Below are 57671 nucleotides of genomic sequence, written 5' to 3'. Positions count from 1 at the left end.
GGCAGCTACCCGAATGGTATCGCCTGTACTTACTTTCGCCAGTTGAAGCGAATTGGGCGACCCTAGAATAAACAGCGCCAGCCAGTCAGAATCCAGCCAGCAATGATAACCAACCGGCTTTACCGCTGGGAGCACCAGCGTAGGTTCGCCAGCACCTGACAACGGGAATTTCCACAACCGCTGCGTTTTATCACCTTCAACACGAATGACGGAGAAATAGGCTCGGTCAGGGGTTATGGTTGGTGAGTATTCGCCCTCGGGAGTTCGGGTCAGTTGGGTAGTCGTTTTGGAGTCGAGCGTATATCGGTAGATGTCGGTTTGTCCGTCTGCCTGCATGGACGTATACAACAGACTTTTTCCATCTGGCGAAAAAGACGGCTGATTGTCATACCCTTTTCGCTGGGTAATATTCTGCGGAGTGCCCACTTTGAGTGGCGATGTTGTCATATCGACCAGAAAAATATCCGTATCTGCCTGGGCCAATACCGGAGACGTGACCCATAGGGCACAGACAATATAAACGACGATGCTACTAAAGCGTAGGGATAAGCGCCGATCGGTGAGCGCCGAAGAATGGTAGTTCATGAGGAAGTGCAGGTTGTAAATAATGTTTATCCAACAAGATAAGACAATACTCATTACCAGCATCTTACAGTAAGGATTTTAGCTTGGTAAAAAGTGTGTAACCTACGGGAATGCAATTGCCAAACCAATAAACTGGCACGTTATATGTACGAACCAGCATGATTCGCTGGGAACTGCATGCTACAACGTTATGATGGAAAACTCTACACTTCAGAAAAGTCTCTTTTTTACGATCGAATCGGCCATTTTGGATCAACGCGTCATTCAAATCAACGTTCAGGGAGCCTGGCGAACGTTGGAGCCGTACCAATTGGGGCTATCCAGGCAAGGTTCCAGAAAACTGACTCTGTATGGTTACTGCCGCGATCGGGCTTGTGTGTCACGAACCAACAGCCGATGGCAGTTTTTTGAAATAGACCAGATTTCCCGCATAGAGTTGACAACCTATAGTTTCCTGCCACACGTCAGTTACAGCGAGCAAGCTGACCTACTGCATCCTGTTTTCTTTTGGGTACCAACCTCAGTAAAGGCCTGTAAATAAAGACAAATAGCGAAACGGGTTTGTTTTAACGGGTATAGTTGTCAAGAAATGCAACGACCTGTTTGTGGAAATGCTTGAAACTGCCAGAGCGAGATTCGAGCCAGTCGGCAGCTAAATCAACTAAGATTTCATTCGCTTTTTCAAGCTGTTTTTCAACCCGAAGTTTGCCTCCGTATATTTTTGCTTTAGCTTCATGTCGTGCAATGTGATCCAACGGCTCATTTTTAGTTGACCCTGTGTTTTGCTGGCGCCATTGAAGGTAAAGCAACCAGTGTTCAATACATTGGACAGGGATCATGAATATTACTCTAGAATGCGCCCGGCAGAGTGTCGTTAATTTTACCTTTAATGCGTCGATTTGCCTGATTTCTACGGAGTCGGCATCCCGACCAACAAATAGAATATCTAAGTTGAATTTGGTGAATGCTTGTCGGGATGCATCGGGCAGGGCATCTTCTACTTCTTTAGCATTTGACGCTTTGATTTGCCAGCCAAACGAGTCATTTTGTTGGAATACGTTTGGATGGCATTGGTTGAGGTAATGCTCAATGAAATTTTTATGTGCTCTGTCTTCGCACAAAATGCCATAGCTAATTACTTGATTCATCGAGGTATACCGCCTATAAATCCAACTTTCCAGGCTTCCCCTAAGCCATTGAGGTATTGAGGAGGATCAAAGCCCGCTTTTTCGCTTTCGGCCGTTTCTGGTTCAATAATATCACGTTGAAGATTTTTTACGTGCGTGGCTCCTTCTTCATCTTTATCGAAAATAAAAACGGACTCCGGCATATCTTTAAACATATCGACAACGGCCGGGCTATGAGTCGTCATAATTACCTGAATATCTTTATCGTCAGCTAACCCGAAAATAAAGTTGATGACCTCTTCTATTCGTCGTGGATGAATCCCTTTTTCGGGCTCTTCAAGGAGCAAAAGTTTTGGTGGATTGGGTTGGTTGATAATGGTAAGTAGAGCTAAAAAATAAAGTACACCTTCTGACACATCTTCTGCCCAGTATTCTTCATCCTGTTTGCCGAAAAATTTCAATCCAAGTTTACTATCTTTTCCAATTTTAACAGGTGGTGTACTAAAGCTTATTATGTCCTGAACACATCTATCTAAATCCTTTTCTATTTTTTGATAAGCCCGTTTGTAGTTCGTATTTAAATAAAAAAGGAAAGGAATGAGATTTGAGCAATCGCCTTTTAACTCTATTTCATCGGCAGAAAAATCCGCTGGCTGTACTAATTTATTAGGGTCTGGTTTGTAAATAATTAAAGGGTTTAGCCTTTGTTTTAATTCATCTGGATTATAGTGAAGTTTTGTCCCATTTGACCTTCGACCATGCTGTATCAAATCCTTTGATCGCTCAATTTGAGCATTACTTCCTACCTGACAGCTAAATATTGTTTGAACGTTATACTCTTTGTCATGAGTGTAAAATAATTCAATAGCGATGAGATCACTTTGATGATGTTTGAAAAGTAAGCGCTCGTATTCCGGCTCCTGTTGATTCGTATTTTCTTTAGCCATATACTCCAGCGCCTTCAAAAAATTGGTTTTGCCTGAGTTGTTCGGGCCGATGAGGAGGTTGACTTTTTGAAGGTCGAGGGTGACGTCTTTCAGGCTTTTGAAATTCTGAATGGAAATGCGCTTGAGCATGGTAGTAAAGCGGTTAGTTAGGCGCAAAATAACGAATTAGTTGCCCATTTGGGTACTGCGCATCAATACGGTATTGTCGGGGTCGATGACGACGGTGGCGGGTTTGGTCGCTGCCGGAATCGTGTATGTCTGGGTTTGCTCTGAGAGGGTTAGCTTAGATGAGCGACTTAGTTCACGTCCGCGATTGTCGCGAAGGCTGAACGTAAGCGGAATGGTAAACAGATGCCCCGTTCGTTGTGCCTGCCGAACGTCGATGACCAGCGATTTTTTAGTCGCATCATAACGGGAACTCCAAACGATTTCGGGGAAGCCGGGTTGGTAAAGCCATTGCTGGAAGAACTGCCCCAGTTTTTTGCCCGATTCTTTTTCCATGATTGCCTGTAAATCGCTGGATTGGGCGTTGCGGTTCCGGTAAGCGGTATAATAAGCCCGAATGCCTTTCCAGAATACATCGTCGCCCAATTCATGCCGAAGCATGTGCAGCACCCAGCCGCCTTTCTGGTACGAATTCGGATTCAGTAAATCCATCAGGTTTGAGGCCGTCGAGTCGACAATGGTGCCTTTGGGTTTTAAAGCCGAAAAGCGAAAAATCTGCCCTTTATTCTGGTTCAGAACAGCGTTGAGCGTGTCTTTGCCGTAGGCATGTTCCAGATAGAGGGCGGAGAAATACGTAGCGAACCCCTCACTTAGCCACAACTGCGACCAGTCGGATTCAGTAGCTGAGTTACCGAACCACTGATGGGCGATTTCGTGTGCCAGCAGCGCTTCCACATCCGAATCTTTATGCCCTACAATTATTTTCTCGTTGTAGAAAATGCAGCTTGCGTTTTCCATGCCTCCAAAAATGGTGGTCGATTCTACATTCGCCAGCTTCTCATACGAATACGGGCCAATCCGGTCGATGAAATATTGCAGGATTTCCTTGGCGGGACGGTAATCGACAAACCCTTTCTGGCTATCGTTGGGGTACAGCCAGCTTTGCACCGGAACCCCATTGATTGAGCCTACTTCATCCACCACAAACCGGGCGGCACCAATCACCATCACTTTGGTTGGAATAGGCGTGTTTTCCTGCCAGCGGGTGAGTTTACGCGCATTGGGCAGGCTGCTTTCGCCCATAAACTTGCCATTGGCAATAACCCGGTAGGTTGCTGGGGCATTTACGGCAAACGAGCAGGTAGCTTTATCGGACGGATGGTCAACAACGGGTAAGTAATTTCGGGCGTTGTTGGGCCAGTTGTCACCGAAGAAAGTGCGGTCGCCAAATTTGTTCCGGCTGATAATCAACCCCTGTTTCGGCGTTCCGTCGTAGCGAATGGTTAGTTCAGTTGCCTGATTGGGCTGAGCGGGCAGATTGATAAATACTTTGTCATTTCGTTGGTTAAAAGGAGCTGGTTTTCCATCGGCCAGTGTTACCGATCGAACCGTCATGCCTGTTTGTAAGGTATCCGATTTACCGCCAATCAGGTCGAACCAGACGGTTTGTCGGTCGTCGGCACGGGTAAACCGGATGGTCGTTTCGCCACGGATGAGGTTGGTCGAATCACTTAGGGTAAGCGAAAAGGCGTAGTTTTGAACGTCGACGCCCGGCTGGGTATACCGAGCTAAATAACCGGGCGATTGCGAGCAGGCAGAAGTAGCCACCAGGGCCAGTAAACCAATCAGAAATTCAATACTGTTTTTTTTCATTCTTTAGACTCCTTTATCTCCTGGCATAGTTCGATCAGCACACCGTTGGTGCCTTTAGGATGCAGGAAACACACTAATTTGTTGTCGGCTCCGCGCTTGGGAACTTCATTCAATAACGTAAACCCGTCGGCTTTTAGCCGCTCCATTTCCGACAGAATATCATCGACTTCAAAGGCGATGTGATGAATGCCTTCGCCTTTCTTCTCCAGAAATCTGGCAATGGGGCTATCGGGATTCGTTGCTTCGAGAAGCTCGATTTTCGTCTCATTTACTCGAAAGAACGAGGTGGTTACGCCTTCGGAGGCAACTGCTTCGGATTTGTAGGGAGCTACATTAAGCAGTTTGGTAAAGAGTTCGTTTGACGTAGCGATATCACGAACGGCGATGCCGATATGTTCGACGTTGGTAAACATACACAGAATGAACAGTGGTTAATGCACGATGTATAATGAAGGCTGTGATCAGGAAACTTTTCCAATACGGTAAAAGTTAATTAGATGGCACTGCAAACCTACGATTGTATTGCCAATTCAATTATACATTATTCATTGTACATTCCTGACAATGGTTACGGTATCAGACATCGCTAAAAATAAAATTATTGAACTGCGTCAGAAAGATGGTCTGGCTGACGAGTATTCTATTCGGGTAGCTGTGCAGGGGGGCGGGTGTTCGGGCCTGATGTATGATCTTCAGTTCGATGCGACCCAGCAGCCTACCGACCATGTTGTTGAGGATAAAGGCATTAAAATTCTGGTTGATCGCAAAAGCCTGTTGTATCTGGCGGGTACTGAGCTTGATTTTTCGGATGGTCTGAATGGTAAAGGATTCCAGTTCAAAAACCCGAATGCAACTCGCACCTGCGGCTGTGGCGAAAGCTTTGCCGTCTGAACCGCTCCGGCGGCCCTGCGGAATTTGACTGCTTAAGCTGAATTTCAAGATTTTGTGATAGATTCATAAAGAAGCCGGTCTCATTAGGACCGGCTTCTTTGTTACAAAGCTTTGTCATTTCGAGGAACGAGAAATCTCAAGCTTGATTTATGAATCAATTAAGATTCCTTCCTCCAGTTGGAGTGACAAAAGTTTTACTTCAGCAGATTCAGGAGATACGCTCCATACCCACTTTTGACAAGGGGCTGAGCGATCTTAGCTAGCTGATCGGCATCAATAAATTTCATCCGGTAGGCAATTTCTTCGGGGCAGCCGATTTTCAACCCTTGCCGTTCTTCGATGACGTGAACAAACTGGCCCGCCTGGATCAACGATTCGAACGTACCTGTATCGAGCCAGGCTGTCCCACGGTCCAGAACCCCTACTTTCAGCTTGCCGCGTTCCAGATAAACCCGGTTTACGTCCGTAATTTCGAGTTCACCACGGGGCGATGGTTTGATGTTTTTGGCAATATCCACAACCTCGTTGTCGTAGAAGTACAGACCTGGTACCGCGTAGTTTGATTTTGGCTTGGTCGGTTTTTCTTCAATCGACAGAACGTTGAAGGCTTCATCAAATTCAACGACGCCATAGCGTTCGGGGTCATGTACCTGATAAGCGTACACCACACCGCCATCAGGATCATTGTTCGCCTGAAGGAGTTTCGACAGGCCTGAGCCGTAAAAAATATTGTCGCCCAGCACCAGGGCAACTTTGTCGTTTCCGATAAATTCTTCGCCAATAATAAAAGCCTGGGCCAGTCCATCAGGACTAGGCTGAACGGCGTACGTGAATTTACAACCCAGGCGTTCGCCATCGCCAAGCAGTTTTTCAAAATGAGGCAGGTCGTGCGGGGTTGAAATAATCAAAATTTCCCGAATGCCTGCCAGCATCAGAATAGACAGAGGGTAATAAATCATCGGCTTATCGTATACCGGCATCAATTGCTTCGATACGGCCAGTGTTAGCGGATGAAGGCGGGTGCCGGAGCCCCCGGCTAGGATGATTCCTTTCATATTTTTGAAAGGAGCGAGGAGCGAGGAGCGAGGAGTGAGCATGGCTGGCGCAAGCTAAATGCGACCGGATGAATTCTCACTCCTCGCTTCTCGCTCCTAACTCCTGTTATCTGTTTGAGTACATTCCCTGATAATAACTCTGATAAGCGCCGGACGTAACATTGTCCAGCCACTCCTGATTGGCCAGGAACCAATCAACGGTTTTTTCGAGACCTTCTTCAAACTGAAGCGAAGGTTGCCAGCCGAGTTCGTTCATGATTTTATGGGCGTCGATGGCATAACGCAGGTCATGACCAGCCCGGTCGGTGACGTAGGTAATCAGTTTGGCCGATGTACCTTCTTCACGACCTAGTTTGCGGTCCATAATCTGGCAAAGCAGATTCACCAGATCAATATTTTTCCATTCGTTAAATCCGCCGATGTTATAGGTTTCGCCCAGCGTCCCTTTGTGGAAAACGGTATCGATAGCACGAGCATGGTCAACCACGAATAGCCAGTCGCGAACGTTTTCTCCTTTACCGTAGACAGGTAGCGGTTTGTTGTTCCGAATGTTATGAATCATCAACGGAATCAACTTTTCGGGGAAGTGGTTGGGGCCGTAGTTGTTCGAGCAGTTGGTCAAAACAACGGGCAGTTTATACGTATTTCCGTAAGCCCGTACAAAATGATCCGAAGCGGCTTTGGAGGCTGAATAAGGCGACTGCGGATCGTACGGTGTTTCTTCCGTAAAGAAATCTTCCGGGTTGTGCAGCGAGCCATACACTTCGTCGGTCGAAACGTGGTAGAACCGCTTGCCTTCAAAATTGCCTTTCCAGCTATTTTTAGCGGCATTGAGCAGGTTTACCGTACCAACTACATTGGTCATAACAAATGACATGGGATCGGTGATGGAACGGTCAACGTGCGACTCGGCTGCCAGGTGAATAACCCCATCGAATCCCATTTCGGCAAACATATCCTCCAGGAATTTGGCATCGGTAATGTCGCCTTTTACAAATGTGTAGTTTGGCGCGTTTTCGATGTCGGTCAGGTTTGCCAGGTTACCGGCGTAGGTTAGCGCATCGAGGTTATAAATCTGGTACTCCGGGTATTTCGTTACGAACAGGCGCACCACATGCGACCCGATAAAGCCGGCTCCGCCGGTAATTAGAAGTTTCATTTTAGTTTGGTTTATAAGCTTCAGCTTACCGTTTTAACTAATCTTTTGCTGCCAGCGCCAGGCATCGCGTAACGAGTCGGCCAGAGAGCGTCTGGCGGTCCAGCCTAATACCTGATTCGCTTTCGATACATCGGCATATACCTGTTCTACATCGCCGGGCCGACGTGGTCCCAGTATATAGTTTAGCTTCATGCCAGTGGCCTCTTCAAACGTTTTGATTACGTTCAGAACGGTTTCTCCGCGTCCTGTACCGATGTTAATGACGTCGTAGCTTGCCGTTTCGTCACTTTCGATCAGTTTTCGAAGCGCCTGTACGTGAGCATCCGCCAGATCCATTACATCAATATAGTCGCGGATACACGTACCATCGGGTGTGTTGTAATCGGAACCGTACACCGTCAGACTAGAGCGAATACCAGCGGCAGTTTGGGTGATGAATGGAACCAGATTGGCCGGAACACCAAGGGGCAATTCACCGATTTCGGCCGATGGATGAGCACCGATCGGATTGAAATACCGAAGCGCAAAGGCTTTAACCGGTATTTGCGCCCGCACTGCATCGCGAATAATATCTTCGCCGATGGACTTGGTATTGCCGTAGGGAGATTGAGCCGGAAGCCGGGGTGTTGCTTCTGTAACAGGCAGCTGCTCAGGCTGACCATATACCGTGCACGACGACGAAAATACGAAGTTGCGTATGTTGTGCTTAGGCATCAGCTCCAGCAGGAGCATTAACGAGTCGAGATTATTCCGGTAATATTTCAGCGGTTGTGCCACCGATTCACCCACAGCCTTGAAAGCGGCAAAATGGATGACACCCAGTGGGGCTTCTTTCTGAAAGATATCGTCCATGGCGGCTGCGTCGTTGCAGTCGACAGGGTAGCAGGTTACATCTCGACCCAGAATAGCCCGCAGACCATCGAGTGCTGATCGTTCGGAGTTCGAAAAGTCGTCGACAATAACCGGCTCAAAACCAGCTTCAACCAACGAAACAACCGTGTGCGAGCCAATAAAACCGGCGCCACCGGTAACCAGAATTTTGGAGGAATTATCTGTAGGAGTCAAACCGTTTTTTAGGAAAATTTTGTTGCTATAGTAGCATAGCGACTCGTAAAACCAGACAAAAGTAGTATATTCAGGAGGTTTACGAAAGCAGTTTTTATTGAGAGGTTATTCTCTCAGGCGGTATAAACGAATGAACGACAACGAATTGAAAGCCCTGATCTCGCTCCTGGACGATGAAGACCCGGAAGTGGTGGAGCATGTCGAACAGCGAATTCGGCAAATTGGGGGACAAATGATTCCGCTTTTAGAAACAGAATGGGAGGGAAGTTTTAACTCTACTCTGCAAAAACGGATTGAAGAGTTGATTCATGACCTTCAGTATGAATCGGTTCTGGAACGGATGCGTGACTGGAAAAACGGTGGCGCCATGGATTTGCTGGAAGGGCTATGGATCGTTGCCACCTATCAGTATCCTGACCTGTCATTGGCCAAACTCCGGCAGGATGTCGAGCAGTTGTTCTACGATGTGTGGGTCGATTTTAAAGTCGATATGCATCCCGACGAACAAATCAAGGCGATGAATACGGCCTTTTTCTCAAAACTGAAATTTGCTCCTAACACAAAGCATTTTCACTCGCCAGCCAACTCGATGATCAATCAGGTACTCGAATCGCGACGGGGTAATCCCATCACGCTTTGTGTGCTGTATATGCTCATAGCCCGTCGACTGAATCTGCCGGTGTATGGCGTGAACCTGCCCAATTTATTTGTACTTACCTACAAAACCAATGGGGTACAGTTCTACATCAATGTGTTTAACCGGGGGCTGGTGTTTACAACGAAAGATATTGACCAGTACATCGATCAGTTGAATATTCAGCGTCTGGATGCTTTTTATCAACCCTGTACCAACACCGATATCGTCCGGCGGGTACTGCGCAACCTAACGCTGGCCTTTGAAAAAAATGGTGATACGGACCGGGTGCAGGAGGTCGAAAAAATTATGGCTGCCGTTCGCGACGATGGCGATGGATTGCCTTTATCCGATTACACGCAGCGGTAACATTTTAATGGACAATGAATAACGCATAATGAACAATAGATAAACTGCATCTGAAGGAAATTATTCATTATCCATTGTCCATTATGCATTAAAACGCAATTGCCAGCAAGCCGGGGCCGGTTTTAAAGCACCGGATAGTTAGTTCTTCTTCGTGGTCGGGTAGGCGAACATGACCCGTGAGTTCGCTGGCGTCGTCGGTGAATGGCTCAACGTGCAGATGCTCCCGAAAGGTGAGTTGCCGTTTGCCGTAGAGTTTATACAGAGCCTCTTTAGCGCACCAGTATACCGCCAGCCGATGCGGATCTCCGGCGGCATGCACAATCTCGTCAGTCGATAAAACGCGGGGAACAACGCGCGTAAACTGCTCCCGAATCGGTTCAATATCAATACCCACAGGTCGTGACCGGTGCAAAATAGCGGCCGCCCAACCGCTAGTATGTGATAGGGAAATATGCCAGGGGGACCCGATTAGGTGCGGTTTTCCATACTCGTCTTTTTGCAGGCCAGCATACAATAAGCCCTGAGATTCGGTCAATTGCTGAATAGCCACGCGGCAGGCCAGCCATTCTACTCGTTGAGCGGGATGGGTAATACTGGCCAGCTCACTCTCTTCCACAACCGTAAGTGGCAGTTTGGCCCTAAGCGCTGGCTCATCCTCTGTGATCGCTCTGAGGGTGGCGATGCAGTCGCTGTTTATGTTTATCTGAAAAGTCACAAATCAAAAGTCGGAAGTAGCTGGACAAAAAGAAAGGTTTACGACCTTTGATTCACCAGTTTGATGGTTAGGGGCCTGAATCGTTGATCGTCAGACCAAAATTTTGTTACAAAGTGATCGTAGAAAAGATTGATACCTTCGGCGGTCATCGCGACTGCGTTTACACACTCGAACAGGCTTCGGACCCGAATCGGTTTTTTTCGGCGGGGGGCGATGGGCAAATTGTCGAATGGCAACTGGATCGACCCGATCTGGGACGACTAGTAGCAAATGTACCGGCATCTGTGTATGCACTGGCTTTTCAGCCGACAACAGGTTTGCTATGGGTTGGGCAGAATTATGAGGGAATCCACTGGATCGACCCCGCTCAGAAACAGCAGGTACATTCCCTAAAAATCACATCGGCTGCTATCTTCGACATCAAGCTTTATAAGCAGGACGCCTTTGTTGCTCTTTCCGATGGCGTCGTGATTGTGCTGGATGCCAATCAGTTCGTAGTGCGGAAACACCTGAAAGCCTCTGGTCAATCGGCGCGGTGTATTGCCGTAAATCCGGTGGAGCGGGAGTTCGCCGTAGGCTACAGCGATCATAGCATTCGTATTTTCGATCTGGAAACATATGAACTCAAGCAAACGATTTCAGGTCATACCAACTCGGTATTCACGATCGCTTATTCGCCCGATTTTCGGTATCTGCTCACAGCTGGGCGCGATGCCCATCTGAAGGTATGGGATGTAGAGAATGGATACACTTTATTGCATACCGTTGTTGCCCATATGTTTGCGATCAACCATCTATTGTTCAGCCCCGACGGCCGGTATCTGGCTACAGCAAGCATGGATAAGTCTATTAAGATCTGGAATGCCGAAACGTATCGGCTATTGAAAGTGGTTGACCGGGCTCGTCATGCAGGTCATGGTACATCAGTCAATAAGCTCTTATGGGTCGATTCGAATCAACTCATATCGGGCAGCGATGACCGTACAATTTCGGTATGGAAATTGTCTGAATAGCTATCGGTTAAATAGGAATCTCCTATTTTTCAGGCTATTTTTTGTAAAATACGTGGAATGGCTGTTATTTCACCCTTATTGGTATCAATAAATTCTAAAATCGTAGCGCACCAATGAAAATTACGCCCATCGAAATCCGGCAGCACACATTTGAGAAAGGGTTGCGCGGTTATAGACCCGAAGACGTTGACGCCTTTTTGGTTTCGTTATCTCAGGAATGGGAACGTGTAACGGGGGAATATAAAATGCTTAAAATGCAGCTCGAGTTAGCTGAAAAAGAGCTAGGTAAACTCAAGGAGATCGAGATGACTCTTTTTCGAACCTTGAAGACCGCCGAGGAAAACAGTGCCAATATTACCGAACAGGCTAATAAAGCAGGAGAAAAATATATTGCCGAAGCCAAACAAAAGGCCGACGAGATCATTGCCGATGCTCGTAAACGGTCGGCATTGATGGTTCAGGACGCCGAAAACCAGGCCCGATATCTGAAAGATAACATACTTAACGATCTGAAATCGCTGGAGCATGACTTTAAAGCCCTCGAAGGGTATAAAGAGAATCTGGCGTCTCAGATCCGGCTATTAGCCAGTAATGCAGTGGATAGCGTAGACCGATTTGAGAAGAAGTTCAGCAAACAGAATCTGAAAGGTAAAATCGACGAGGTATCGAATCAGATTAAAGAAGAAACAAAGTTGGCTGATGGTAAAGCCGCTACCGAAGCATCAGACGATGTGAAGACGGAGCCGATCAGTCATGCAGATGCAACCGAATTGCCGGCCCTTGTTGAGCGGGAAGCGTCAATTCCTGAAGCGATTCCTGATGATAAAGATACCCTGGAAAAGCTGGATGATGCTATTCAGGAAACTCAGTCAGAGCATGCCCATACCGCCGTGCCGGAGTCTGTTCTGGAAGAAGCCTCAACTCCAGAGCCAGAAGCCTCCGAAGAAGCCCCTGTAAAAAAAGGTGGCTCATTCTTCGACCAGATTTAATGCATAGCGGCTAAGGCCCGTCACGAACTATGCGGGTTTTCGACTCGCGCTATACAATGGGAACAATTGCGTTAGAAGGACTTGAATTTTTCTCCTATCACGGATTTTACGACGAAGAACAGAAGATTGGTAATAAATACTCCGTTGACATACTCGTAACAACCGATTTTTCGGAAGCAGCGCGTCGGGATCGGCTGAGTGATACGGTTAGTTACGAAGATTTGTACCGGATTACAGCCGATGTAATGAAGCAACCAGCGCGGTTACTCGAACATATTGCGCACCAGATTATTCAGGAAATACGAACTCGCTACAACAGTTTGGAAACTGTTGAAGTAAGCGTTTCAAAGTTTAATCCACCCATTGGCGGAGTATGTCACCGGGCCCGGATTACGATGAAAGGATAAATTTCAGTATTAGTAGCGAGGAGTTAGGGGTGAGAATGACTGACGTGTAAGCAAAACAGTACGCGTCAGCCATTCTCACTCCTAACTCCTCGCTCCTAATACTTTGTTAAACCGCCTGCTGCAATCCGGCAAAAGAGATTGACATATGCGAGGCATCATAAATACAAGTGCCGTTCTTGATCAGCAATACTTGTGGTGACTCGTGTTCAACCCCGAAATCATGCTCTATTTTATTAGAGAGAGGTTTGTTGGCCAGCAAATCAAGATAGTAGGCCTTCACCCCGAGCTGGTCGTTCCAGTTGCGTTCCATACGACTGAGTGCCATGTGGCTGATGGAGCAACTGGTACTATGTTTGAAAATCATTACTGGACGCTTAACCGATTCCTCTTTGATTGTATCAAGCTGAGCTTCACTTGTTAACTTATTCCAATTCATTGTATCAACATGCATTCTGTTGATATAAAATTAATATATTAATTTAAAAGTTCGCTAATTATCGGGGGTGTATCGCAACTTTTCGGCCATTTCAGGAGAGATGGCTTCTGCGTATGTGCCATATGCATCAACTAATGTGCCTTTATCGCCATTTTGGGCTTCGATGGCATAAAGAACCGTCTCGTCGCCTGGGTCGGTCATGCCTTCAAAGCGGTAAACCTCCACAATGTCGAAGTCGGCGGGTTGTAACTCGATACTATCCGACTGGCAATACAAACAATCGGGTTTTAGATTGTAATCTTTCGTAAATCCTTGCTGACGGAGTCCTTCCAGCGCGTCGGTCAATGTGTCGTAGGCGTTCATAACAGGTGGTTTGCGTAGTAGTTCGTAGCTTTGTTTGTGTAATCAACCGCATATTAGCTTGTTTTCGGGACTTTATAACGCAGGTATTCTTGTTTTTCAGCAACTCGTGAAGTTGGCTGCTCGTTTCAATCCTAAAGCACGTCAGTGGAACGAAGGTCGGCGTGATTGGGCCGAGAAGCTGACGGTAATGCTGGCTGGTAACACAAGCCCCATTGTTTGGTTTCATGCTGCTTCGCTGGGTGAGTTTGAGCAAGGACGGCCCGTCATGGAAGCGTTTCGGAAAACCTATCCGGCTTATAAAATCCTGTTGACGTTCTTTTCGCCTTCTGGCTATGAGGTACGAAAAAACTATGATGGTGCCGATTATATCCTGTACCTGCCAGCCGATACACCAGCAAACGCCCGTCAGTTTATACAGATCGTAATGCCTCAACTGGCGTTTTTTATCAAATACGAGTTCTGGTATAACTACCTTCGGGAACTGAACCAGGCGGCTGTACCAACCATTTCATTTTCTGCGATTTTCAGACCTGACCAGCTTTTTTTTAAACCGTATGGCGGTTTTTATCGGTCCCTGCTTCGATACTTCGATCATATTCTGGTACAGAATCAGGAGTCGCTGGATTTGTTAAAACAACTTGATCTGAAGCACAGTACGCTGGCGGGCGATACACGCTTTGATCGGGTGGCGCAGGTAGCCGCAGCGAAGCAGGAAATTCCCCTGGCTCAACGTTTTAAGGATAATCAACCAGTTCTGGTCGTAGGGAGTGCCTGGCCTGAGGATATGCATGTTATCATTCCCTTTCTGAATGCATTCGATAAACCCTTAAAAGCAATAATTGCCCCGCATGAGATTCTGGAAGCCGAAATTGAGCATTGGCGTACTTTACTGAAAAAATCGTCGATCCGTTTTTCGCAGGCAAATGCTGCTGATGCTTCGCGAGCCGAAATCCTTTTCATCGACAACGTGGGTATGCTTTCTTCTTTGTATCAGTACGGCGAATTTGCGTTTATTGGCGGTGCTTTCAAGCAGGGCCTGCATAACATCCTGGAAGCGGCTACGTTTGGTATGCCTCTCTTTTTTGGCCCTGAGTATAGTAAATACCAGGAGGCTGTCGATTTAGTAGCCGAAGGGGCTGCTTTCCCGGTTAGCACGACAACTGAACTAATGACAGCATTCTCCCGGCAATACGGCAATCCGACAGAAGCCGCCCAAATCAGTCGGCAATATGTGCAACGGAACATTGGCGCAACGGCAAAGGTTATGCAGGTGGTAGAACAAATAAAGCGTGAAAGAGTGAATAGCTGAAAGAGCGAAATCCAAACATCGCCTTTCAGCTATTCACTCTTTCACTCATTCACTCTTTCGCTCTTTACATTTTGCAACACGGATTAATAATTCGCTCTACAGGTTCTTGGTACGATATTCGTGCTATCGACGGCCACGTTTATCAGGGGCGGCTGAAGGGTAAATTCAAGATTAAAGGTCTTAAGGTTACGAATCCGATTGCTGTTGGGGATAAAGTAACCTTTGAGGTGGAAGATGAAGCCGAAAATACGGCTCTCATTACCGACATTTCGCCCCGCGAAAATTATATAATCCGGCAGTCGGTCCATAAAACGGCACATGGGCATATTCTGGCCGCCAACCTTGATCAGGCTGTATTACTGGCAACATTGACGTTACCCCGAACCTCCTTGGGGTTTATTGATCGTTTTCTGGTGTCGGCAGAGTCGTTTCGTATTCCGACCACCCTTGTTTTCAACAAAACAGATATCCTGAACGACGACGGACTGGCTTATCAGCAGGAGATTATGGACATGTATGAGCAGATTGGCTATCAGTGTCTGGCTACGTCGGCTACCGAAGGAGAAGGTGTTGATGCGTTTCGGCAACTGCTCGATCACAAAGTAACGCTTCTGTCAGGGCATTCGGGGGTTGGGAAATCGTCGCTCGTAAACGCCATCGCCCCTAATCTCAACCTGCGTACTAACGAGGTATCGACTTTTGCCAATAAAGGGGTTCATACGACAACCTTCGCCGAGATGTTTGAGCTAGCGCCCGATACATTTATCATTGATACGCCGGGTATTAAGGAATTGGGGCTGATCGATACGGAAAAAGAGGAGATAAGTCATTATTTCCCTGAAATGCGCGATCGGCTAAACCAGTGTCGGTTTCATAACTGCCTGCATATCAACGAGCCAGGCTGTTCCATTAAAGACGCCGTTGCCGAAGGCGAAATAGCAGAAAGCCGTTATCTAAGCTATCTGAGCATGATGGATGGTAGTGACAACCGGCGATAAGTTACAGGTGTATGTATAATGTAGGGTGTATGATGTATTTTGTTAGTACATACATCCTACATCCTACATTATACCTACATTCATATCACTCCTTCTTCGGTGAGCAGATTGGCTACATTGAGGGTTACAGTATCCAGCACCGGAACGGTGGCATCCCAGTTTAAAGTAAGCCAGCTTTCGCCTTTCGTAGCCACAAAAATTTTACGCGATTTTGTCGTAATCCAGATAACCCGTTCGGTGCCGAAATCAAGCATGGCCTGGGTCTTTTCATATATATAGTCCTGCTCTCGGGCCGGAAAGGCTTCCAGGTCAATTTTAATGTCTACTTCGACGACGACCTTTGGGGCTACATCGAAAAATTTGCCTTTCACGGTCACCTTCTCTTTCTCGTAAACCGCAATATCGTTAGACAAATTATCGCCTATCTGGATGTGTAAGCCAGGTTCGTTCGTAACAATCCAGTAGGCTTTCCGATTTGCCTGGTTATAGATGTAAGCGTGTAGAATCGATACAATAATTGCTTGAAGGTCACTGCAACCCATAATTTCGCCGGGTGTTTTTTGTTTGGCTAATACTTCCTTATACCCTTTCCGATAAAGAGGGCGTCCATTGAGGGTTTCGTAAATTAAGTAGGAAGGTATTGGCTGTTGGGCTGTCAGCTCCTGCGTTGCTGTTTCCGTCACCATGGCTTTATGATTTTATGCAATCTACGTAAATCGATTAGCTTGTCATAGCGGCCAGCAAGTCGGCCTGTGTGATAATATGGACCTGTTCTTTTTCATCCCGAACGAGCAGGGCTTTATTATCGCGGTCGATAAGTGAAGAAAGGGCATCAATCGTATTATCGAGCCCCACGAATTTAAAGGGCTTATCCATCACTTCACTAACGGGGTGATCTTTCACCGTGGGGTCTTCGATAAGCTTGTTCAGTATGGCTGAATCAGTTAAACTACCCACAATATGTCCGGTATCGTCGGTCACCGGAATTTGCGAGATGCCGTACCGATTCAGCACATGAATGGCCTGGCTAACCGATACCCCTGAGCCGATTGTCGTAAGCTGCGAACGTCGGTCGGTCGGCCCACCAGTTTTATGATGAATGATATCGCGGGCTGTTTTGAATGCACGATCTTCCAGAAAACCATGATCTTTCATCCACGTATCGTTGTAAATCTTGGCCAGATAACGAGTGCCATGATCGGGTAGAAGAATAACCAGTACATCATCGTCGGTCAAATGATCTTTGGCCCACTCCAACGCACCATGGACGGCTGTACCACATGACCAGCCTACAAATAGCCCTTCTTCACGAGCCAGCCTACGCGTCATGATGGCTGCATCCTTGTCTGTAACCTTCACAAACTGGTCGATCAGATCAAAATCAACATTTTTAGGAAGAATATCTTCGCCAATGCCTTCGGTCAGGTACGGATAAATTTCACCCTCATCGAAGATACCCGTTTCCTTATATTTTTTGAAGACGGAGCCGTAGGTATCCAGACCTATAGAGACAATAGCTGGGTTCTGTTCTTTCAGAAATTTCGATGTGCCGCAGATCGTACCGCCCGTCCCCACCCCGGCAGCAAAATGAGTGATTTTGCCATCGGTATCGCGCCAGATTTCGGGGCCAGTAGTTTCGTAATGAGCCGCTGTGTTGGCCAGGTTGTCGTATTGGTTAGGATATAGCGAATTGGGAATATCCCGGTTAAGCCGTTTGGCAACTGAATAATACGAACGTGGGTCATCGGGCGCAACATTGGTAGGGCAAACGACGACCTCGGCCCCTACAGCGCGTAAGATGTCAATCTTCTCTTTCGACTGTTTATCGGCCATCGTAAAAATACATTTATACCCTTTGCCGATGGCCGCCAGGGCGAGCCCCATGCCTGTATTCCCACTCGTACCTTCAATGATTGTGCCACCCGGTTTGATAATGCCCCGCGCTTCGGCATCTTCAATCATGCGAATAGCAATGCGATCTTTAACTGAGTTGCCGGGATTGAAGTATTCGATTTTGGCCAGAACAGTGCCTCGAATTCCCTTTGTCACTTTATTCAGTTTTACGAGAGGGGTATTCCCAATCGTGTCGATGATCGAGTTATAGTAGTTCATAACTAGTCTGTTTTGTTGTACTGATGTCGGCCCTGACCAGCTGAGCCTCGTCATGAAAGTAAGCTTGTTTGGTTGAATCTCAATGGCCGATTGCTAAATCACATAGCGCTACTATACAACGAATGAATCGGTAGGTAAGGTTTATATGAACTCTATGACCGCGAGCTAATAGGTGAACCGACTGACCTGTAGCTTGACAAGAACAAGATTCAATAAACAATTAATTTTTGTTACCGATAATGCTTATGTTTATATAATTTGTTTATTATTGCGTCTGGGTGGATATATTTATACAATTATATAGATGATGGACAAATGCAGATACTAGTAGATCCCATTTTGCAAGGCGATAGTGGAGTTCAGTGATAATGATTATTTATAGAGTGTATTCGCTTGTTATACAGTTGGTTAATATCCGTGGTATTAAATTTGTCTTTTGCTAATGACCTTCCGTTTCGACTCTTCAGCAGTGAATTCATCGGAGTTACATTGCTGGCCTCCCATGCGCGTGTACAATTCTGAGCGCGGAGCGCAGTGGCTGGCTGTCGCCGATTTAGTTTATCTGAAAGGCGAAGAGAATTATACCTGGCTGCACTGGACGAATGGCCAGCGAGTATTAGTTTCCTACACGCTTAAACGAGTCGAAGCTAAACTCCCATCGACCTGGTTTATTCGGTTACATCGTCATTATATGGTTAATCGTCAGTTTATAGATCGGGTTGAGTTTACACCAGCGGGTGTATTTGTTCATCTGGCTACAGGGCAGGCCCTGCCTATTTCCCGTCGGCGCTGGTCTTGTATCCGCAAAGAGTTGATTTTTCATTAAATCGATCTACCTATGGCTTCGCTTTTTAGCGTACACATGGGATACTATAAAAACAGCCTGGTCAAGTGACCAGGCTGTCCTACGCTCGTATTCAGTTGATCTATGACGTTGGTTAAGCTTGCAATGAGTAGCTATATAATCGCTGAACTCGTTCGCGACTACGTTTAAGCCTCATTTTTACAGCGCTAAGCTTGATATTATATAAGCTAGCAATCTCTTCGTTACTTAATCCATCTTCGTATTTCAGTCTCAAGAGGCTTTGCTCTTCCACAGTAAGGCGTTCCATAGCTTGGGCTACGCGCTGCAACATATCATCATGAACAGACGTCTCGGTCGGGCCATCCCAGGCTTGTTCCATACTGTCGCCTAGTGTTACGGTTGGAAGTCGTTTTGCCAGACGAAGCTGATCTGCGCAGTAATTGTATGCAATTGCATATATCCAGGTAGAAAAGCTTGACCGCTGCTGAAAGGCATCCAGTTTGTTAAATACCTTCAAAAAGATATCCTGGGTGAAATCCTGTGCCTGCTCACTGTCTTTAGTCATCGATAAGCACTGCTTATACACTTTACTTACGTAGCGTGTATAAAGTGTTTCAAAGCATTCACTGGGTTGATGAGGCAAGTGATGACGAATCATTTCTTCGTCACTCAATAATATATTCATGATCTTATAGTAACAATAGGTTAGGTTTTATTGACAAATATAAATTATATACTATATGTATGCGTATTTGGAAGTTTATTGTTAAATTTTAATTGTATAAAACTATTTTATGGTGTCGCTACTTACAATTTTAAGGTTATATGTCAATCAAGATGTAAAAATGGTATATGAAAAAATGTTATATGTTACTTTTTTAATTTTAAAATAACCCCATCATTCTAAGGGGAGTACCTCTCTTAAAGCCAAGCCTTAGTAACTAAATTGGTGTATCTCAGCCATACCACTCGGTAGATGGGCATTGGTATCTATAATATACGCATACGTATCCTCAGGAATTTTTAGGGAGGTTTTACTATGGGCGAACAACTTGTGCAAAAGAGCCTAAGTTTGTAGCCGCATAATTAATAAGTTACTCAATATTTATATTTATATCTAATTTGTTACCAAGTCGATGAGAACGACTGGAAAAAGGATACTAAAAACGCTGACTCTCCTGGAATCAGCGTTTTTTTACTATGCGAGGGTGATTATAAGGCGCTTATAGTCAGTGTATTGTGTGACATTTTGTTGCAGGGGCGCTAATACTTACGTTGAATCCACTATTTAAGTTACAGGAGGCTCGTAGGGTAAATAAATTGTGTAGTTAAAAATGGTAACAATACTTAAAAATTAACGAATAATAGATATTGAAAACTTGTGTGGATTGGGTCAGTATCTTTATTCTCTTTTAGATCAATTATTAACTAATATGCCTTATCCAATCAATGAAGATAAGCGGCTGGAGGCTCTGCATCGTTATCAAATTCTGGACACATTACCCGAAGAGGCATTTGACAGACTGACCGAGTTAGCCTCATTAATCTGCCAGACTCCTATTTCATTGGTATCCTTGATCGATAAAGATCGGCAGTGGCTTAAGTCGAAAGTGGGGCTGGATATACAGGAAATCAGTCGGGATTTAGCTTTCTGTAGCTACGCCATTCTGGATAGCCACCTATTCGAAATCGAGGATATGGCTCAGGATGAGCGATTCCGGGAAAACCCCTTTGTTACCGACAATCCAAATATTCGGTTTTACGCGGGCTATCCAATGACGGATTCGGATGGGAATGCGTTGGGTACGCTCTGCGTACTGGATCGGACGCCCCGAAAGCTAACCGAAGAGCAGCAAAGGGCATTGAAATTATTGGGCGAAATAGCGATAGGTTTGATTGTCGAACATCGCCAAAAGCAGGAATTAATCTATTTTGAAAATCTATTTACGCTATCCAACGACCTGATTTTTGTAGCTGGAACGGATGGCTATTTAAAGAAGATAAATCCGGCATTTCGGCAGGTATTGGGATGGGGCGAAGCCTACCTGTTATCGATATCTCTGTTCGACCTGGTGCATCCCGATGATCGGCTGGCAGCTCAGCAGGAAATCAGTCAGTTGGCGGCTGGTAAACCTACACTCAATTTTACCTATCGCTTTCGCTGCCAGGATGGCTCCTATCGACATTTGCAGTGGGTGGCTACACCCGAATCGGCAACTGGCTATTTGTTTGCCATCGCTCGTGACGTTACCGAAGAAAAACAGAGAGAAATTCGACTGTTTCAGTCTGAATCAAAATTCCGCTCGTTTTTTGAAAACTCGCATGGGCTGATGTGTACCCATGCACTGGATGGAACATTTTTAAGTGTCAACACGGCTGGAGCCAAGGCACTAGGGTATAAACCTGAAGAGATCGTTGGTCGGCGCTTGCACGATATAGTACCCTCAGAACAACACGAAGGGTTGAACTTTTACCTTAAAAGCATCCAGAAAACCGGTAAGGCCAGCGGTATCATGCACACCATTCATAAAGATGGGTCTTTACAGATCTGGCTATTTACAAATGTTCTTGAAAATGAACTGAATGGACAGCCGTACGTGATTGGTAATGCGATCGATATTACCCGCCGTCACCAGCTCGAGGTCGATCTGCGGACCACTAAGCAGATGCTTGAGCAAACCAACGAAGTAGCTCGAATTGGGACCTGGGAGGCCGATATGATTCAGAAAACCATGTACTGGTCGGCCGTTACCAAGGCTATTCATGATGTGCCGGACGAGTATATACCCTTGATCGATACAGGCGAAACGTTCTTTAGAGGGAACAATTACGACTTGATCGTTGCCGCTGTCGATCAGGCTATCGAGAAAGGGACATCATTCGATATTGAATTACAGATTGTTACGGCAACGAACCGGGGAATATGGGTTCGTGTGGTAGGTACGCCTGAATTTGAAAATGGAATCTGCAAACGAGTATATGGAGCCTTTCAGGACATCGACGATAAGAAGAAGGCGGAACAGGCATTAATCAATGAAAAGCTCCGGCTGGCTGCCTTCGTTGAGCACGCACCGGCGGCAGTCGCCATGTTTGATCGAACTATCAATTATCTGGCGGTCAGTAAACGATGGATGGAAGATTACCGCCTGACGGATAGCGTGATTGGGCGATCGCTCTATGACGTATTTCCCGGTATGTCGGAAAGCTGGCGAGCCGTATTTGAGCGATGCGCTAATGGAGCAGTAGAACGGCAGGACGAGTACATCTGGCGACCGGAAGGCTGGGATCATGATCAGTATTTATGTTGGGAAGTAAGGCCGTGGTATCAGTTTGATGGTTCTATAGGAGGCATCATGATGTACACGCAGGATATTACGGAAGCTTGCCAGCAACGCGACGAGCTCAAAAAAGCAAAGCGACAGGCCGAGCAGGCCAGTGTAGCCAAATCCGAATTTCTGGCCAACATGAGCCACGAAATTCGTACTCCTCTGAACGGTGTGATTGGCTTTACCGATCTATTGCTGAAAACATCCTTAACCGAAACCCAGCATCAATATTTGTCGATTGTCGATCAGTCGGCAAATGCCTTGTTAAGCACAATCAACGATATTCTGGACTTTTCGAAAATTGAAGCCGGTAAGCTGGAACTGGCTCTGGAAAAGATAGATATATACGAGATCAGCAGTCAGGCGGCCGATATTATTACTTATCAGGCACAGAACAAAGGCCTTGAGATGCTGCTCAACCTCCAGGCCAATTTGCCGCGCTTTATTTATTCTGACTCTGTACGGCTAAAACAAATATTGGTCAATCTGTTGGGTAACGCGGTGAAGTTTACCGAAAAAGGGGAGATCGAACTAAAAATAAAACCCATAGGCGACTCGACAGATGAGTGTACGACGTTCCGATTTGAAGTGCGCGATACGGGTATTGGCATAAAGCCTGAAATGCAGGAGCGTATCTTTGATGCCTTTTCTCAGGAAGATCCATCGACAACCAAGAAGTATGGGGGCACTGGTCTGGGGTTAACCATTTCCAACAGACTACTGGGCCTGATGGGCAGCCGCCTTCAACTCGTTAGTAAACCTGGCGAAGGGAGTTGTTTTTTCTTCGATCTGACGCTCAAAACAGAACCCGGCGACCCTATTATCTGGCGTGATATAAGCCTGATAAAGAATGTATTAATTGTTGATGATAATGAAAACAACCGCCTGATATTACGGCAAATGTTTTTGTTACGACAAATTACTGTTGAAGAAGCCAGTAATGGATTCGAGGCCCTGCAGCTAATCAGCCGTAACAAACACTTCGATGTGATTCTGATGGACTATCATATGCCGTTTATGGATGGTCTGGAAACGATTGAAAAGATTAGAGGTAACTTCGGTTCGGTAGCTGACGAGCAGGTTATTATTCTGTTACACAGCTCATCCGACGATGAGCGGATTATCCGTAGTAGTGAATCGTTAGGTATTAACCAACGGCTGGTTAAACCTGTTAAGATGACTGAGTTATACCGGGCCTTGTCGCGCATTGTTCATCATGACGAACCACTCGCTACCGATGCCCCCAGTCAGCCGGTTCAGGTTGGAGCCGGGTCGGTTAAGATACTGCTGGCCGAGGACAACCTGGTAAACCAGCTACTGACCAAAACCATTATTGGGCGGATTATGCCTGAAGCCGAGGTTATTGAAGCATTCAATGGGCAGGAGGCTGTCCAGGCCTACACCATACATAAGCCTGATCTGGTACTGATGGATATTCAGATGCCCATTATGAATGGCTATGAAGCTACCCGACAAATTCGTGAACTGGAAGCAGGGAAACCTATTCCAATTATCGCACTGACTGCTGGCACCGTAAAAGGAGAACGTGAAAAATGCCTTGCTGCTGGAATGGATGATTTTATCACAAAACCCATTGTTGAGGCTGCCATTGTTACCTTGTTCCAGACCTGGTTAGGAGCATCGGCCGATGCCGACGAATCTATAGAGCCGAGCGAAAGTGAGGAGGTGCACTTTGATCCTCAGGTAATAAAAATGATGGCAGGGGATGATCCTGAGTTTACAAGTATGTTGATTGAAGCAGCTGAGATTGAATTACAGGGAGCCTTAACGGCGTTTTCGCAGCAACTTGCCGACGAGAACCTGACTGGAATCAAAGCAACCGGGCATAAACTACGGGGAACGGCTTTAAGTGCAGGAATGCCTGCTTTGGCGCAGTTGGCCTTTGAGGCTGAGCATTTAGAAAAATTCGAAATTAAATCAGTTCCTGCACTGATTGGTCGTATAGAAACCGAAATTAAGATGCTGCTAACGGTATTGTCTGAACGCTTAAACGCCGATAGTCCATCAAGGTGATGTATGATCGTTGAGGTAGTTACCGTTACTAGCGCTAGTAACGGTAACTACTGCAGATGTATTAAAGGCAGGCATCCAGTCGCCAGTGATGCCGAATTTTGCGAACAATATCACCTAGTAATTCTAGTTTCATAGGTTTAGTCATAAAATCATTTGCTCCTAACTCATAGGCTAACTGCCGTTCCTTTAATGAATTGGAAGTAGTTAAGATGACGATTGGTGTATGGTGATACAGGGGGTTACTTCGCAAAACGGTCAGTGCTTCAAAGCCATTTAACCGGGGCATATTCAAATCCAGTACGATAAGGCAGGGTGTAAACGGACTATGGACAAGCGCATCGATTAATGCCATGCCATCTTCCGTAAATACTAACTGACATTCAGGACTGTGCTCCTGAAAGGCGAGTTGTAGCAAAAAACGGTCGTCTTCATCGTCGTCTGCGATAAACACTGCCTGCTTTGTCTGTTGCGTCATTTGTCAATAACCTAGCCGAAACGAGCTATTCCTGAGGTGGGCAAGAATACATGCGTATACTTGAGGTGAATATAGAAGAATTAATGTGCATATTTCCTATTGATAAGCAAGATTAAACAGCTTTAATTCGTTCTCGCCTGAATGCGGACCAAATAATACTAGACCGAATTGGCGTACAATAAGCGTGATCCACACGTATATAGGCCATTTGTTCCGTATTGACTATGGTAGTTGTAGTACCTCAGCAATGGATTGCTTTTTAGATGCCGACAAAGAAGACTTTTTATTTTGGTAGTTCGGTTTTAAAAAATGGGCTAATACAATCGAATTGTACGGTCTTCCTTTTTTTGCCGACGCATTTCTTGATAACAGTACGCACATACAGATTCAGCTGAGGGTCGATTGCAAGAACCGGCTCCCTGCTAACTCAAGTCCCACCGAAAGTAGGGACTTTTTTTGTCCGCATTGTCCGCCATCGAACAGACCTTGTCCACTACTGGACATTATAGTTATAAGGCGAAAAGCGCAGGTTGTTGATTATCAGTGGTTAAGATTAGTTGGCACAAGCTTTGGATTTAGAATGGCATACCAGTAAACAACATTGTAAACGTAAACACAACAACTGCCATGTTACCACTAATGACAAATCTGACCGCTGCTTTCCTGTTAAGTGCTTCGACGCTATTCAATCCGACAACGCCTAAAACGCTTTCTTTTGATGCCAGCGCATATGTTACTGCTGATCATCAAATTCGTTTGGCCGTTCAGAAATCTGCTGATCAGCCCGTTGAAGTATTCCTTCGTAACAAAGGTGGAGAGGTGCTTTATCAGCGTATTATGGGTAAAAAAGAGACTCGGTACGCTGTAAAGCTAAATATTAATGATCTGGCTGATGGCGAATACGAACTGGAAATTAAGTCTGCTGAAGGCAGTATTACCAAACAGGTCAATGTGGCGACTCAGCCCATTCAGCAAACGAGCCGCACAATTGCAATGCAATAAATGAGATAGGTTAAGTTAAGAAAAGCTGCAACGAGCCTGGCATTTGCCGGGCTTTGTTGTTTGAGTCTAGTTCCAGGATGAAAAACGTATCCACTGACCGTCTGTTCCGTTTTACCAGATAGTATCGCACAATGATACCAAGTTGTTGTTAAAGTGTACTAATGTAGCCTGATTGCAGGTTGTTTCGAGTAGAAGTATTATTATTACATATGAAATATTTATATTTTTTGTCTATCCTCTTTTTTGGTGTACATCAATTATTATATGCCCAGTCAGGAAATTGGCACCAGGTATACGTGGAGGTGGGCGCTTTAGCTGCTTCAAACGACCGCACCCCCTTTTGGCTTCGGGCCAATCAGTTTGGAACGGTTCCGTACTCAGCCCCAGTTGGTACGCTACGCGTGGGTGCTAAAGGAACGGTAGTACTTTCAGATACTATTTATAAATCCCGAGATCGGGCCTGGCGGTTTAACTATAGCGCTGAGGTTGTAGGAAATGCAGAGAAGCAGAACCAATTGCTGGCCCCCGAGTATTACATAGCCCTTACGCATCGACAGATTGAATTCGTCGTTGGCCGTCGGAGGGAGGTAATTGGATTAGTCGATACCACGCTTACATCGGGGTCTTATTCCTGGTCGGGGAATGCCCTTCCGATCCCTAAGGTTCAGTTTGGAACCCGAGGGTTTGCACCACTAGGCCGGAAGCAGTGGCTGGCCATCAACGCCTTTATGGCTCATGGCTGGTTCGCCAATACAGCGTATATGCAGCATTCCTTTCTGCATCAGAAATCAGTTATGTTTCGGATTGGCAAACCATCGGCAACCATACGAGGGTATGTGGGTATTAATCACAACGTTCAGTGGGGTGGTCATTCCGATTACCTGGATTATCACTATGCGGTTGACGGTCAACTGCCGGGCGAACTTCGCGATTTTCCCAATGTATTTCTGGCAATTCGCACTAACGGGCTCAACAACCCGCGAATCACTTCGTTCGATTATACAAATCTGTATGGGAACCATGTAGGTAGTATTGACCTGGGGCTTGAAGTGAGATTACCCTCTGCTAACCTGATGCTTTACCACCAGCATAGCTATGAGGATGTCTCGGGTGTGTTTTTTAAAAATGTGCCCGACGGATTGAGCGGGTTACGAATACGGCCTATCAGATCGAGTTCGGCAGGCTTTCATGTTGACGATGTGCTGCTTGAATTTCTTACAACGCTTGACCAGGGCGGCCCCATATTTGAACCCTGGAATGGGCTATCAGGCAATGATAATTACTTCGATAACGGGCAGTATCAGGAAGGCTGGGCGTATAAAAACCGGATTATAGGTACGCCATTCATTACTATGAAGGCGGATGCTCTCCCTGAGTACGTGTATCCCACTAGCGTGACTGTTAATAATAACCGCGTACAGGTCGCTCACCTGGGAATGCGTGCCGGAGTGGGGCGACGAATTAAGCTAATGGCTAAACTATCATACAGTCGAAACCTGGGCACGTATGCTATTATGTTTCCGAATAAGCCTAAACAATTTTCGTCGGTCATACAACTGGGTATGCCCCTGAACTGGTTAGAGGGGCTTTCGCTAACAGCCAGTATTGCCGCCGATATTGGTCAGTTGTATACGAATACGCTTGGTGGGTATGTAGGCCTCCGTAAAACGGTATGGCATAGATAGTCTGGCAAGGGTGTAAGGTATTTTTGTTTGAGGAACGATACACCGTTACTCCATCACAGATACAACCCTGTGGCATCAGAGTAGCAGAACCTCCTGAATGAGCGCAAATGCCGTATCTATTGTTTCCTGGCCTAATTTATTCCGAGGGGCAGGGAATTTTCGGTGATTATCAAATAGGTCATCACTCAAAGAGTTCGTGTCCCTCGGAATAGGGAAAAGATACCAAAGCCTGAAATAGTCTTTATTTTTTCAGCTTAGCCAGTTCTTCATCGCGTAGAGGCCGACGTAGAATTTTACCCACGTTCGATTTCGGGAGTTCGGTTCGGAATTCAATGACGCGCGGAACTTTGTAAGGCGTTAAGTTTTCGCGACAGAACTCTTTGATGGATTCGACCGTAAGATTCGGGTCTTTTTTTACCACGAAAATTTTAACGACCTCCGTTGACTTTTCATCAGGGATACCGATACAGGCTACTTCCAGTACACCAGGGCATTGCGCCACCACATCCTCAATCTCATTTGGGTAGACGTTAAAGCCGGATACCAGGATCATATCTTTTTTGCGGTCAACGATTTTGAAGAACCCATCTTCATTCATCACGGCCACATCACCTGTTTTGAACCAGTCGCCCATCATCGATTTGGCGGTTTCCTCAGGCCGATTATAGTATCCTTTGAACACTTGTGGTCCTCGGGCAACTATTTCGCCAGGTTCGCCAAGGGGGGCATCTGTACCATCTTCCCGGATCACTTTCATTTCTGTACTGGGCCAGGGGATGCCAATGGTCCCTACCCGTACAGTGCCATCAACTGGATTGGAGCTAAGTACGGGCGAGGTTTCGGTAAGGCCATAGCCTTCGCAGGGAGTATTGCCAGTCAGCTTCGCCCAGCGTTCGGCCACGGCTGTCTGAAGGGCCATGCCACCCGCTGAGGTGACCTTTAAATGACTGAAATCGACTTCATTGATACGTGGGTGGTTCAGAAGACCATTATACAGTGTATTGACACCGGTGAAGGCTGTAATCTGGTATTTCTTCAAGTCGTCAATAAACGCATTCAGATCACGAGGATTCGTGATCAGCAGGTTCATCGCTCCGCTCTTTAGTGCAGCCAACGCATTAGTGGTCAGTGCGTATACATGGTATAAAGGAAGAGCCGCCACAATAATGCCTTCGCCATCAGGTATATGGCCGGGTTTCATCCAGTAATGCTGGCATTCTACATTTGCGATAATGTTCCGATGCGTAAGCATAGCTCCTTTCGAAACGCCCGTTGTTCCTCCTGTATATTGTATAAATGCCAGATCTGTATTTTGAATCGTAACTGGTTTTAAGGGCTGCTTACTGCCCTGGCTTAACGCATCGTTAAACGAGATCGCATCAGGCAGTTTGTAAGCGGGTACCAGCTTCTTTACGTATTTTACCACCGCATTAACGATCTGCTTTTTAGGAAAGCCCAGTAAATCGCCAAGCTGCGTAACAATCACGTGCTGAATGTCGGTACGATCAAGTATTTTCTCCAGATTGCTGGCAAAGTTGGCGAGAATCACAATCGCTTTAGCCCCAGAGTCTTTAAACTGATGCTGCATTTCGCGGGGGGTATACAACGGATTGGTATTGACCACGACTAGCCCTGCCTTCAGTGCACCAAACATAGCAACCGGGTATTGCAAAGTGTTAGGCATCTGAATGGCCAAACGATCGCCTTTTTGCAGATGGAGCCCATTTTGTAAAAAAGAAGCGAATTGGTTGGCCAATTCGTTGAGTTCGCCAAACGTAATTTGCTTACCCATGCAGGCATAGGCCGGACGATTGGCAAACCGTTGGCAACCTTCTTCAAATAAAGCTACCAGCGACGTATAGGCATCAGGGTTAATTTCGTAGGGGACTTCTTTCGGATAAAAGCGTCTCCAGGGGTACCGGTCAATGGCTGATTGCGTATTCATGTAGAAATGATAGGTTTAAAAGCAAAGGTATTTGCTTCGTTTGTTCAGATAGAGTGGTAATTTGTAAATAGCTGCTTTATGAATACAATCCGTTGGAGTAAGCTGATAAATCGCACTGTAAGCTTCCGCCTGATCAACGGGTATAGTCATAACTATTGAACGGCAAAGGTTCGTTTAATTGTCTCAGCTCTGTACACAAATTTAAAGAAATTGTTCTATTAGGCTCGTGCTTGTATGGATTATTCAAACAAAAAACGCCGGAACCCGGAGGCCCAGCGCTTTTTGTTTGACCGCTTGTACATTTATTTGACCATTTGTACAACAGTAATGTTAAAATGCAACATTAGTCAGGAAAATGCGTCATTCAATTGACGCCCCATAAGCGTTTAAGTTAAGAAAAGAATGCTGAAACGCCGGAACGCAGATGAGTCCGGCGTTTTTATTTTGTGCACCACCTGCAAGATAAATAATAATTTCAAAAAAATAGGATATCCTGCAATTTTTGTCACCATTAGGTCACAAAGGCCGTGGAATCTTTTCTTTTATGGTTCGTTTGAGTACACTTCTGAAATGTTGGTTGTCGGAAGCATTAAACAACATCGCGCTCAATGATTTTGCCGGTGGCTTTTTCTTTCAGAATCAGCTTGTTACGGCCATCGTGTGTCATTTCCTGCTTAATAAGGTAGTGATCAGCATCGTACTCTACCAGGGTTGATTCGGGTTTCAAACCCTCCTGGCCGCGCCATATTGGGAGTATTACCTTTTCCCATTGCTTGCTTTCGGCCGATCGATAGGCTGCATCCAGAACGGCGTTTACAATGTAGCCATCATAGAAGGTTTCTGCGGGTTCACGACCTGCCTCCTGCGCGGAAAACATATCCGTAAACATGTGATTATAGCCCAGATCGTTTACTTCATCCCCAACCGGGAATAGCCACCCCGTATTTGATTCGGCTTTTTCGGCCACGTAATCGGCTCCTTTGCCAGTCGAAAACATCTCAAAACCTGTGCGCAGGAAGTTATTAATCCAGATGGTACCTTCAGTACCCATCACTTCGTCACGGAGGTCCATACCGCCCCGGAATGTCCAGCTTACTTCAAATTGACCGATAGCCCCGTTCTCGTACTTCACCAGAGCAATGGCATGGTCTTCGGCTTCGATGGGTTTAACCTGCGTAGCTGCCCAGCACATCACCTCAACGGGCTTGACATCTTTACCAATAAAATTCCGGGATATTTCGACACAATGGCAGCCTAAATCGAGCATACAGCCACCACCCGCCTGCTCTTTGTCCCAGAACCAGTCGGAGTGGGGGCCAGGATGCGTTTCACGCGATTTCGCCCAGAGAATACGGCCTAAAGCGCCATTTTTGACACTATCCAATGCCTTCAGAAATTTGGGCGTATAGCAAAGGTCCTCCAGATAACCGGCAAAAATTCCCGCTTCTTCCACTGTTTTCATCATCCGCAGCGCTTCTTCGCCCGTACGACCGAGGGGCTTGGTGCAGACAACCGATTTTTTATGCTTGGCGCAAAGATTGACGGCTGTTTCGTGGATGTTGTTCGGTAGGGCGATACAGACCATGTCCACATCGGGATGGGCAATGACCTCTTCCATATCGGTCGACGCAAAGCTACAGCCATAATCGGCTTTGAATTTATCGGCGGTTTCCTGACGGCGGGCATAGATCGCAACCACTTTGTCGCGGCCCCGCTGCCCATGAATGGAATCGGCGTAGAAGCGACCAATGAAGCCGCCCCCCAGCATGGCAATACGTTGCATAGGTAAGAGTTTGGGTAAAAGGTTAATGCGTACTTTCGCAACGATAAAGATGAGAAGCTCCACTTGATTACTGGATACATGCCCAATTTTTTTGACATTGAATCTATTTTCTTTACCGTGTGGGACTACCCCATGAGTTATCTGGAATTCTTTGGCGCTACCACCGGAGCAGTGGCTGTCTGGCTTTCGGCCCGGGCTCATGTATGGAGCTGGCCTATTGGTGCGGTTAGTGTGTTGCTGTTTTTCTTCCTGTTTTACCAGATTCAGCTCTATCCCGATATGTTCTTACAGGTGTTTTTCTTGGTGACCAATATTCAGGGTTGGTGGCGGTGGACACACCCTAAACAGTTCGAAGCTGACCAGCATCAGGAACTCCGCATAAGCCGAATACCAACACGTCAGCTGATTATCTGGACCGTTTCAGGGGTACTGGCCACTGTGGTATTAGGTACGTTTGCCAGTAATCTGCATGAGTGGTTTCCGGTACTTTTCAGCAAACCCAGTGCGTTTCCTTACCTGGATTCATTCACAACCGTTATGAGCATTGTGGCTACGTTTCTGATGATTGAAAAACGCGTTGAATGCTGGTATGTCTGGCTGGCGGTCGATTGTATTCTGACGTATATGTATTTTGTGAAAGGAGTCAAATTCGTTGGAGCCGAGTATTTTGTTTTCTGTTTCGTGGCCGCTATGGGCGCCTGGACCTGGACGCGTGAATACCGAAGCTACGACTCCGCAGGAGCACCATGAGAACGGGACTGGTGTTTGGGAAATTCATGCCGGTACATCAGGGGCATTTGGCCTTGATCGACTTTGCCAGACGGCAGTGCGACCACCTTATTGTGTCGATGACCGTTACACCGGATGACGTGATTTCGCCTGATTTGCGGCTTCGCTGGCTGACCGAGTTACTGGCTCCCTATCCAACTATCGAGGTTGTGGCCGAATCTGATGATTTTCATGACCCTACTCTGCCGCTCTGGGAGGCTACTAAATTATGGGCTGCGTTTATCAAACGTAGATTTCCGACTGTGAGCGTATTTTTTTCGTCGGAAAGCTATGCTATTCCGCTGGCCCATCATTCTGGACTGACTCATGTAGCTTTTGACCCTCCCCGGCAGCAGGTGCCCATTTCGGCAACGTTGATCCGGCAGCAGCCGGCTCGGTATTGGGCGTATATTCCAGAAGTTGTTCGACCGTATTTTGTTAAGAAAGTCTGCCTGTTTGGGCCAGAAAGTGTAGGCAAAACAACGTTGGCGCAACAATTGGCAACGGCTTATCAGACGACATTCGTACCAGAGATGGCTCGCCAGTTTATTTCATCCAATCAGTTTATGGTAGATGATATTATTCGGATTGGTTATGCTCAAACCGAAGCGGTTCAGACCGCAGAGCGAGTGGCTAATCGGATTTTGTTCTGCGATACCGATTTGATTACCACCCAGATTTACTCAGAAATTTACTTCCAGTATGTGCCTCCTATTTTGTATGAACTGGAGCAGCAGGTATACTACGATCACTATCTGTTGCTGGATATTGACGTCCCCTGGGTAGCGGATGCTCTGCGTGATCAGGGGCACCGACGCTCTGAAATGCTGTCCCGTTTTCGGGAGGCACTGGAGCGTCGCAAAATAGTTTATGAACTTGTTGGGGGGGGATACGATGAACGATATGCCGCCTGTAAAAAAAGCAGTGAATCGTTGCTTGCAAGGCCGATAAAGGGTAGAAGTACAGGCCTATAAAAAAAGCTCCCGATTACAGGAGCTTTTTTATGAATAGCATCAGAGCTATTTATTTTTTTGTTGAATCAGGAATGACAATTTTTGCTGAATCAGTAATTACTTCTGCACTGTCTCCTTGCACGATCGTTTCGCTTTCGACAACCGTTGCGGTATCAGATGCTGGCTGTTCAGACTCCGTTTTTTTCGATTGGCAAGCAACTGCGAGCGAGAACATAGCCGCTACAAATAAGGCCGATTTAAAGAAATTTTTCATGCTATATATAGATTTTGAATGGTTGATTAGCCATTAATACCACTTCAAAAAGAAGGTAACCTATTGGCTTTAGAATTTAATTTCAGTTTAATCTTATGCTGGTGATATGGACAGAATTAACTTTTAGTAAATGCGAAGAAAATTGTACGTTTCTTAGAATGTAAATTATGAAACAGCTCACATATAATTAGATTATTTTAAGAATTTTTGCCTATAAGGCGCTGATAATTATGATATTACTTATTTTGTACTATAATTTTGCACTGAAACCAAATAGTGTACCTCTATGGCAGTTGCCAAACAATTTCTAAAAAGCAAACCTATTGCGAAAGTAACGTTTGAATTGTCGGCTGAGGCCGTCAATGGTGCGAAATCGGTCGCCCTGGCCGGTGAATTTAACGGATGGGACATCAGCGCCCAGGCCCTGAAGAAGCAAAAAGACGGTTCCTACAAAACAACCGTTGAACTGCCTATAGGTAGCGAGTATCAATTCCGCTACGTTTTGGATGGTACGACATGGACGAACGATTGGGCTGCAGATAAATACGTAGCCAGCGGTGTAGCAGGTGAAGAGAACTCGGTCGTTGTTCTCTAAGAAAGACATTTACGTACGAAAAACGGGTAATCAAATCTGTAACAGACTTGATTACCCGTTTGCTTTTACTAGTTTTCTGTCCTTCCGAGGAAGGACAGAAAAAGTCTATACCGTAAAGCTATCCGATTCGACGTAGGCTTTGATAACTGCCATTTCACCCTCTTTACCTGGCTGCGAATTGCCGTGCTCCATACCAAAGATAAATTCTTTGTTTTCGGCTTTCTGCTTCTGGTAAATGTGTTTGAATATGTTTTTATAATTGATCTCGCCTGTAGTGGGTTCCTTCCTGCCCGGATTATCGCCCATTTGGAAATAGCCAATTTCGCTCCAGCACCAGTTGATATGCGGAATAATGTGCCCTTCGTTTTTCTGCATGTGATAAATGTCGAACAGAATCTTACAGGCAGGGCTGTTTACGGCCCGGCAGATTTCGTAGGTCTGATCGGAGGTACGCAGAAATAGGTTTGGGGTGTCGCTGAGGGGTTCCAGTACCATTGTCAGACCCGCCGGAGCCAAAATGTCGGCCCCTCGACGGAGTGCATCGATGACATGGCCCGTTTGAATCCCAATAGGCAGGTTGCGCTCGAAATCGCCGGGAACAACGGTCGTAAATTTAGCATTGACCCGTTTAGCGGTTTCAACGGCTTTTCGGCAACCATTCAGGAAAATCTCAATGTATTCGGGTTTCCCAGCCGCTAGTGTGTTCTGCCCGTTGCCACCTTTATCGAGTACGAACACGCCCATGGTCATACCCAGACGCGTCATCTCTTTAGCAATCTTTTCCTGTGTAGCCGCGTCTCGACCCATCATGCCATTGTCTTCCAGTGCTGTGAAGCCCATGTCGGCCATAAATTTGAGCTGGTCGATCAGGTCTTTACCCGCGCTGTTTTCGAACATGCCAAAGTGAGGGGCATATTTGAGCTTGAAATTGTTCTTGGCCAGAAAAGCAGGCTGCGAGTGCCAGTTATCGGCTACCGATTCGGCAGCAGCAGTCAGCCCCAGGCCCGCTGCTCCCAACGTTGATTTTACAAAATTGCGTCGTTGCATAATTGTCTGAACCGCTCCGGCGGCCCGGCGGGATTGAGCTGATTAATGGATAAAAACAGATTTTGTTTTTTGCTTCTTCGAAGCTCTTCAGTGAAAGCAAATCAACAAAATCAGATTAATCTACAAATCCGTTAAATCCTGGTTACTTTTTCTTCAAACTGGTTAAATACTCTACTAAATCGACTAATTCCTGGGTACTCATGGCTTCCTGAAGGCCCGATGGCATCATGGACGAATCGATTTGCTTCATCGAGACTACATCGGCCATTTTGTAATTCTGAACCACCCCACCGGGGAACTTCATTTGTAGGTCGGTCTCGGTTTTGCTGGACACGATTCCAGTCATGGAACTACCGTCTTTGAACTTCACTTCCCAGCCTTCAAAGCCAAAACTAATACCGGCATCGGGGTGTAAAATAGCTAGATATTGACCTTCTCGCGGCAACTTAGAGCCGATTTCAGAAAGTTTCGGGCCGAAATCCATGCCTTCGCCGTTGACCTGATGGCAAATAGAGCAATTATTTTTAAAGACGCTAACACCTTTGGCGGCATCACCCTTCATGGCCAGTAGTTCGGTAATGCCGGGTAGTTTTTTGCCTTCGGCACTCTGCCCTCCGTCGAGGTAACTGGCGGCCTGTTGGCGGATGTTTTTACGCCAGTCGTTGCTTACGCCCTGTGCAGCCGCTTTCTTATAATCGCCCGAAATTGCGCCCGACTTGAGTAAGTCCAGGACCAGATCGGCACCCTCCATGCTTCCGCCCAGCGAGCGGGTCGCTTCTTTACGAATCGACGCTGAACGTTTGGTATCCAGTGCCACCGTCTTCAGGATGTTGATAGATTCTTTATTGCCAACCCGTCGCAAAGCCGTTAGTATATTCGTTGTGGCTTCGGCATCAGAACCGTTCAGAACTTCCCAGACGAGTGGTGCGCCCCCCTGTTTAAGCAACTGCCGAGCCGCATCCCGGCCCATACCATCCATAGATTTGGCCAACGCCAGTTGTTTCAGGCGGTTGTTTTCGGAAACAGGCTCGAAACGGGTTATCAGTTCAAGGTATTCTGGGGTGCCATATACATCGTTTATTAACTTGGCGAGTGCGTTGGTCGCTACGGGCGAATCGCGAACAAAAGCCGGGTCCAGATGGCGTAGGGCTAGTTTGGTTACTTCCGTAGAGCCGCTGTTGGCCTGCAAAATCCCCAATAATGCTGTTGATTTTTCGGTCGCACCAGGGTTGAAGTCGAAGGCCCGGAAATAACGCAACCGTTGATTGACAAGCACCGTGGGGTCACCTGCCAGTTTGGCAAGTAACGGAACCGATTCTTTGGTACGTGCCCGCCAGACAATATCGCGCCCGGCTGCATTGGCGATTGGATCGCCATTAACCTGCTTCAGCCAGGCTGCGTAATAGCTATCCCAGTTGCCGTCGGCGCCTATACCCAGTGCTTCCAGATACCATCGGTCGTTGCCGTCATGTTTACTGGCTAGCTGAGCCCACAGGGCGGGGGCATCGGGCGACGTACTGCGACGAAGGGCTAGGATACTCTCCCGACGGACCTGAGCATCTGGGTCATTAACCAACTGCTTCACGAAAGGAATGATGTCCATTTTTCGTTCGCGAGCCGCTCGCAGCCCCGTAATACGTAAATCAGGATTAGGGCTTTTCAGAGCCGTTTCAATGTATTTTTTACCATTGTTCAACTGGCTTAACAGCCACAATGCTCGTGCCTGCATGCGAGCGTTGTCCGATGATTTGTACAGTTTTGCCAACGCTTTTTCGGCTTTAGAACCCAAGCTATGGAGCTTTTGCCAGCCTGCATACCGGACAGCCATATTCGGACTTTGCAGGGCATCTATAGCGCCTTCTGTTGTCGATACGTCGACTTTGGGCATCGTATAGGGCGAGTTGGGCGGGGCTACCCGGTACACGCGCCCCCGGTTCTGATCACCTGCCTGGTGGCCACCTACACCCGGATCGTACCAGTCGGCAATAATGAGTGAGCCATCGGGCGCTACGCAGATATCGGCCGGACGGAACCACTGATCGCGGGCACCTTCCAGTACATTGACAATCTGGGCTTTGTAGCCTGCCCCTTCTTTTTGTACAGTATACGATCGCACTACGTTTGGACCCGCATCGCAGTGAATGACCTGATTTCGGAAGACTTCAGGAAGCAGGTTGCCCTCGTACACAATGATTCCTGTAGGCGAACCGGCTCCGGTCTGAAGCAGATTGGGAACTACGCCTGGGTCGTTCAGGTGCCAGTGGCGACGTGGAATTTCGGGTTCGATGTTATCGCGATTGGCTTGCCAGCCTGCGCCCGTCATTTCGTCGGTATAGCCGTAATTGCCATACTCCATGACGTAGTTGATCCGAACGCCTTTGTTCCCATCATCGTCGTTGTCCGACTGCCAGAGTGTGCCGTACGAATCAACGGCTATTTCATAGTTATTACGGAAATTCTGGCCCAGTACCTCTACGTTTTTCCCGTCGGGATCGCAGCGGAATACCATACCCTGTTTGAAATTTTGCTTATTGATGGTTTTGCCCGTAGCCATATCCACCACTGCATTTTTGTCTTTATCGAGAAGCTGGCCACCTTCATTGCCGAAGTTGAAATACCATTTGCCATCGGGGCCAAACACGAAGGTGTGCATGCCGTGGTCGTGCTGTTCGCCACCGATGCCGGTAAACAGTAATTCTTTTTTGTCGGCTTTATCATCGCCGTTTTCGTCGGTGAGCACCCATACATTCGGGCTGTCGGAGATGATGACCTTGTTGCCCTGCACCCAAATACCGAGTGGCGATTCGATGCTGGGGTCCTGGTAAAAAACTTTGGTAAGATCAGCTTTGCCATCGCCATTGGTATCTTCCAATATTACGATACGATCCCCTTCCTTGCGGGTTGGGTTGCCGTTAATAGCAGGCCGATAGTTATAAGCTTCGCATACCCACACACGTCCACGAGCATCTACGTCGATGTTGGTCGGGTTGGTGAGCATGGGTTCGGCTGCAAAGAGTGTTGCTTCGAGGCCATTGGCTACGTTCAGGCTACCCACCGCATATTTGGGGTCGTGTTTGTCATCGTCATTCAATTGGGCAAACAGGGTGTTCAGGTAAGAACCCGACGCTCTGTTGAGATTTCGATTCTGAAAAGCGCCTATAAATGTACCACTGACAATAAGGCTGGCAGCAGCGATACGCAAGACTCGTTGAGAAAGCAGGAGAGGGTTTCCCGCAGAAGACCGATTCATGTGTCTATACCTGGAAGAGATTGTCTTTTAGCTAATTCAAAGAGTCGATTCTACGGTATTTATACCCATGCATGCCGTTACTAAAGTACATTTAATTTGTCTATACTATCATTATGATGGCTTTTGTGTACACTTGTGTGCCAAAAGGCATCTCACCTAAATTCGTTAACATATGGGTTTTCTGTATTCTATTCTGATTGGCGGTATAGCGGGCTATATCGCCAGCCGTATTATGGACAGCCATAATGCCTGGTACATCAATGTTATTCTGGGTATCGTCGGGGGATTTGTCGGGGGCTTTATTGCCCGAAAGCTCGGGAACGACCCTGACAACGACGGCTTGTTAATGAACCTGCTGATTGCCGTAGGGGGCGCAGTGGTGCTCATTTTCCTGGGACGCCTGCTTTAACAGGTAGCGGGTAGCGTACAACGAAGAAGCCCCTTTCCGACGTTCGTTCTCTTTTATGAGGAACGTCGGAAAGGGGCTTCTTCGTTGTATAAAGCTTGTTACGACTGCTTGGTGAACTCACCCGTAGCTCGTAATTCAACTTCTTCGCTCACTGGCATAGCACCTGCCCCGCCTACGCCAAAATCAGTACGCTTTATTTGTCCTGTCATTTTAAAACCCACTTTTTCGGGGCCGGGCTTACCATCACGGCCGGGCATTTGCTTAGGGCCAACCATCGTGGCATCGAGGGTAACCGGTTTGGTAACACCGTGCATGGTCAGGTCACCAGTTACTTTGTACTTATTGTCAGCTACTTTCTTGAACGATGTGCTTTTGAACGACAGGCTAGGGTATTTGGCGGCATCGAACCAGCGATCACCTTTCAGGTCTCCATCACGCCGTTCGTTGCCCGTGTCGATGCTGTTAATATCGGTCGAGAATTCGAAAACGGCATCCGATAGGTCGGGCTTGGCTGCGGTAATTTTAGCGTCGAAGGTTTTGAAGTAGCCATCTACTTCCGACAGCATCAGGTGGGTAACGGTAAAGCCAACTTTAGCATGTGCTTTATCCAGCGCCCAGTTTTGCGCGTAGGTGGTTGAAAAAGCAAACAGGGCAGCGGCTGTCAGTACTAAAGATTTCAGTTGGTTTTTCATTGATTGTAAAACTAGATTTAAGGTGAACAGGAACTACAAGTTAAAGCAAAACAGGTATTGACTTAATTGACCATACGGCTCCACGGAGGCAAAGGTTGCTTAGAGGAAACCGTAACGATCGGTAATCTACAGAATCTGATTATCATTCGCACAGCGTATAAGTAGATTTAACAGGTAATTTACCGAGGCCGCCCTCCTCCCGATTGACCTCCGGCCGGGGCTGCCTGTTGTTGCTGTCCACCACCTTCGTTGCCGCCTTCACCACCTTTCACATCATCGTTGTTGACCGAGCGAGCTTTCCGACGGGGCTGCTCGAAGGTCATTTTACCAATCCGATACGTAAACGTTACTTTCAGATTGGAATTGTACAGATGCGTAACATTCGATTGCGAAAGCAGGGGTGAGTTCAACGTCGTGCGCATAGTTACGCCACCCCCAACGAAGTTCTCAGCTGCCAGCCCGATGCTACCCCGCTTGTTGGCCAGATCTTTCCGAACGCCCAGCGAGTACATGTAAAAACTACCCATTGTTCCTTGCAACTGTGGACTCGGCCCCCGGAAGAAACTGAACACCTGAGCGCTCCAGCCTTTATCGAGTTGCAACTGGCTCATCAGCCGACCACCGAGGCTTATGCCCGAATTACTGATAGTGATTGACTTGCCATCGGCTCCTGGCGTTAAGCCCTGCATGTACATATAATAGCCGTCCAGGCCGCCATTGACACTCCATTTCGACGTCAGGTTGGCATTGAAGAACACATTGGTCCCAACCGTGCGCTGAACACCGATATTCTGGAAAGTGGTGATGATACCGCCCGCCAGCGAATCGGACGGGATGCGTATCTGCGTAATGGCGTTGTTGGTTAACCGACCAAAAACAGCTGCGTTCAGGTAAACTTTCTTGATCGTCGAACTCAGGCTTAGCTCCACATTATCGGTCAGTTCGGGGCTTAGGGTTGGGTTGCCGACCTGAATCATCTGGGGGTTAGCTGCGTTCGGATTGGGGTTCAACTGTTGCAGGCCGGGTCGTTGAATCCGGCGGTTATACGCTGCCTTTACGGTGGTGCCCCCTTTCAAGCTTTTCGACACGTTGATGCTGGGGACCAGATTGCTGTAATTTGGAATAGCCAATGTTGTGTTTTCATTCGCCTTGGCCGAAATGCCCGTGTATTCATACCGCGTCCCGATTTTGAAGGTGTACTTGCTGGGTGTTACGTACGTATACGAGATGTAGCCAGCACCTATGTTCTGATTGTAAGCCAGTGAGCCCGATTGATTGGATGGGTCAATAGCCAGTTCGCCCGTGCTACCGCCAATCAGGTACTTGAAGCGGCTGTCAACCGTACGCATGATAGCTTTGGCGCCAAATTCCAGCAACTGATTCTTTTTGATGGGGGTCTGGTAATCCACCTGAAAGGTTAGTTCCTTATTGGTATTATCGTTGATATTCTGCTGGCGACGCGTCAGTACGTTGGCATCGTTCATAATATCGGCGTAGAAATTGTTGGTCAGGCCTGTGCGGCTGTACTGCGTTGAAATGGACAATTCCTGCTGGGGCTTGAAGGTTCGAATATAGTCGAGGTTCATATCGACTGAATTCGACAAATCCTTCCGGTTAACATCCCGATTAGTGAAGCTCAATAGCGAATCTCCAATGGATGAGTTGGTCAACTGCGTTTGCTGCTGGACAAAGTTCCGGGTGCCAAACCGGACGTTGGCCGAGAGCGACTGATTCTTCGTCAGGTCGTAATCGAAGCCAAGGTTGTACTGACCAAAAAGTGGTTTATCGAAAGCGGTACCTTCCTGATGGGTTTTTTGGTATTGCGTACCTACTAATGTCGTCTGATCGAGGGTCGACGAGGCTCGGTTATACATGGCCCGGCCAAACCCACCCAGTGTAATACCTAATTTGCCTTGTCGATACGAGCCATTCAGGCCGAGGTTCGAAGCCCGCAAACCGGCTCCGGCATCGACGTTCAGGGTCAGGCCATGTAGGGTATTCTTTTTGGTAACGATGTTGATAATCCCGGCGGCTCCTTCGGCATCGTACTTGGCCGATGGGCTGGTGATGACTTCTACTGATTTAATCATGTCGGCGGGAAGTTGCTTCAAGGCATCGGCAACGCTGGCCGCAACGATGGTGGAGGGTTTATTGTTGATCAGCACCCGGATGTTCTGACTGCCCCGCAGACTCACGTTTCCATCCAGATCGACCGACAGCATGGGTACACGTTTCAGAACGTCCGACGCATCACCGCCCTTTGTGGCAATGTCTTTATCAGCGTTGAATACCAGCCGATCTACTTTTTCCTCAATCAAAGCCGCCTGTCCCGTAACCACTACCTCACTCAAGGTACGAATGTCAGCCGAGAGACGTACCGAGCCCATATTGATTTCGGTGCCTTTCGCAATCGTGAAGGGTTTGGAGTCCAGATTTTTATAGCCGATGAAAGAATATTGAAGCCGGTAGTCGCCCGGAGCCAGTTTGGTCATCGAAAAAGAACCCTTGGCATCGGACGTCGTTCCGTCGACAGGCTTGTTCGTTTTGACGCTGATGAGGGCAACGGTTGCGAATTCGACAGGTTTACCTGACGTGGAATCGACCAGCAGACCATTTATTTTTCCGTTGCCTTTAGGTGTTTCTTCGGTTACGCCTGTAAACTCTGTTTTCTGACGGCGGCTGTCCTGGTTGAATCCGCCGGGGCCACCAGGGCCTCCACCCGGAGGACCAAACTGTGCATGGGTAATTTGGATGAAGCTCGTCCATACCCCAAGCGTTACAAATAGTAGCCAGAATTGCTTTCTCATCGTTGTATAAGTCATCGTTGACGAAGCAAAGCAATGGCGACGGTTTTAATTCAAAAAATACAATAGACCGAAACTGGTAAAACGTCGGCAGAAAGTCCATTTCTGCCGATGAATGACCGCCTGACCAGCCAAGTGTGTAAAGAAGGCTTTTCATCGGTTAAAATGGCCGAACTATCGGGAAAGTCTGTAAATGTGACGATTAAGGGATACATTGTTCCGCTTTTGTTCTAAACTTGTAGGTGTCTTTAGCCGCGCTGTCTCTGGTGTTTCTGCTACTGGTCAGGTATATAGGCAGGCATATAGAAACCGCAGTATCTATAGAAACTACAAATTATGGGTGAAGCGCTGTTTTCTCGTCGATACGTTCCGTTGCTGAGTCATGTGCTGGGCTGGGGGCTGATGGGCTATTTGTTGTTCTTTCAGTCATTTACATCTGAGATTCATTTTCCGGATGTATTCTGGATTCGGCAGAGTATTTTTTTCGTCCTGATGTTTGGGGTCTTCTACCTGAACGCCAATGTGTTTGTGCCCCGATACCTGCTGCCTGGTCATACAGGTCGCTATTTGTTTACACTCATCGGGATTATCATTGTGTTGATGCTCATCCTGGCTTTTATTGAGTGGAGTTTTAATCTGCCCATCCTGATTCACCGGGCATTTCATCCTGATGGAGGTGGTAAGGTAAAATACTATGGCTGGATTCAGCCCAACCTCTTTACGATCCTGCTGATACTAGGCATCAGTACCAGTATGACACTGTTGCAGAAGTGGCAGATGGATGCCAATCTTCGGCTGGCGCTGGAGCAGGCCAAAACCACTTCGGAACTTTCCTTTTTAAAAGCACAGATCAACCCCCACTTCTTTTTCAACACCCTGAACAATATTTATGCACTAACGCTGATTGACGTTGAAACAGCCCGTGAAGCGCTGCATCGGCTCTCGCGTATGATGCGTTATGTGTTGTATGAAACGCAGTCGGGAACGACGCTGCTTAGTAAGGAGATGAATTTTCTGAGCGATTATATTCAATTGATGGAGCTTCGGCTTACAGACAAAGTGACGGTTACGCTTGATACACCTTCGCCTTTACGTGATCAGTCGATTGCGCCGATGCTGTTTCTGCCGTTTGTGGAAAACGCGTTTAAACATGGGGTAAGCACACTGGAGCCAAGCTGGATTCGAATCAGTGTACAGCAGCAGGATCATCAGTTGCGGATGGATGTCCGAAATACATTATTTACCCAGAAATCGACTTCACTCGAAGTGGGTAATGGAATCGGATTGGTCAATACCCGTCGTCGGCTCGACCTGCTCTATCCAGGCCAGTACACACTCTATATCAACGAGCATACGGTAGCTGGCGAATATCATGTACAACTAACACTGAATCTGGCATGACGCTTTCCTGCATCGCTGTCGATGATGAACCGCTGGCCTTGGGGTTAGTCTGTGCTTTCATTGAAAAAACGCCATTTCTGGCCTTGTCAGGCCGTTTTAGTAGTGCTGTTCAGGCCTTGCAATACCTTTTGCAGCACCCGGTCGATGTTATTTTTCTGGATATTCAGATGCCCGATCTGACTGGGCTGGAACTGGCGCGGGTGCTGGAGCGTAGCAATCGGGGGCCGCAAACGACCCGAATAATTTTTACTACGGCTTTCGATCAATTTGCCCTCGATGGCTTTCGGGTCGATGCGCTGGATTACCTGCTTAAACCGTTTAACTACGAAGAATTTCTCCGGGCTTCGAGTAAAGCCCGCACGTATTTCGAACTCGTACAACGGCCCGAAAACAAGGCCATTGTTCTACCGCCTGCCGCACCCGTCGTTGCCGAGTCGGGTGATGATTACTTGTTTTTAAAGGTTGAGTATCAGTTGGTACGCGTTTCGTATAGCGATATTCTGTATATCGAAGGCCTAAAGGATTATGTGAAAGTGTACCGGCAGAGTGAGCCTGATAAGCCCCTGTTATCGTTAACGAGCCTGAAGGCACTGGAAGAAAAATTACCGGCCCGGCAGTTCATGCGAATCCATCGATCATTTATCGTCGCTCTGGACCGTATCAACGCTGTCACCCGAAATTCGGTACAGATCGGCCCGACAACTATTCCAGTGAGCGATCAATATAAAGATACATTTGGGGAGTTTATCAGCCGCTGGTTATAACGATTGAGAAGCAGAGTATACATTGTATAGGGTTAGCTGTTACTTGTTAATTGGGTTTTCGTCTTAATCATTACTTCTCCAGACTAACCCATAAATTGTTTAGGCAAAGCCCGGTGTACCAATGGTATGCCGGGCTTTTTGTTGATAATGCATTAAGCAAGCGTCCTAATGTATTGCTTTAGAGTTGCTTAGTGTATGAGTGTTATAAAACCTTATTCAGGCTCTTGAGGTTATTTCTGCTGAGATCATTATCTGCTTGCCGCTTGAAAAAAGTCGTACCGATTTTCCAGCTTCTGAAAAGCGCTCTTACGCACCTGCAGGCCAACGATCCGATCCGAATGGCAGGTGCCACGGCTTTTTTTTCTTTTTTCGCGCTTCCTCCCATCGTCATCATCCTGAGTACATTATTGAGTCCTTTTCTCGGTGAGCAGGCGCAGGGGGTAAGCGGACAGCTATTCGACGAACTGGCTGATTTGTTTGGACCCAAAGGGGCCCGTCAACTGGAAGTAATTTCGCATCGCTTGCAGCAACCCAAACCGAGTAGTTCGTTAACTGTACTCAGTGTTTTTTTAGTGTTGCTGGCATCGACAACCCTGTTTGCAATTGTCAAAAATTCGCTGGATCAGCTTTGGAACGTAAAAAGTCGAACAAAGCATCCCTTGGCTTATTTTCTGCGGAATAAACTGGTGGCGCTAACCATAATCATTGGTTCGGGTTTCCTTTTCGCTCTATCGGTTACGCTGGAACAGTTTTTAGGTCGGATTAGTACCGATTGGATGCTTTCTACCTTGAGTTATTACCAGATCATGACTGACCTGGGCCATGTAGTTGCGTCGGTCCTGATTCGTATGATCTGGTTTGCTATTCTGTTCAAGTTTTTGCCCGACATACGCATGGCCTGGCAGGCCGTTTGGCTGGGAGCGGCTTTTACCAGCGTTCTGTTCAAAATAGGGGAGAGTATATTAAGCCGGCTGCTGATTCATAGTCAGCTAAGTTCCTTGTATGGCCATTCTGGTGCTATTATACTGGTGCTTCTGTTTATTTTTTATGCATCGCTGATATTCTACTATGGGGCTTCATTTACCCGTCAATATAGCGATTGGATGCATCTGATCACTGAACCGAGGTCGCAGGCGGTAGCCTATACGTTGAAGGAAGTTGAGCCAGCGAAACTGAAGCGGAAATGAGTGGAAAGGCCTCTTAATTGGTTGGTAATGACTACGATTTAGAGCAGGATATAGTGTATTTATACTATCGAAATGGGCTGATTTATTTACAAATAGATACCAACGCAGTAAGGTAATGAATCTCTTACGCAACCGGGCTAATTATACGTTTTCTGAATTAGCCTATAGTATTTCGATACAAATCGACCTTAGTAGGTCAGCTCAAGCATATCGTCTTCGACAGGCGCTTCGCGGTCTTCTAATCGGTCCAGGACGAGCTTCGCAAACGCTACTTTATCGGATTTGCGATACTGACCAGGCAACTGCCGACCCGAAGGAGCAACAAAATCTGTGCTGACTTGCTGACACATTTCCCACAATCTTGGATTCATCCGGGCTCTGTACTGACGGATGGGTGTATCTTCTGCAAACCAGAGGTCGATTACATTCTTTATGGATAGTTTTACTACGGCACCCATAGCTTATTTTATTGGTGATTTTCGTAAAAAGGACAAATATTTAACTATTTAATGATAAAATTGTCTAATTAATGAAAATATAATCTATAATTATGCCAAATTCTACTTATATAGCTCATATGAAGGGTTTTTGCACTAAAAAAAAGTTTATGTCTGATAGAGTTAACGAAATCATGACGACAAAATTTTCGTCGGTTACTTTCCAATAAGAAGTTCATAGCTGGTTGTTGTTTCTACCTAAAGACGGTAAAAGCCTAATAAGGTTTCGTAAATTTATTATACGACTCTATGGCCCTGGAAAGAGGGCTGACTATCGCTACTTCAAATCTGTTTTGTAGAGTCTATTCTATAGCCTGGTTGCCCGGTTAAGGGAAAATTGAAACCATATGACGCAGACGAGGCCTCCCGTCATTGACAAGTGCCAATAGCAGGAAGCCTCTTTCTATACGTTTTTATGCATCAACGCGGTTATTGCACGGGCTGGCCATTTCGGAAATTCCCTGTAATTTGGTCCCCATCAGCAAAACGGTAAGTGCCTTTTCCGTTGGGTACATTCTTCTGGAACCAGCCGACGTATTTATCGCCGTTTCGGTAGAAGTAGACGCCATAATCACAGCGCAGATTATCACGAAAACCACCTTTGTATTTTACCTTCCCATCAGCGTAGTATTCGGTGCCTTCGCCGTGTTTATCGCCATCTTCGAATTCACCGGCATAGCGTTCTCCTGTAGGATAAACGAATACGCCCGTTCCATCTTCGCAGTCGCCCGAAACGCAGCCGACAGCTGTTCGTGGAGCCGCTTTGGGCGCCACAACCGGCCGGGAAGTGGGCGCAGGGGCATTCGTAGCAATCGGTTTTGGGGCCATAGCTGCCGGGGTTTTTACAAGTGTCCGGCTTTTGGGATACATGGCTTCGGCCTCCAGCCAGCCTTTACGAATGGCGTCAATCCGCTCGGGTTTGGCAGGGTGAGTCGATGTAGCCCGTTCGTTGCCCAGCTTTCGTACCGCTACCAGCGATTCGTCGAGCGATGCACCTAATTGATGCAGTACAAAGCCCGAAAATTTATCGGCTTCGATCTCTTTCTGAGGCTGTCCACCCCGCCCGTCGATGGTATGACCCTGTAAATGATGGCCAATCTCATGCGCCATAATACTGATGGCCGACCAGTCGGTTTCGGTTTCATCTTCAATTTCCTGCATGAATGCACCATCGTACACAATAAACCGTTGACCTTTTAGAACCGTCGCAAAACAGTTGGAGGTATTGGAGCATTCAATGACCTTGAAATTGCGCATCAGGCCAATCGGTTTTAGAATCCGGTCGACTACGCGCTCGGCGTGTACATTCGAATTCGTAGTAGGTGAACAAACGACTTCGGGATTGACGTTGCCACCCGTATAGCTGCATATAAAGGAACCAGAAGAAGGGATTTGGGCAAGTAATGACCCCGACAGAGCCGTACTTAACACAAACATGGGTAGGGAGAAAGCCACTCTCACAAGCATAACCGGATTGGGTTAATCGTTCAACACGGCAGAATAACGAAAAAACGGTCTTCTGTAGTTTAACGAATAAGTAAGTTTACGAATCAGGAAAAACTCATCCGGTGTGTTAAGGTACCTGATTATACAAACAGGCGACATGTAGGCTGTAAGTCAATTCTTTTTAACTTGCGGTTTCAACAGGTAGTTAGTACTTCATGCAACCCCTTATTGATATTGCCAATCAGGTACACGCGCTCGAAAAAAAAGTGCAGAAAGAAGGCCATTCGGGGAGTGGATACCTGCGGCATATACAGCGTATACGGCAGTCGCTGGCCGAACTAGGCACCACATTCCATAGCCCCGAAGGCGAACGCTACACCGAAACCCGAACCGACGTTGAAGCCAGTGTTGCTGGTGAATCGATGGGTAATCTGACGATTACGCAAGTAATTAAGCCGATTGTTAGTCAGCATGGCCAGATTGTGCAGGCTGGTATCGTTATTGTTGAGCGTGTATAAATCCACTGTTTATGCAGACCATCAATTTTGGTATCGATCTGGGAACAACCAATTCGCTGATTGCCCGGTTTACAGGATCTCAGGCGGAAGTGTTCAAAAACCCTGTCGGCCTGAAAGAAACATTACCCAGTTGTGTTGCTTTTCGTAAAGAGCGTATATGGGTAGGCGATAAAGCGCGGGAATGGCTCCTGAAAGACCCGCTCAACGTATTCTCCAGCTTTAAACGAAAAATGGGAACGACTGAAACGTTTTCGGTTCCATCGCGACAGGAAACGATCGCGCCCATTGACCTTTCTGCGCTGGTGCTGAAAGAGCTCAAAAATTTTATTCACACGGGCGAAATTCCCGAAAGTGTTGTCATTACTATACCCGCCAGTTTCGACACCGTTCAGAGCAATGCCACCAAACAGGCAGGCTTGGAGGCAGGCTTTCGGGAAGTGGTGTTGCTGCAGGAACCGATTGCGGCTTCGCTGGCCTACTTTAACAGGCATACACTGGAGAAAGAGTCTGGAAAATGGCTGGTGTATGACCTCGGCGGTGGCACATTCGATGTCGCCCTGATTGGCATTGAAGATAACGAGATGCGGGTGCTGGACCACCAGGGAAATAACTACCTGGGCGGGGTCGATTTCGATCATTCGCTGGTTATGGAAGTACTCGTGCCCGAACTAATCCGGCAGACGGGGCAGATGGATCTCGCGAGCCAGTTGCTCACGCACAAGGCTCGTTACGAGAAACTCTATTATGTGCTACTGCTGAAAGCCGAGGAGGCTAAAAAAGAGCTCACAACCCGGCTCTCAACCGAGATTGAAGTAACGTTTGAAACCGATGAGGGCGATGAACTTGATTTGCTGATACCGGTTGATCGTGACCAGTTCAATGCGGTTATCCGTGAGCGAATCGATGATACAGTCAGCATGCTGGAAACGATTATGGCGCGGAATAACCTGAGTACGGCCGATATTTCTGAAATCGTGCTGATCGGAGGGAGCACCTATATACCCTACGTTCGGGCCACACTGGCTGAACGTACTGGCTTGACAGTTAATACCGATGCTGACCCAACAACGGCCGTGGCTGTTGGGGCGGCTTATTTTGCAGGTAACACCCCGGTCCGGCAACCAGCTCAACCAAAGCCTGAACGGATCGCTTCTGCACCGGCGATTCAGATACAAACTGGCTATAACAAAACCACCAAAGACCTGGAAGAATACATCTCGGCCAGTGCAGATGGGGTAATTGAAGAACTGTTTTATCGCATCACTCGGGCCGATGGTGGGTTCGATACAACGCTTCGACCGCTTACAGCTCGCTTTGGTGAGTTTGTCGGACTGCTACCAAACCGGGTCAATACATTCACGATCAGCGTATATGATGGCTATAATAATCCTGTTCCTGTACAGGTTGAACCCGTCTCAATTACACACGGGTTGTTCAGCCTGTATGGTCAGCCGCTACCGGAAGATATCTGTATTGAAGTTGATGATCTGATGAATAATGCGACCCGTTGCGAATTGATTTTTAGCCGAAACAGTGTACTGCCGCTTACCAAAACTATTTATCGGGAAATGAGCCGGACGATTCGGAAAGGCTCGGACGAAAGCCTCATTATCAACCTGCTCGAAGGAGATGCCACCCAGCACCCAAGTACCAACAAGAATATTGGCGTCATTGAAGTGCGGGCTACCGATCTGCCAGCCGATCTGATAAAAGGTTCGGATGTGGAACTCAAGATCGACATGAGCGAGTCGCGGGATGTGTCGGTAAGCGTACATTTGAGCATGACCGATCAGCAAATTGATGAGGTATTTAGCCCGACCCAACGGTATGTGAGCCTTACCAAATTGCGCGACGAGATACAGGAGCTACGTGGTCAGCTTGATTTCGACCTGCAGAAAGCCCTGCAAAATGAGGAATACGAAACAGCTGCTCAACTTCAGGAATTGGTGGATAGAGCCCGTAAATTGTATGAGCAGGCCAGACAGGCACAACCAGATACGTTGACCGACGAAAAATACCAGCTCGATGAAGCCAAGCGCAAACTGGCCCGGCAGTTATACACTACTGGGCCGGTAAGTAACCGGGTTATCCGAACCAAAGAACGGTATTATGGCCTGATGGAGTCGTTGCAAAACTGGGCTCATACGTTGCAGGAGATACCCCCAAAGCAGCGTGAGGAGATTCAGCAATTGAAAGACAATGAGCCGGAGGCTATGCGCGGAAATAATTACTTTCGCGTGGAAAGCCAGTATGCCCATTGCCGTCGGGTATACCATAATACGGTCCTGTACACGCCAACCTTGCTGGCTTATTTCTTTCACATCTATGCTGGTTTGTCTCCGCAGGAATTTACAGATTATCAGCGGGCGCAGGCTGAAATCAAACGGGGCGAAAAAGCGCTGGATCGGCAGAACTACGATGAGCTTAGAGGGGTGTTTCTGAATTTGCTGGGGCTGGCTAAGAATACGGAAGTGATCGAAACCAGAATTAAAGGTACCGGCCTGGGCTGATCTTACAACTATGGCTTACCAATCGCCTTTACACTTGTTAGATGGATTGCAGTTAGTGCCCAGCGAACTGACTCCATCGTCGCTAGGCCAGTTACGGAAAAAACTGCTGGCCGAATTCAACCTGACTCCAAACTATACTATTACGGTAGGCGACAGACAGTATACCAAAGATGATGCCTTAAAGACAATCGATCAATTGAAAGAGGTATCGAACCTGGGCGAGCATATCCTTATTTTTCAGAATAAGCCCTTACTGGCCTGGCTCGAACGACCAACGGAAGAGGTGTTTCCAGCCAAAGCTATAAGCGAGAAACGGTGGGGGGGCGATCAAACCGAATTTTGGCAGCAAACGCTGTCTGCTGCCTTGCAGGAACACTGTTTCTGGCTGCTTAAAAATCATCTGTTTAGTCAGGCCAGAGAACCACTCGCGGTTGCATTTGCTTTGCCGAGCCACTATCAGGATAGTATCCTGGGTATGATTTATGGGCAGATTCACGAGGTTGCCGTAGCGTTGGAAGTAGCCATCGAACGGCCTAGTCCTGCACGGGATTCGGCCGCCTTTGGGTTTATCGTATACGACGATTGGGCAGATTTTCTGAACAGTTTACCGGAATATACTTTCTGGGGAATTGTAAATGAAGTGTGTGTCAATGCGGTTAATTATACGGTTGCGGTTCAACATACCCAGCGGCATTTTGTGTACGAAATCACCCATCAGCTTGTGCGGATCAAGTGCGATGAAGATCTCAAGAAAACGATTAAAAATAACTACGCCATTTACCGGGATAATTATCACCTCAGCCCCGGTGCTCCTCGGGCGAGTAGTGACTCGGAAAAGAATACAAGAAATTATTGGCTAATTTTTTGGGTGCTGTTCATGCTGGCCAAGGCTGCACTTTACTGCCATCGTTAATAGCGCCTGGGTAACCTTAAAAAATGGATTGCTCATCTGGTTCGTTGAGTCGATCATTTTGGTCAATAAGCAGTATAAACATGATAACTGCATTATAGGACAGATTAGCCCGAAAAATTACAAATAACCATATAGGTCGTTGCCAGCAAACGACACTGTAACGACTTTGCATCGCTACTACCTCATCCCAATTTATATCCTGGGCAGATTGGCTTCGGCAAACGTAAGGTGGCAGTGAGGATACCGATTCCATCTTATTTGCGTTGCTGTGAGCGAACTGTCGTTTTTATCAGTGAACCTGTTTAAACTTTACAAAGTTGCTTCTCGATCGGTGTGTTTTTGTCATCCCGAGGAACGAGGGATCTTCGGGTAAGCCGTTGAATAGCCAGTCACCGAAGATCCCTCGTTCCTCGGGATGACAAAATGTTATTGCGGTATAAGTTTAAACAGGTTCAGTATAAAGTTTTCCAGACTTCTTTGTTGAAACATCCAGCGTAGGATTGGCGTATGGGAAATCGGACCCAGGTAACTGTGAAATTGTATTAATACCGATAAGAAATAGGGCAAAACCAATGGGATTGTCAACAAAAAAGCTATACTTTGTGTTGCCTAACACGTTGTCGGCGAATAGACTAGTTATATATGTTGATTGGATACGTTAGGTATCCCCGATCATGACCATGAAAAACGTACAGGCTTCATCGTTGGATATTTCCCGTCATTTGCAGTCCCGTCGTCTGGAACAGGAGGTCGAAAACCGAACTGCCTACACCATCGATACGGCCGAACTGAATATTTATGAGACGCACCATGTGGCCGAAAAAGTTGAACTGACATTTAACAGTCCGGTTCTGGCTAGCATGATTCGGGGGAAAAAAGTGATGCACTTGCCGGGTACACCTTCCTTTGATTTCCTGCCTGGTGAGTCGGTTATTGTGCCGGGGCTGGAAACGATGCGGATTGATTTCCCTGAGGCCGAAACCGACAACCCAACCCAGTGTCTGGCGCTGGCGATCGACTCTGACAAAATACGTCAGGTGACGAATCTGCTCAACGAGCGCGTTCCACTGATCGATAGCCCCCAAGGCTGGCAGTTTGGCCATACGAATTTCTTTTTGACCAACGATGAACCGATTCATCAGCTCATTGCCCGACTGATTTATATTTTCACCGAAAACAACAAGGCGAAAGACGTATTTGCCAACCTAGTTTTGCAGGAACTGGTGGTCCGGCTGATGCAGACGCAGGCGCGTACGCTGCTGTTGAGCCCAGATACATTACAGATCAATACCAACCGGCTGGCGCACGTAGCGCAATATATTGCCAGAAACCTGCATCGAAACCTTCATATTAAGGAACTGGCCGATGAAGCCTGCATGAGTGAGCCTAACTTCTACCGGACGTTCAAGCAAACATTCGGTCTGACGCCTATTGATTATATCAATCAACAGCGTATTGCCCTGGCTTCCAGATTGCTACGAACAACGGATCGTTGCCTGGCCGATATTAGTCTGGCGTGCGGCTTCAACAACATGACGTATTTTATGCGATTGTTTCGCCGGGAAACGGGCCTGTCGCCAGCTCAGTATCGGAAACAGATGCTATCGTGCTGAACCAACGGATTGTGGTATATTCGGTCGCCCAATGGGCTGATTAAGGCTACCTTGTTCCGGTCTCCATTGGCTTACTGCTTATGCCTGTCATATCCAGAAAGAAACTTATTTACCCCATTCGCAAGCCACTTCAATCGTACTTGCTCCAATACGACCGCGAACTGACACTACCCACTCAGTATGAGGATTTGTTGCGTTACAGCAGCTCGATTACGCTGTTTGACAAACGTGAACGCGATACGCTCTGGGAAACGGTTTTCTTTGCGGCAGCAGAAGCTGATGAAATGCAGCTCTCGCTGAAGGCAATCTATGCGTTGTTGAAAGCCGATGGCGATTTGTCGATCACCCGGCACCTGACCATCGACCGCGTCGATCTGTGCCTGTATGGCAACACAAAGCCATTTCGCGTTCGGATTCGGAATCTGGTCAACGACAACTTCGATTACTTTTACATCAAACGGGCCGATGCATCACGCGTTTATGGGCTTGAGTTAGAGCATATTCTGTCGCCCAATCGCATCAATTATATGACCAGCGGCCAAACGCTGGTGGAAGAACATATTGCCGGTATTCCGGGCGATATGTTTTTCGATAACCAGCTCCATGACCCCGCCCTGAATCCGATTCGGCTTTGTAAAGAGTTCGTCAAGTTCAACGAACGGTGTTTTGTCCGACTCTTGGGTGATATGCATTCCAGCAATTTTGTGGTTGATATAACGCCCGATTTTGATGAGGTATATTACCGAATCCGGGCCATCGACTTCGATCAGCAATCGTACGAAGGGCGCAAATCGGTATATATGCCACAGTATTACAAACAGAATCAGCCGATCATTGAGCTTGGGTTGCGCTACATGACCCCCGAAAGTGTCCGTCAATATCAGATAGAAGAACGGGCGTTGATTGCCAGCCGGATTCGGGCCGAAACTGTCCGGCTGCATGACCTGATGGAAGTGATGCGGCAGGATGAGATTGCGCCAGTGAACAATGTCCTTAGCCTTCGCCAATCTTTATCAAACCATTATCGTCACGCTGATTTTCTCCGCTGCCAGACGATGGGTGAGTTGGTTTCGCAAAGCATGGCGATGATTTCGCTGCACTAATTGATCCTGTAGAAACCAACAAAAAGCCCCGGTATTAAGAAATACCAGGGCTTGCGAAGCGACGAACAACATAAAAACGCTGCTATCACTGTTTTATTGTGTGTCTTGAAACAGGATTGAGCTTATTTTTCATATTTTTTTTCTGCTGCGGCTAATAGAACACGGATTGTTATGATTTATATGATTCATTATGATCTGTGCAAATCATAAAAATCGGCGTTCTATTTGTACTCCAACAAAGCTGATGCCTCACAAGCTTTGTCGGTTTTGAAGCGTACCCAGCGAGCCTGAAAGTCTTTCGGAAACTCGTAACTAATCGGTTTATCCGGCGAAACGGTGATCGTTTTATAGCTCATCCAGATACCATTGCCCGTTGGGTCGGCTTCGATGGTGAACGTAACAGGCGATGTCGCTTTGTGCGAAAGTTGCAAAGACCGCTGATCGTAGAAACCAATCAGATAAGGATCAGAGGCTTCATTGGCAGTGACTTTGGTATTTTTCCAGGGACCACCGTGACCGATTGGTTTTCCCAATTTCCACAGATCGTCGATAGCGCCCGCCCAAATGGTCGCTTTTTTATCGTCCGACACCACAATGTGCTCGTTTTTAGTCACTGATGAACGATCAATTCCGGTCAGAATAAGTAGACCCCGGTACGATGCGTAGTCATTGATGCGCAGTTTATGCGACGAAATGGGTCGAATTTTGGCGTAACCGTCAGCATTTTCGGCGGGAAGTTCATAAAACGTGCCGTGACAGTTGAACAGGTCGCGTTCGGTCGCTACTTCCCGACAAATGCGTAGGGTTGCCTGATTGGTTAGATCGGTATACGCATTGTTGCCTAAAGGGAGCCGCCAACGACGACCTTTGTCATCAACGACTAATACACTGGCTTCGTCGATGGTTACGGCTTTTTGAGGAATCGCGAATTTAGTGTTGATAAACGACTGCATATCCGGGTCATCTTTCCGAACCAGTTGCATAGCCGCATTCAGTTCGTAATAGCCGATATTGCTAGATTGGCCGTTTGCGTAAGAACGAGCTGCCAAGCCGAGCGACCGCCGATTCTTGCCTAATCCGTACAGCAATCCGCCCGTAGTCGTGGCTGAGTTGATGTTCGTTAATCCGGTAAATATCGGGCTGATCGCTGCGCTGCGGGTGTCGCTGGCGGCATAAAAAAACTGGGCCGACAGTGTCGCGTTTTTATCGGATTTCAGCCGAATCCATTCGCCGGGTGTATTGGCGGCAAAGGCCAAGTGGGCTGCATTATTGGCACCGACGGTGGTTGTTTGCAGCGGGGTCCAGTTGCCATTACCGGCTTTATCGATCTCAAAAGTGATTGTTAACGCAGCGTTGCCGTTGTTCTGTAACCATACTGACCGATTGGCCCAACCAGCAAATAGGAACGGCTCAGAGGGTTCGTTGGCGTTAACGGCTTCGTTTTGCCAGACGGCTCCTTCGGCCGTATTGGGGCCGAGCTGGTCGGGTAAGGTTAGGGGCGTAAACCACAGATTTGAGTTCGACTGGCCCGGCCCTTCGATATTGCCTTTGGCTTTTCGCTTATTTAAAAACTCTTTTTGAGCCGAATCGTCGCAACCAAATACCAGTCGATTGTTCCAGCGAGCGAAATCCCCAATCACTTTCAGGTAGGCCGACCGGGGACGAATGCCGACCGTATTCGACGCGGAGAATGAACCCGGAAACCGCCAGAACATACCGTGCATGGTCATCAGATAGTCGGGTTGCTGATTGGTGCCGATGTCCCGAATGCGGGGCCATTCGGTGTTCCAGCCGTGGGCACCATCGTAACTATGACTGGCTTTGGGGAGTCGGTAAAAATGCCAGCCCGTTGCCTTCTCCCGAACGCCCAGTAGAACCGATTTATGATCCCAGCCCGTAGCCCAGATAGGGTCGGTTTCTGGATTCTTATTCCCATAGATGCCACCGGGGCCGGTCACTTCCACAAACTGGTTTCGGCGGACAACCGTCCAGTCTTTGCCGTTCCATTCCGAAAGCGATCCGGCTGGAATATCGAATTGAACCAATGCCTGGGGGCCCGGCTCGCCATTGTTGGAGTAGACCATAACGCCCTGGCCCGAATAAACGCCTTTACCATGAGCACCCGGTAGCAGGTTCGAATGATGATTGTTCGACTCGTCCGATACTTTCGGGTTTTTGACGTTGTTGTCTTCGTAAAGCATTGTAGGCGTTAAGGTATTCACGTCGACTTCGTAAAACCCTTCCTCCATGGTGCCGTAATAGATTTTTCCTTTCGGGTCGGTCAGATGGCGAGCGTTTCCGGTGTGGCGTCCCTGCATAATTTTGTAGGGAATTGTCCGTACGTGTGCTTTGCTATCGATGGCATAAGGACCAATGAACAACTGGTTACTTTCGGGATGAATCATGCGGTTGGCGGGTGTACCACCAATGCTTTCGGGTCGCACAATCTGTTTTAAGTCCGACGTTATTTCGTACAGTTTGTCCGACGAGCCGAAGGGTAGGTGAGGACCATAAGTAACGACCCAGAGTTTACCGGCCCAGGGCACCACAGCACCCGTGCCACATTCGCCTTCGTTGTTATACATGGCCAGGTGCGGATAAATACCGCTGTAAGAAGGCAATGGTTTCGATTGCGCGACGGATACCTGGCTGCGCATAAAGAACAAGCCGACGAAATAGGCAGAAAGAATATATTTTTTCATTGCGTTAATGGTTCTTCGGACAGGATTTACAGGATGAACAGGATTAAACGTTGCTCCAATGGCTTTTTTGACGTCAAGCGGCCGTTTGTTGATCTGAGCAGAAACGTTTAATCCTGTTCATCCTGTAAATCCTGTCAAAAAATTATTCCCAGCCGGGACTTTGCGTAAGTTTTGGATTAGCCTGGATTTCTTCTAGTGGAATAGGATAGTATCGGTTTTTCGCCTGTGGGGTACGTGTTGGGTATACATCATTAACCGCTTTCGGAATCACCGTCAGGAAGGTATTGGTGCGTGTTAGATCGAACCAGCGGTCAGCTTCGGCAAACAGCTCCCATGAACGCTCCTGAAGCACCGCATCGATAAACGCATCTTTGCTCAGTCCCGGCGTCAGATCATTCAGCCCGGCCCGTTTACGAATGGTGTTGATATAAGTGTAAGCAAGCGCAGTCGGACCATTTTGACGGGCTTCGGCTTCAGCGGCAATCAGGTATACATCGGCCAGACGGATGATCGGGAAGTTGCAGTTATTCGCTTCGCCAATCGAATTCGGATCGCGGTATTTGCGGATCAGCACCCCTTTCGGCGTGATAGGCGTAATATCTTTCTGGCGGACAATGGCCCCCGATACATCGCGGTAAGTCGTGTCGAGCAACTGACGACGTTTGTCTTTGGGATCGAAGGAATCAAAGAATGCCTGATAGGCAAACCAGGAGCCATAAGATACTTTGGCGTAATCAGGGCCGCTGCTGTTTCGGGGACCGGCAATACCCATCACTGTTAGCCAGCGGCTGGGGGTTACGCGGTCGGCTTCCACAGCCCACATATTCTCAATACGAGCGGCATCTTCTTTGTCGACATCGAACACGTCCAGCACGTTTGGCATGAGCGAATACTTGCCCGAACTGATGGTGGCCTGCGCCAGTTGCAACGCCTTCGCCCAGTCTTCGTTATACAATGCTACTTTGGCATACAGCCCCTGAATGGCTTCTTTCGACGGACGGCCCTTCACCAGATTGGTCGAATAAGAGGGAAGCCCAGCAATGGCCTGATCCAGATCAGCGTAAATCTGCTTGTAAATATCTGCCTTTGGGCTTTTCGGAACGAGGGCTTCGGCTTCGCTGGTACTGGCTTTGGTCTTGATCGGTATTTCGTTGAAGGTCTTGGCCAGTGTCCAGTGA

General features: G+C 47.3%; 50 protein-coding genes (2 of these 50 running past the window's edge). 24 read left to right on the top strand and 26 right to left on the bottom strand.

The window, feature by feature from the left end:
* On the bottom strand, positions 1-585 hold the 5' portion of the coding sequence (locus BGO59_RS33025) for a hypothetical protein (RefSeq protein ID WP_293691438.1). 330 nt of this gene lie to the left of the window's left edge; only the first 585 of its 915 coding nucleotides appear in the window; the start codon lies at positions 583-585; the stop codon falls past the left edge of the window.
* A 190-nt stretch (positions 586-775) separates the two neighbouring features.
* Between BGO59_RS33025 and BGO59_RS33020 the strand changes: the two genes are divergently transcribed.
* Positions 776-1126 carry a WYL domain-containing protein gene (locus BGO59_RS33020; RefSeq protein ID WP_293691437.1) on the top strand — a complete coding sequence of 117 codons (351 nt, stop codon included), beginning with the start codon at positions 776-778 and terminating at the stop codon, positions 1124-1126.
* Positions 1127-1151: 25 nt separating this feature from the next.
* Here BGO59_RS33020 and BGO59_RS33015 read toward each other — a convergent pair whose 3' ends face one another.
* Genes BGO59_RS33015 through mce form a run of 4 tightly spaced genes read right to left on the bottom strand, consistent with a single transcriptional unit; the run spans position 1152 to position 4890 of the window.
* Positions 1152-1733: a hypothetical protein gene (locus BGO59_RS33015; protein ID WP_293691435.1), complete on the bottom strand. Its 582-nt coding sequence runs from the start codon at positions 1731-1733 to the stop codon at positions 1152-1154.
* A complete protein-coding gene (locus BGO59_RS33010; protein ID WP_293691434.1) occupies positions 1730-2788 on the bottom strand; it encodes an AAA family ATPase in 1059 nt (352 codons plus the stop codon). The genes BGO59_RS33015 and BGO59_RS33010 overlap by 4 nt, the downstream gene beginning before the upstream one ends.
* Before the next feature lie 36 nt (positions 2789-2824).
* Complete coding sequence (locus BGO59_RS33005) at positions 2825-4477, bottom strand: M1 family metallopeptidase (RefSeq protein ID WP_293691433.1); 1653 nt, start codon at positions 4475-4477, stop codon at positions 2825-2827.
* A complete protein-coding gene (gene mce / locus BGO59_RS33000; RefSeq protein WP_293691432.1) occupies positions 4474-4890 on the bottom strand; it encodes a methylmalonyl-CoA epimerase in 417 nt (138 codons plus the stop codon). Before mce ends, BGO59_RS33005 begins: the two co-directional genes overlap by 4 nt.
* A 151-nt stretch (positions 4891-5041) precedes the next feature.
* Between mce and BGO59_RS32995 the strand changes: the two genes are divergently transcribed.
* Positions 5042-5368, top strand: a complete 327-nt coding sequence (locus tag BGO59_RS32995) for an iron-sulfur cluster assembly accessory protein (RefSeq protein WP_293691568.1) — start codon at positions 5042-5044, stop codon at positions 5366-5368.
* Positions 5369-5562: 194 nt separating this feature from the next.
* Here the strand turns inward: BGO59_RS32995 and rfbA are convergent, their stop codons facing one another.
* From rfbA to galE, 3 genes are all read right to left on the bottom strand, one after another.
* Positions 5563-6423 carry a glucose-1-phosphate thymidylyltransferase RfbA gene (rfbA, locus tag BGO59_RS32990; RefSeq protein ID WP_293691431.1) on the bottom strand — a complete coding sequence of 287 codons (861 nt, stop codon included), beginning with the start codon at positions 6421-6423 and terminating at the stop codon, positions 5563-5565.
* Positions 6424-6529: 106 nt separating this feature from the next.
* Entirely contained in the window at positions 6530-7582 is a 1053-nt protein-coding gene (gene rfbB, locus BGO59_RS32985) for a dTDP-glucose 4,6-dehydratase (RefSeq protein WP_293691430.1), read from the bottom strand.
* 33 nt (positions 7583-7615) lie between these two features.
* Positions 7616-8647 carry a UDP-glucose 4-epimerase GalE gene (gene galE, locus BGO59_RS32980; RefSeq protein ID WP_293691429.1) on the bottom strand — a complete coding sequence of 344 codons (1032 nt, stop codon included), beginning with the start codon at positions 8645-8647 and terminating at the stop codon, positions 7616-7618.
* Between the two features lie 130 nt (positions 8648-8777).
* Between galE and BGO59_RS32975 the strand changes: the two genes are divergently transcribed.
* Complete coding sequence (locus BGO59_RS32975; protein WP_293691427.1) at positions 8778-9650, top strand: transglutaminase-like domain-containing protein; 873 nt, start codon at positions 8778-8780, stop codon at positions 9648-9650.
* Positions 9651-9738: 88 nt separating this feature from the next.
* On the opposite strand, the gene BGO59_RS32970 is transcribed toward BGO59_RS32975, so the two are convergent.
* Positions 9739-10365, bottom strand: a complete 627-nt coding sequence (locus BGO59_RS32970; RefSeq protein WP_293691425.1) for a 4'-phosphopantetheinyl transferase superfamily protein — start codon at positions 10363-10365, stop codon at positions 9739-9741.
* A gap of 113 nt (positions 10366-10478) precedes the next feature.
* Between BGO59_RS32970 and BGO59_RS32965 the strand changes: the two genes are divergently transcribed.
* The 3 genes from BGO59_RS32965 (at position 10479) to folB (ending at position 12774) form a co-directional block, all read left to right on the top strand.
* Positions 10479-11378, top strand: a complete 900-nt coding sequence (locus BGO59_RS32965; protein WP_293691423.1) for a WD40 repeat domain-containing protein — start codon at positions 10479-10481, stop codon at positions 11376-11378.
* Between the two features lie 113 nt (positions 11379-11491).
* Positions 11492-12367 carry a DivIVA domain-containing protein gene (locus tag BGO59_RS32960; protein ID WP_293691421.1) on the top strand — a complete coding sequence of 292 codons (876 nt, stop codon included), beginning with the start codon at positions 11492-11494 and terminating at the stop codon, positions 12365-12367.
* Positions 12368-12423: 56 nt separating this feature from the next.
* Positions 12424-12774 carry a dihydroneopterin aldolase gene (folB, locus tag BGO59_RS32955; protein ID WP_293691566.1) on the top strand — a complete coding sequence of 117 codons (351 nt, stop codon included), beginning with the start codon at positions 12424-12426 and terminating at the stop codon, positions 12772-12774.
* Between the two features lie 106 nt (positions 12775-12880).
* Here the strand turns inward: folB and ytxJ are convergent, their stop codons facing one another.
* Positions 12881-13210, bottom strand: a complete 330-nt coding sequence (ytxJ, locus tag BGO59_RS32950; RefSeq protein ID WP_080059772.1) for a bacillithiol system redox-active protein YtxJ — start codon at positions 13208-13210, stop codon at positions 12881-12883.
* A 54-nt stretch (positions 13211-13264) separates the two neighbouring features.
* Complete coding sequence (locus tag BGO59_RS32945) at positions 13265-13573, bottom strand: phosphoribosylpyrophosphate synthetase (RefSeq protein WP_293691420.1); 309 nt, start codon at positions 13571-13573, stop codon at positions 13265-13267.
* Positions 13574-13631: 58 nt separating this feature from the next.
* On the opposite strand from BGO59_RS32945, the gene BGO59_RS32940 reads away from it, so the two are divergent.
* Both BGO59_RS32940 and rsgA read left to right on the top strand, forming a co-directional pair.
* A complete protein-coding gene (locus tag BGO59_RS32940; protein WP_293691419.1) occupies positions 13632-14882 on the top strand; it encodes a glycosyltransferase N-terminal domain-containing protein in 1251 nt (416 codons plus the stop codon).
* A 71-nt stretch (positions 14883-14953) separates the two neighbouring features.
* A complete protein-coding gene (gene rsgA, locus BGO59_RS32935) occupies positions 14954-15880 on the top strand; it encodes a ribosome small subunit-dependent GTPase A (RefSeq protein ID WP_293691418.1) in 927 nt (308 codons plus the stop codon).
* An 80-nt stretch (positions 15881-15960) separates the two neighbouring features.
* Here the strand turns inward: rsgA and BGO59_RS32930 are convergent, their stop codons facing one another.
* Together BGO59_RS32930 and BGO59_RS32925 are read right to left on the bottom strand one after the other, a co-directional pair.
* A complete protein-coding gene (locus tag BGO59_RS32930) occupies positions 15961-16566 on the bottom strand; it encodes a Uma2 family endonuclease (RefSeq protein ID WP_293691417.1) in 606 nt (201 codons plus the stop codon).
* A gap of 34 nt (positions 16567-16600) precedes the next feature.
* Positions 16601-17992 carry a cystathionine beta-synthase gene (locus BGO59_RS32925; protein ID WP_293691416.1) on the bottom strand — a complete coding sequence of 464 codons (1392 nt, stop codon included), beginning with the start codon at positions 17990-17992 and terminating at the stop codon, positions 16601-16603.
* 502 nt (positions 17993-18494) lie between these two features.
* Here BGO59_RS32925 and BGO59_RS32920 point away from each other — a divergent pair.
* Entirely contained in the window at positions 18495-18818 is a 324-nt protein-coding gene (locus tag BGO59_RS32920; protein ID WP_293691415.1) for a LytTR family DNA-binding domain-containing protein, read from the top strand.
* A gap of 112 nt (positions 18819-18930) precedes the next feature.
* Here the strand turns inward: BGO59_RS32920 and BGO59_RS32915 are convergent, their stop codons facing one another.
* Entirely contained in the window at positions 18931-19482 is a 552-nt protein-coding gene (locus tag BGO59_RS32915) for a sigma-70 family RNA polymerase sigma factor (RefSeq protein ID WP_293691413.1), read from the bottom strand.
* Positions 19483-20230: 748 nt separating this feature from the next.
* On the opposite strand from BGO59_RS32915, the gene BGO59_RS32910 reads away from it, so the two are divergent.
* Positions 20231-24157: a PAS domain S-box protein gene (locus tag BGO59_RS32910; protein WP_293691411.1), complete on the top strand. Its 3927-nt coding sequence runs from the start codon at positions 20231-20233 to the stop codon at positions 24155-24157.
* A 61-nt stretch (positions 24158-24218) separates the two neighbouring features.
* Here BGO59_RS32910 and BGO59_RS32905 read toward each other — a convergent pair whose 3' ends face one another.
* Entirely contained in the window at positions 24219-24632 is a 414-nt protein-coding gene (locus tag BGO59_RS32905) for a response regulator (protein WP_293691410.1), read from the bottom strand.
* Positions 24633-25271: 639 nt separating this feature from the next.
* Between BGO59_RS32905 and BGO59_RS32900 the strand changes: the two genes are divergently transcribed.
* Together BGO59_RS32900 and BGO59_RS32895 are read left to right on the top strand one after the other, a co-directional pair.
* Positions 25272-25634: a hypothetical protein gene (locus BGO59_RS32900; protein ID WP_293691408.1), complete on the top strand. Its 363-nt coding sequence runs from the start codon at positions 25272-25274 to the stop codon at positions 25632-25634.
* A 209-nt stretch (positions 25635-25843) separates the two neighbouring features.
* Positions 25844-27319, top strand: coding sequence for a capsule assembly Wzi family protein (locus BGO59_RS32895; protein WP_293691407.1), 1476 nt, complete (start codon positions 25844-25846; stop codon positions 27317-27319).
* A gap of 241 nt (positions 27320-27560) precedes the next feature.
* On the opposite strand, the gene BGO59_RS32890 is transcribed toward BGO59_RS32895, so the two are convergent.
* Together BGO59_RS32890 and BGO59_RS32885 are read right to left on the bottom strand one after the other, a co-directional pair.
* Positions 27561-29264, bottom strand: a complete 1704-nt coding sequence (locus BGO59_RS32890) for an AMP-binding protein (protein ID WP_293691406.1) — start codon at positions 29262-29264, stop codon at positions 27561-27563.
* Positions 29265-29853: 589 nt separating this feature from the next.
* Positions 29854-31047 (bottom strand): Gfo/Idh/MocA family oxidoreductase, encoded by a 1194-nt coding sequence (locus tag BGO59_RS32885; protein WP_293691405.1) that lies wholly within the window; start codon positions 31045-31047, stop codon positions 29854-29856.
* A gap of 78 nt (positions 31048-31125) precedes the next feature.
* On the opposite strand from BGO59_RS32885, the gene pnuC reads away from it, so the two are divergent.
* Both pnuC and BGO59_RS32875 read left to right on the top strand, forming a co-directional pair.
* The gene (gene pnuC / locus BGO59_RS32880) at positions 31126-31797 is read left to right on the top strand and encodes a nicotinamide riboside transporter PnuC (RefSeq protein WP_293691404.1); all 672 of its coding nucleotides are present in this window, start codon (positions 31126-31128) and stop codon (positions 31795-31797) included.
* Positions 31794-32789, top strand: coding sequence for an AAA family ATPase (locus BGO59_RS32875; RefSeq protein WP_293691403.1), 996 nt, complete (start codon positions 31794-31796; stop codon positions 32787-32789). The genes pnuC and BGO59_RS32875 overlap by 4 nt, the downstream gene beginning before the upstream one ends.
* 49 nt (positions 32790-32838) lie before the next feature.
* On the opposite strand, the gene BGO59_RS32870 is transcribed toward BGO59_RS32875, so the two are convergent.
* The gene (locus BGO59_RS32870) at positions 32839-33042 is read right to left on the bottom strand and encodes a hypothetical protein (RefSeq protein WP_293691402.1); all 204 of its coding nucleotides are present in this window, start codon (positions 33040-33042) and stop codon (positions 32839-32841) included.
* A gap of 286 nt (positions 33043-33328) precedes the next feature.
* Here BGO59_RS32870 and BGO59_RS32865 point away from each other — a divergent pair, with 286 nt between their 5' ends.
* Positions 33329-33637 carry an isoamylase early set domain-containing protein gene (locus BGO59_RS32865; RefSeq protein WP_293691400.1) on the top strand — a complete coding sequence of 103 codons (309 nt, stop codon included), beginning with the start codon at positions 33329-33331 and terminating at the stop codon, positions 33635-33637.
* A gap of 105 nt (positions 33638-33742) precedes the next feature.
* Here the strand turns inward: BGO59_RS32865 and BGO59_RS32860 are convergent, their stop codons facing one another.
* Both BGO59_RS32860 and BGO59_RS32855 read right to left on the bottom strand, forming a co-directional pair.
* Positions 33743-34684, bottom strand: a complete 942-nt coding sequence (locus BGO59_RS32860) for a TIM barrel protein (RefSeq protein ID WP_293691399.1) — start codon at positions 34682-34684, stop codon at positions 33743-33745.
* A gap of 142 nt (positions 34685-34826) precedes the next feature.
* Complete coding sequence (locus BGO59_RS32855; protein ID WP_293691398.1) at positions 34827-37934, bottom strand: PVC-type heme-binding CxxCH protein; 3108 nt, start codon at positions 37932-37934, stop codon at positions 34827-34829.
* Positions 37935-38106: 172 nt separating this feature from the next.
* Here BGO59_RS32855 and BGO59_RS32850 point away from each other — a divergent pair, with 172 nt between their 5' ends.
* Complete coding sequence (locus BGO59_RS32850) at positions 38107-38343, top strand: GlsB/YeaQ/YmgE family stress response membrane protein (RefSeq protein WP_080059198.1); 237 nt, start codon at positions 38107-38109, stop codon at positions 38341-38343.
* A gap of 98 nt (positions 38344-38441) precedes the next feature.
* Here BGO59_RS32850 and BGO59_RS32845 read toward each other — a convergent pair whose 3' ends face one another.
* Together BGO59_RS32845 and BGO59_RS32840 are read right to left on the bottom strand one after the other, a co-directional pair.
* Positions 38442-39035, bottom strand: coding sequence for a YceI family protein (locus BGO59_RS32845; RefSeq protein WP_293691397.1), 594 nt, complete (start codon positions 39033-39035; stop codon positions 38442-38444).
* A 179-nt stretch (positions 39036-39214) separates the two neighbouring features.
* Entirely contained in the window at positions 39215-41842 is a 2628-nt protein-coding gene (locus BGO59_RS32840; RefSeq protein ID WP_293691396.1) for a TonB-dependent receptor, read from the bottom strand.
* Positions 41843-42175: 333 nt separating this feature from the next.
* Between BGO59_RS32840 and BGO59_RS32835 the strand changes: the two genes are divergently transcribed.
* The 3 genes from BGO59_RS32835 (at position 42176) to BGO59_RS32825 (ending at position 45191) form a co-directional block, all read left to right on the top strand.
* On the top strand, positions 42176-43240 hold the full coding sequence (locus tag BGO59_RS32835) for a sensor histidine kinase (protein ID WP_293691395.1): 1065 nt from the start codon (positions 42176-42178) through the stop codon (positions 43238-43240).
* Positions 43237-44004 (top strand): LytTR family DNA-binding domain-containing protein, encoded by a 768-nt coding sequence (locus BGO59_RS32830; protein ID WP_293691394.1) that lies wholly within the window; start codon positions 43237-43239, stop codon positions 44002-44004. The genes BGO59_RS32835 and BGO59_RS32830 overlap by 4 nt, the downstream gene beginning before the upstream one ends.
* 263 nt (positions 44005-44267) lie before the next feature.
* Positions 44268-45191 (top strand): YihY/virulence factor BrkB family protein, encoded by a 924-nt coding sequence (locus BGO59_RS32825; protein WP_293691393.1) that lies wholly within the window; start codon positions 44268-44270, stop codon positions 45189-45191.
* Positions 45192-45379: 188 nt separating this feature from the next.
* Here BGO59_RS32825 and BGO59_RS32820 read toward each other — a convergent pair whose 3' ends face one another.
* Both BGO59_RS32820 and BGO59_RS32815 read right to left on the bottom strand, forming a co-directional pair.
* Positions 45380-45649 (bottom strand): hypothetical protein, encoded by a 270-nt coding sequence (locus BGO59_RS32820; RefSeq protein ID WP_293691392.1) that lies wholly within the window; start codon positions 45647-45649, stop codon positions 45380-45382.
* A 468-nt stretch (positions 45650-46117) separates the two neighbouring features.
* Positions 46118-47155: a M48 family metalloprotease gene (locus BGO59_RS32815; protein WP_293691391.1), complete on the bottom strand. Its 1038-nt coding sequence runs from the start codon at positions 47153-47155 to the stop codon at positions 46118-46120.
* A 194-nt stretch (positions 47156-47349) separates the two neighbouring features.
* Here BGO59_RS32815 and BGO59_RS32810 point away from each other — a divergent pair, with 194 nt between their 5' ends.
* The 5 genes from BGO59_RS32810 to BGO59_RS32790 all read left to right on the top strand — a co-directional run bounded on the left by BGO59_RS32810 (position 47350) and on the right by BGO59_RS32790 (position 53791).
* Positions 47350-47652: a hypothetical protein gene (locus BGO59_RS32810; protein ID WP_293691390.1), complete on the top strand. Its 303-nt coding sequence runs from the start codon at positions 47350-47352 to the stop codon at positions 47650-47652.
* 11 nt (positions 47653-47663) lie between these two features.
* Complete coding sequence (locus tag BGO59_RS32805; RefSeq protein ID WP_293691389.1) at positions 47664-50162, top strand: Hsp70 family protein; 2499 nt, start codon at positions 47664-47666, stop codon at positions 50160-50162.
* A 10-nt stretch (positions 50163-50172) separates the two neighbouring features.
* Positions 50173-51075, top strand: coding sequence for a hypothetical protein (locus BGO59_RS32800; RefSeq protein WP_293691388.1), 903 nt, complete (start codon positions 50173-50175; stop codon positions 51073-51075).
* A 680-nt stretch (positions 51076-51755) separates the two neighbouring features.
* Positions 51756-52688, top strand: a complete 933-nt coding sequence (locus BGO59_RS32795; protein ID WP_293691387.1) for an AraC family transcriptional regulator — start codon at positions 51756-51758, stop codon at positions 52686-52688.
* An 80-nt stretch (positions 52689-52768) separates the two neighbouring features.
* A complete protein-coding gene (locus BGO59_RS32790) occupies positions 52769-53791 on the top strand; it encodes a hypothetical protein (protein WP_293691386.1) in 1023 nt (340 codons plus the stop codon).
* A gap of 221 nt (positions 53792-54012) precedes the next feature.
* On the opposite strand, the gene BGO59_RS32785 is transcribed toward BGO59_RS32790, so the two are convergent.
* Positions 54013-56493 carry a hypothetical protein gene (locus BGO59_RS32785; protein ID WP_293691385.1) on the bottom strand — a complete coding sequence of 827 codons (2481 nt, stop codon included), beginning with the start codon at positions 56491-56493 and terminating at the stop codon, positions 54013-54015.
* A 142-nt stretch (positions 56494-56635) separates the two neighbouring features.
* Positions 56636-57671, bottom strand: the 3' portion of a protein-coding gene (locus BGO59_RS32780; protein ID WP_293691384.1) for a RagB/SusD family nutrient uptake outer membrane protein. Its footprint extends 449 nt past the window's final position; only the last 1036 of its 1485 coding nucleotides appear in the window; its start codon lies off the right edge, out of view; it ends in the stop codon at positions 56636-56638.

Origin of the sequence: Spirosoma sp. 48-14, from assembly GCF_001898575.1 — a bacterium.
Lineage (GTDB): Bacteria > Bacteroidota > Bacteroidia > Cytophagales > Spirosomataceae > Spirosoma.
The sequence above is the reverse complement of the archived record's forward strand: the minus strand, read 5'-3'. Positions and strand labels throughout refer to the sequence as shown.

Excerpts from the sequence above, each read along its gene's own strand:
- BGO59_RS32875 (WP_293691403.1), top strand. The coding sequence starts at position 31,794 with ATGAGAACGGGACTGGTGTTTGGGAAATTCATGCCGGTACATCAGGGG.
- BGO59_RS32925 (WP_293691416.1), bottom strand. The coding sequence starts at position 17,992 with ATGAACTACTATAACTCGATCATCGACACGATTGGGAATACCCCTCTC.
- BGO59_RS32805 (WP_293691389.1), top strand. The coding sequence starts at position 47,664 with ATGCAGACCATCAATTTTGGTATCGATCTGGGAACAACCAATTCGCTG.
- BGO59_RS32890 (WP_293691406.1), bottom strand. The coding sequence starts at position 29,264 with ATGAATACGCAATCAGCCATTGACCGGTACCCCTGGAGACGCTTTTAT.
- BGO59_RS33020 (WP_293691437.1), top strand. The coding sequence starts at position 776 with ATGATGGAAAACTCTACACTTCAGAAAAGTCTCTTTTTTACGATCGAA.
- BGO59_RS32905 (WP_293691410.1), bottom strand. The coding sequence starts at position 24,632 with ATGACGCAACAGACAAAGCAGGCAGTGTTTATCGCAGACGACGATGAA.
- mce (WP_293691432.1), bottom strand. The coding sequence starts at position 4,890 with ATGTTTACCAACGTCGAACATATCGGCATCGCCGTTCGTGATATCGCT.
- BGO59_RS32870 (WP_293691402.1), bottom strand. The coding sequence starts at position 33,042 with ATGAAAAATTTCTTTAAATCGGCCTTATTTGTAGCGGCTATGTTCTCG.
- BGO59_RS32830 (WP_293691394.1), top strand. The coding sequence starts at position 43,237 with ATGACGCTTTCCTGCATCGCTGTCGATGATGAACCGCTGGCCTTGGGG.
- BGO59_RS32865 (WP_293691400.1), top strand. The coding sequence starts at position 33,329 with ATGGCAGTTGCCAAACAATTTCTAAAAAGCAAACCTATTGCGAAAGTA.
- BGO59_RS32975 (WP_293691427.1), top strand. The coding sequence starts at position 8,778 with ATGAACGACAACGAATTGAAAGCCCTGATCTCGCTCCTGGACGATGAA.
- BGO59_RS32790 (WP_293691386.1), top strand. The coding sequence starts at position 52,769 with ATGCCTGTCATATCCAGAAAGAAACTTATTTACCCCATTCGCAAGCCA.
- BGO59_RS33005 (WP_293691433.1), bottom strand. The coding sequence starts at position 4,477 with ATGAAAAAAAACAGTATTGAATTTCTGATTGGTTTACTGGCCCTGGTG.
- BGO59_RS32795 (WP_293691387.1), top strand. The coding sequence starts at position 51,756 with ATGAAAAACGTACAGGCTTCATCGTTGGATATTTCCCGTCATTTGCAG.
- BGO59_RS32845 (WP_293691397.1), bottom strand. The coding sequence starts at position 39,035 with ATGAAAAACCAACTGAAATCTTTAGTACTGACAGCCGCTGCCCTGTTT.
- BGO59_RS32840 (WP_293691396.1), bottom strand. The coding sequence starts at position 41,842 with ATGAGAAAGCAATTCTGGCTACTATTTGTAACGCTTGGGGTATGGACG.
- BGO59_RS32945 (WP_293691420.1), bottom strand. The coding sequence starts at position 13,573 with ATGAACGCCTACGACACATTGACCGACGCGCTGGAAGGACTCCGTCAG.
- BGO59_RS32820 (WP_293691392.1), bottom strand. The coding sequence starts at position 45,649 with ATGGGTGCCGTAGTAAAACTATCCATAAAGAATGTAATCGACCTCTGG.
- BGO59_RS32995 (WP_293691568.1), top strand. The coding sequence starts at position 5,042 with ATGGTTACGGTATCAGACATCGCTAAAAATAAAATTATTGAACTGCGT.
- rfbA (WP_293691431.1), bottom strand. The coding sequence starts at position 6,423 with ATGAAAGGAATCATCCTAGCCGGGGGCTCCGGCACCCGCCTTCATCCG.
- BGO59_RS32810 (WP_293691390.1), top strand. The coding sequence starts at position 47,350 with ATGCAACCCCTTATTGATATTGCCAATCAGGTACACGCGCTCGAAAAA.
- BGO59_RS32930 (WP_293691417.1), bottom strand. The coding sequence starts at position 16,566 with ATGGTGACGGAAACAGCAACGCAGGAGCTGACAGCCCAACAGCCAATA.
- rfbB (WP_293691430.1), bottom strand. The coding sequence starts at position 7,582 with ATGAAACTTCTAATTACCGGCGGAGCCGGCTTTATCGGGTCGCATGTG.
- BGO59_RS32910 (WP_293691411.1), top strand. The coding sequence starts at position 20,231 with ATGCCTTATCCAATCAATGAAGATAAGCGGCTGGAGGCTCTGCATCGT.
- BGO59_RS33015 (WP_293691435.1), bottom strand. The coding sequence starts at position 1,733 with ATGAATCAAGTAATTAGCTATGGCATTTTGTGCGAAGACAGAGCACAT.
- BGO59_RS32800 (WP_293691388.1), top strand. The coding sequence starts at position 50,173 with ATGGCTTACCAATCGCCTTTACACTTGTTAGATGGATTGCAGTTAGTG.
- BGO59_RS32860 (WP_293691399.1), bottom strand. The coding sequence starts at position 34,684 with ATGCAACGACGCAATTTTGTAAAATCAACGTTGGGAGCAGCGGGCCTG.
- folB (WP_293691566.1), top strand. The coding sequence starts at position 12,424 with ATGGGAACAATTGCGTTAGAAGGACTTGAATTTTTCTCCTATCACGGA.
- pnuC (WP_293691404.1), top strand. The coding sequence starts at position 31,126 with ATGCCCAATTTTTTTGACATTGAATCTATTTTCTTTACCGTGTGGGAC.
- BGO59_RS32915 (WP_293691413.1), bottom strand. The coding sequence starts at position 19,482 with ATGAATATATTATTGAGTGACGAAGAAATGATTCGTCATCACTTGCCT.
- BGO59_RS32855 (WP_293691398.1), bottom strand. The coding sequence starts at position 37,934 with ATGAATCGGTCTTCTGCGGGAAACCCTCTCCTGCTTTCTCAACGAGTC.
- BGO59_RS32835 (WP_293691395.1), top strand. The coding sequence starts at position 42,176 with ATGGGTGAAGCGCTGTTTTCTCGTCGATACGTTCCGTTGCTGAGTCAT.
- BGO59_RS32900 (WP_293691408.1), top strand. The coding sequence starts at position 25,272 with ATGACAAATCTGACCGCTGCTTTCCTGTTAAGTGCTTCGACGCTATTC.
- BGO59_RS32920 (WP_293691415.1), top strand. The coding sequence starts at position 18,495 with ATGCGCGTGTACAATTCTGAGCGCGGAGCGCAGTGGCTGGCTGTCGCC.
- BGO59_RS32815 (WP_293691391.1), bottom strand. The coding sequence starts at position 47,155 with ATGCTTGTGAGAGTGGCTTTCTCCCTACCCATGTTTGTGTTAAGTACG.
- BGO59_RS32885 (WP_293691405.1), bottom strand. The coding sequence starts at position 31,047 with ATGCAACGTATTGCCATGCTGGGGGGCGGCTTCATTGGTCGCTTCTAC.
- ytxJ (WP_080059772.1), bottom strand. The coding sequence starts at position 13,210 with ATGAATTGGAATAAGTTAACAAGTGAAGCTCAGCTTGATACAATCAAA.
- BGO59_RS32895 (WP_293691407.1), top strand. The coding sequence starts at position 25,844 with ATGAAATATTTATATTTTTTGTCTATCCTCTTTTTTGGTGTACATCAA.
- BGO59_RS32785 (WP_293691385.1), bottom strand. The coding sequence starts at position 56,493 with ATGAAAAAATATATTCTTTCTGCCTATTTCGTCGGCTTGTTCTTTATG.
- BGO59_RS32850 (WP_080059198.1), top strand. The coding sequence starts at position 38,107 with ATGGGTTTTCTGTATTCTATTCTGATTGGCGGTATAGCGGGCTATATC.
- BGO59_RS32960 (WP_293691421.1), top strand. The coding sequence starts at position 11,492 with ATGAAAATTACGCCCATCGAAATCCGGCAGCACACATTTGAGAAAGGG.
- BGO59_RS33010 (WP_293691434.1), bottom strand. The coding sequence starts at position 2,788 with ATGCTCAAGCGCATTTCCATTCAGAATTTCAAAAGCCTGAAAGACGTC.